The sequence below is a fragment of the Rhizobium sp. BK176 genome (assembly GCF_024808055.1).
Genome location: NZ_JANUBV010000005.1, coordinates 286,002 through 342,512, shown reverse-complemented (window position 1 = coordinate 342,512; position 56,511 = coordinate 286,002). Strand labels below are relative to the sequence as shown.

Sequence of the window (56,511 nt, the reverse complement as noted above, 5' to 3'; positions counted from 1 at the left end):
CATCAATGAGCACGGCCCCGATTCCGTTGCCTTCTATGTCTCCGGCCAGCTGCTGACCGAAGACTATTATATCGCCAACAAGCTGATGAAGGGCTTCATCGGCTCGGCCAACATCGACACCAATTCGCGGCTGTGCATGTCGTCCTCCGTCGCCGGTCACCGCCGCGCCTTCGGTTCGGACACCGTGCCGGGTACCTATGAGGATATCGAGCTTGCCGATCTTGTGATCCTCACCGGCTCGAACCTCGCCTGGTGCCACCCGGTCATCTATCAGCGGCTGGCGACCGCCAAGGCGGCGCGCCCCGGCATGAAGGTCGTCGTCATCGACCCGCGCCGGACGATGACATCAGATATCGCCGACCTGCATCTCGCCATCCGGCCGGACAGCGACGTCGCGCTTTTCGTCGGCCTTTTCGAACATCTGATCGCAAGCAACGCCATCGATCAGAATTACATCGCCGAACATACCAACGGCTTTGCAGAGGCCTTTACGGCTGCGACGGGCGTCTCCTTCAACGAGGTGCTTGATATGACCGGCCTTCCGGCCATGCAGCTTCGCGAATTCTATCGCCTCTTCGCCACGACCGAGAAGGTCGTCACCTGCTACAGCCAGGGCGTTAATCAATCCTCGTCTGGTACCGACAAGGTCAACGCCATCATCAACTGTCACCTCGCCACCGGCCGCATCGGCGGGCCGGGTATGGGGCCCTTCTCGCTCACCGGGCAGCCGAATGCGATGGGCGGGCGTGAAGTCGGCGGACTTGCCAACATGCTTGCCGCCCACATGGCGATCGAAAGCGCCGAGGATCGCGACCGTGTCCAGCGCTTCTGGCATGCGCCCACCATTGCGGAAAAGCCGGGCCTGAAGGCGGTCGACATGTTCAGGGCTGTTGCTGATGGCCGTATCAAGGCGCTGTGGATCATGGCGACCAACCCGGTCGTTTCCATGCCTGACGCCGACGCCGTCGAGGCCGCGATCAAGGCCTGTCCGTTCGTCGTCGTCTCCGACGTCCTGAAAAGTACCGACACCGCGCGTCACGCCCATGTCCTTCTGCCCTCGCTCGGCTGGGGCGAAAAGAGCGGCACTGTCACCAACTCCGAGCGCCGCATCTCCCGCCAGCGCTCCTTCCTTGATGCACCGGGAGAGGCCCGCGCCGACTGGTGGCAGCTTGCGGAAGTGGCGCAACGGATGGGCTTTACGCAGGCCTTCAACTTCGCCGCCAATGCCGAGATCTTTGACGAACACGCCGCCCTCTCAGCTTTCGAGAACAGCGGCAATCGCGACTTCGACATCGGCGCGTATGTCGGCATGAACCATCAGGCCTATGACGAACTCTCGCCGTTCCAATGGCCGCAGCCTGCGGGCCGTGAGATTGATGTGACCCGCTTCTTCGCCAAGGGCGGCTTCTACCACGCCGACGGCAAGGCACGTTTCATCGCCGTCGAGCCGGTCGCCGCGGATCGCACCTGCGCCGACTATCCCTTCACCCTGAACACCGGCCGCATCCGCGACCAATGGCACACGATGACGCGCACGGGCAAAAGCGCGCGGCTCTCGTCCCATATCGCCGAACCCTTCGCGGAACTTCACCCTCGCGACGCGATCGAGATCGGCGTCGGCAATGCCGGCCTCGTCGAAATCGAAAGCCCGCACGGCAAGGCCGTGGTGCGCGCCCTGATCACCGAGCGTCAGGCCCGCGGCAGCATTTTCGTGCCGATGCACTGGAACGATCAGTTTGCCGCCAAGGCCCGCATCGACGCTGTCGTGGCGCCGTTGACAGACGCAATCTCCGGCCAGCCGGCCTCGAAGAATGTCGCCGTCGCCGCGCGACGCTTCAAGGCGGCGCGTTACGGCTTTGCCGTTTCCGCCGCCAAGCCTGATCACCTCGAAGCCGCCTATTGGGCGCTGGCAAAGGCCGAAGGCGGCTGGCGGGTGGAACTCGCTTTCGACCAGCCGGTCGAGGACTGGTGCACGTGGTGCCGCAGCACCTTCGCTATTCCCGAAAATGTCGAACCGCTCGGCTACGCTGACCAGCAGTCCGGCGATCTGAGGCTCGCCTTTTTCGATGGCAAGCGACTGCTCGCGGCGCTGTTCCTGGCCCGCGAACCCGTGGCGGTTGCCCGCAACTGGGCGATCTCCCAGCTCACCGCCGAGCACACCAATCTGCGCAAGCGTTTCGCCTTAGTCGCCGGCCGCCCCGGCGCAGACAAGCCCGATCCGGGCGCCACCGTCTGCTCCTGCTTCGGCGTCGGCGTCAACCAGATCGTCGCTGCCGTTCGCGGCGGCTGCCACAGCGTCGAAGCCGTCGGCAAGGAACTCAATGCCGGAACCAACTGCGGCTCCTGCCGCGCCGAGATCAGGGGGATCATCGATGGATGTCTTGCAGCAGCCGCGGAATGAAGCACCCGCCCGCATGGAACCGCTTGCCAAGCTGCCGGTGTTCTGGGCGCTCGAAGGCAAGCGCGTGGTCGTCGCTGGCGGCTCCGACGCCGCCGCCTGGAAGGCCGAGCTTCTCGGTGCCTGCGGCGCGCAGGTGCATGTCTATGCTGACGCGCTTTCCGATACCTTCGAGAAGCTCATCCTGCGCGGCGCCGAGCACCCTCAGGGCGGTTTCGTCCATCACTGCCAAGGTTGGAATGAAACCATCTTCGCCGGCGCGACCATCGCCATCGCCGACTGTGAGGAAGACGACGAGGCGAAGGCCTTCTTCGACGCCGCCCGTGTTGCCGGCGTGCCAGTCAACGTCATAGACAAGCCTGCTTTCTGCCAGTTTCAGTTCGGCTCGATCGTCAACCGCTCCCCCGTCGTCGTCTCGATCTCGACGGATGGCGCAGCCCCGATCCTCGCCCAGGCAATCCGGCGTCGGATCGAGACATTGCTACCACGTGCACTGAAGGGCTGGGCTGAGCTGGCTCAGACCTTGCCCGACCGGGTCAATGAACGACTGACGCCTGGCCCGCTCCGTCGCGCCTTTTGGGAGCGGTTTGTCGATCGCGCCTTTTCAAGTTCGGATACGCCGGAGGAGGGCGTCGGCGGGCTGCTTCTCAAGGAGGCCGACAGGCTTCGGGAAGCGCCCGCCCTCTCCTCGCGCGGTCGCGTGACGCTGGTCGGCGCCGGCCCCGGTGATGCCGAGCTTCTGACGTTGAAGGCCGTCCGCGCCCTGCAGGCAGCGGACGTTATCCTCTTCGATGATCTCGTTTCGTCAGAGGTGCTGGAACTCGCCCGGCGCGAGGCCAAGCGCATGCTTGTCGGCAAGCGCGGCGGCCGCACGAGCTGCCGCCAGGAAGATATCAACGACATGATGGTAAAGCTTGCCAAGGCGGGCAAACGGGTCGTGCGGCTGAAGTCGGGCGATCCGATGATCTTCGGCCGCGCCGGCGAAGAGATTGCCCATCTCGATCGCGAGAACATTCCGGTCGATGTCATCCCCGGCATCACCACCGCAAGCGCCATGGCCTCGCGTCTCGGGATCTCGCTGACGCATCGCGACCATGCTCAGTCCGTCCGCTTCATCACCGGCCATTCCCGACATGGAGGCTTGCCTACCGATGTCAACTGGAGGACCGTTGCCGATTCCCACACGACAACCGTTTTCTACATGGGCGGCAGAACAGCGCCGCTCATCGCCGATCGCTTGATCGATGAAGGCCTCTCGTCGGAAACGCCTGTTATCATTATCAGCGACGTCAGCCGGACGACCGAGCGGGCTTGGAACGGCACGCTTGCAACCATCTCTGATGGGATCGCGCAGATCGGCTACGACAACCCTGTGCTGATCGCCATCGGCAGCACGCTTGCAGCACGCCAGATCGTCGCTCACGACACCGACGATTTTGGCAGCGATCGCCGCATGGCCTTGGGAGCGCGCTGATGCCGTTCCACGCGATCGCCCCCGTCTTCCTCGTTCTTGCCATTGCCTTGAGCTGGCCGCGTTTCGCCAGCATATTCTCACCGGACACCAAGGCGGAGGTGACGGCAGCGCCTCTCACAACAATTGCGACCGCGATCAACCTTTCCGCGATCGGCTTGGCTTTTGCCGGCAACGATCCGGGGCTTGCCATCCTTGTCCTCTTGGTTGGTGTCCTCCTTGGCGCGACGATGCGCGCCCCGACACCAGTCATATCTGTGGCGCTTTCGGTAGCGAGCCTCGCGGTCTCTCTTCAACTCAGTTGAGTCCCCCCGCCATAAGGCTACGAACCCTCTTCGCGGGCGGAACCTCAGGCATCGGTCTGGCAACTAGCGGCGTCCGAGCTGTCATCACCGGCCCTGACCAAACCACGCTCAAGCGAGCACGGGAAACAGCCGAGCATAATAGCCTTCTGTGCTTTCCTGATGGTTTACAACCGATGCCGAGCGAGGTTCCGAAGACGTTCGGCCTCGTGAATGCGGGCGCAGCTTTTTCACGCCACCGGCAGCAACCGAGGAAGCTCAGTGCGACCGCGTTATGGACACGAACGTCTGCGGCCGCCGCTCTCTACTGACGGCGCAAGGAGATTGCATTTTCGTTAGCCGGTGCGATAGTCGGGAGGCGCAAAGAGGTAGCCCCCCGCATGACACGCCACATAGTCGCGATCGGTCAGTTGCCTCCGCCGCTCAACGGCTTCTCGTTTGCGACCAGGAGCATGATTGCGCTTCTTTCGGAAGCAAACAGCATCACAGTCGCCAATATCGCCCCGCCTTTCGGCAAGCTCTCGTTGCTGAAGCATCCGGTGAGATTCGCCCGTGTCCTCGGTGCTTGTCTCCAGTTGTTCCGCGATCGCAAGCGCATCAACCGGGTTTGCTATCTCGGCTGCGAAGGCGGCCTCGGCTTGATCTACACGCTTCTAATTGTGCTGGTCGCGAGGACCCTCGGCTATCCCACCTATCTGCACCATCACAGTTTCAGTTACGTCGAGAAGCCCAGCCTGCTCATGCGATGCATCCTCACGCTCGGCGGTCGCAATCTGCGACACATCTTCCTGTGCGACATGATGCGAGATCGCTTCGCTGACACCTATGGCGGTCGTACGCGCTGCCACCTGATCTCCAACGCTGCCTACGTGGCCCCGCGGGAGGAGAGCGATGAAGCGACCGACAGCACCCACCTCGTAATCGGGATGCTCAGCAATCTCACCGCTGAGAAGGGCCTCGACACTTTCCTCGATCTCGCAGGGCAGGCACGGAAGGAGAACCTGCCGATCAAGGCCGTCCTTGCCGGTCCGGCCGGCGCCGGTGAGCGCGCCCGCATCGACGCATCTATCGCAGAACTGAGCAGTGTTTTGGAGTATCGCGGCCCGTTGTACGATGACGCGAAGACAGCTTTCTATCGCGAGATCGACGTGTTCGTTTTCCCGACCACCTATACCAATGAGGCGCAGCCCTTGGTGATTTTCGAGGCGAAGGCGGCAGGAAACGCCGTCATCTCGTGCAACCGAGGCTGCATCAGAAAACAACTCGACGAAAGCGACCTTCTGATCCCCTCGGACGGCGACTTTATACCGACCGCATTGGCCTGGTTATCGGCAATGTCGCCGGACCCTGCGCTGGCAGCAAGACGGAAGGAGATCCGCCAATCTTACAAAGCCCGCCACGCCAAGGCGCGTGCCGCCGTCACCGCGGTCTTCGATTTCGACGAGGCGTGACGCGACCAGATCACGAGGCGCTCGGCACCGGCTTGACCTTCAGCCCGTCGATGAACAGCTGCTCGAGGAAGCGCGCCGCATCCTCGAAGCGACCGGCGCCGGCATGTTCCTGCCCGAGCACCGCCCTTACCTGGACGTCGAAGTCGGCATAATGCTGCGTTGTCGACCAGATCGAGAAAATCAGGTGATAGGGATCGCACTTGGCGATCTTGCCGGCCTTCGTCCAACTGCGGATCACCTCGGCCTTCTCGTCGACGAGCTGCTTCAGCGGTCCCTTCAGTTCATCCTCGACATGCGGCGCACCCTGCAGCATCTCGTTGGCGAAAAGTCGGCTTTCGCGCGGGAAATCGCGGGCCATTTCAAGCTTGCGCCTGATATAGCTGCGGATCTCGCTCTCGGGGTTGCCGTCCGCATCGAAGGCTCTCAGCGGCTCCAGCCAGGTAAATAGGACGCGGTCGATCAACGCCCGATGCATCGCTTCCTTTGTGCGGAAATAATAGAGCAGGTTCGGCTTCGACATGCCGGCAACTTCGGCGATCTGATCGATCGTGGAACCTCGAAAACCGCTGACCGAAAACACATCGAGCGCGGCTTCAAGAATCTGCTCTTCCTTCTCTTCCTGAATGCGCGTGCGCCGCTGGGTCTTGGCTGCTCTCGGGATTGTCATGTCGACCTTGTTTTCCCCTTCAAATTCAACCGTTTCACTCAAGATTGGGCCGGCGCGACAGCTTGCCGCAAAAATGAGCAGATGCCGGCAATTTTGTCTGTATTTTTCCTGATTTTCGTCTTGAGCCCAGCGCCGGAAGTTGTAATGTTTACCAATCGGTCAAATTATCGATCAGATGCTAAACAAAGGCAACTGGCGATTTTCCGGCGCTAACAAAACAAACAAGAGCGCTCGGATACTGACCACGGGAACAGGCGGACATGTGAATTGCATGGCCGCAAAAACAGGCGAGGACTTTAGACATGGTGGCAGCACCAGGCGAGAACATGCGCGTCAACGGGGACCGTCTTTGGGACAGCCTCATGGACATGGCAAAGATCGGCCCGGGCATCGCTGGCGGCAACAACCGCCAGACGTTGACGGATTCGGATGCCGAAGGGCGCAGCCTCTTCAGGACATGGTGCGAAAACGCAGGCATGACACTCGGCGTCGACAAGATGGGCACGATGTTCGCGACGCGTCCCGGCACCGATCCAGACGCCCTGCCGGTCTATGTCGGCTCGCACCTCGACACGCAGCCAACCGGCGGCAAGTATGACGGCGTGCTCGGTGTGCTTGGCGCGCTCGAGGTCGTCCGCACCATGAACGACCTCGGCATCAAGACCAAGCACCCTGTTGTCGTCACCAACTGGACCAACGAGGAAGGCGCCCGCTTTGCGCCCGCCATGCTCGCCTCCGGCGTCTTCGCCGGCGTCCATACGCTTGAATATGCCTATGACCGCAAGGATCCCGAGGGCAAGACCTTCGGCGACGAACTGAAGCGTATCGGCTGGGTTGGCGATGAAGAGGTCGGCGCCCGCAAGATGCACGCCTATTTCGAATATCATATCGAGCAAGGTCCGATCCTCGAGGTCGAGAACAAGCAGATCGGCGTGGTCACGCACTGTCAGGGTCTCTGGTGGCTCGAATTTACGCTGACCGGCAGGGAGGCGCACACCGGTTCGACGCCGATGAACATGCGCGTCAACGCCGGGCTCGCAATGTCGCGCATCATCGAGATGGTGCAGACTGTGGCGATGGAGAACCAGCCGGGCGCCGTCGGCGGTGTCGGCCAGGTCTTCTTCACGCCGAACTCCCGCAACGTGCTGCCTGGCAAGGTCGTCTTCACCGTCGACATCCGCTCGCCGGATCAGGCGAAGCTCGACGGCATGCGCGCCAGGATCGAGGCGGAAGCACCTGCCATCTGCGAAGCGCTCGGCGTCGGCTGCGCGGTCGAGGCGATCGGCCACTTCGCGCCCGTTACCTTCGACCCCACGCTTGTGTCCCGCGTGCGCAGCGCTGCCGAGCGGCTCGGCTACAGCCACATGAACCTGATCTCGGGCGCCGGCCACGACGCCTGCTGGGCGGCAAAGGTCGCACCCACGACGATGGTCATGTGCCCCTGCGTCGGGGGTCTCTCGCACAACGAGGCGGAGGATATCTCCAAGGAATGGGCAACGGCTGGCGCTGACGTCCTCTTCCACGCCGTCGTCGAGACCGCTGAAATCGTTGCATAATCAAGGGCGGGGTCATTCCCGCCTTTTCTTCTACCAGCGGACGAAGAGCCGCGAGCAATCAATGCAAGGGAACTGATCATGAGCAAAGTCATCAAGGGCGGCACCATCGTCACCGCGGACCTGACCTACAAGGCGGACGTGAAGATCGAGGGCGGCCAGATCGTCGAGATCGGCCCGAACCTCTCCGGCACGGAGACGCTCGATGCGACCGGCTGCTACGTTATGCCCGGCGGCATCGACCCGCACGTTCACCTCGAAATGCCGTTCATGGGCACCTATTCCTCGGACGACTTCGAAAGCGGCACGCGTGCAGGCCTTGCGGGCGGCACGACCATGGTCGTCGATTTCTGCCTGCCGGGACCGGAGCAGTCGCTGCTCGAAGCACTGCAGATGTGGGACAACAAGACGAGCCGCGCCAACGCCGACTACTCGTTCCACATGGCGATCACCGGCTGGAACGAGCGCGTCTTCAACGAGATGGAGACGGTGGTCAAGGACCGGGGCATCAACACCTTCAAGCACTTCATGGCCTACAAAGGCGCGCTGATGGTGAACGACGACGAGATGTTCGCCTCCTTCCAGCGCTGTGCGGAACTCGGCGCGTTGCCGCTGGTCCATGCCGAAAACGGCGACGTCGTCGCGTCGATGACGGCGAAGCTTCTAGCCGAAGGCAACAACGGCCCCGAGGCCCACGCCTATTCCCGCCCGCCCGAGGTCGAAGGTGAGGCAACCAACCGCGCCATCATGCTCGCCGACATGGCCGGCGTGCCGCTCTATGTCGTGCACACCTCCTGCGAACAGGCGCATGAAGCGATCCGCCGCGCCCGCCAGAAAGGTATGCGCGTCTATGGCGAGCCGCTGATCCAGCATTTGACGCTGGATGAAAGCGAGTATTTCGACAAGGACTGGGACCATGCCGCCCGCCGTGTCATGTCGCCGCCCTTCCGCAACAAGCAGCACCAGGACAGCCTCTGGGCAGGCCTGCAATCCGGCTCGCTCTCGGTCGTGGCGACGGACCATTGCGCCTTCACCACCGACCAGAAGCGCTTCGGCGTCGGTGACTTCTCCAAGATCCCCAACGGCACCGGCGGCCTCGAAGATCGACTGCCGATGTTGTGGTCTCGCGGCGTCAACACCGGACGCCTGACCATGAACGAGTTTGTCGCGGTTACCTCGACCAACATCGCCAAGATCCTCAACGTCTATCCGAAGAAGGGCGCCATTCTCGTCGGCGCCGATGCCGATATCGTCGTGTGGGATCCGAAGCGCTCGAAGACGATCTCGGCCAAGACGCAGCAATCGTCGATCGATTACAACGTCTTCGAAGGCAAGCAGGTCACCGGCCTGCCGCGCTTCACGCTGACGCGCGGCGAAGTCGCGATCGAAGAGAGCACCGTCAAGACGAAGGAAGGGCACGGCCAGTTCGTCAAGCGGGAGCCTTTCCAAGCGGTCAACAAGGCGCTGTCGACCTGGAAGGAGCTCGTGGCGCCGCGCAAGGTCGAACGGTCAGGCATCCCAGCGACGGGGGTCTGATCCTTGTCATCATTCCTGCACCAGCCGTTCAAGCTCCGGAAGCAAGACGACGCTTTCCTGCTCGTTCGGATCGGTGCGGGCGATGATCGCGGTGCAAGGGGTACTGCTGAGATTGGCAGGCAGATGCGGCACACCGGCAGGGATGTAGAACAGCTCGCCGGCGTGCACGATGACATGATGCTCCAGCTCGTCGCCATACCAGGTGTGCGCCTCGCCGGAGAGCATGTAGATCGCCGTTTCGTGCGACTCGTGCAGATGCGCCTTGGCGCGAACGCCGGGCGGAATCGTCAGCAAATGCATGCAGATGCCCTTGGCGCCGACCGTCTCGGCCGCGATGCCTTCGAAGTAACTCAGCCCCTGTTTGCCGTCGTAGGCATGACTGGGACGCACAATGTGACAGGTGGGCTTTGATGTCGCGTCCATCGTCATCCTCCATGGACCTTGCCGGAACAATGAAAACAGCTACTCATACTATCATGCAAAGCGCAGAAGCGCGGGGAAAACAGGATACACAAGCATTGACGCAAGCTGCCTCCGTCGTATCCGCAAAGGACCTCTGTCTGACCTATGATGCCAGCGATGCTCCCGTGCACGCGCTGACAAACGTCAATCTCGACGTTCGCAAGGGTGACTTCGTCTCCTTCATCGGGCCATCCGGTTGCGGGAAGACGACCTTCCTGCGCGTGATTGCAGATCTCGAAAGGAAAACATCGGGTGAGATCACCGTCAACGGCATGACGCCGGAGGAAGCCCGCAAGGCCCGCGCCTACGGGTACGTCTTCCAGGCGCCGGCACTCTACCCATGGCGCACGATCGAGAAGAACATCGCCCTGCCGCTCGAGATCATGGGCTACGCTTCGGCCGACCAGAAGAAACGCATCGCCGGCGCGCTCGATCTTGTGAACCTCTCCGGCTTCGAAAAGAAATTCCCCTGGCAGCTGTCCGGCGGCATGCAGCAGCGCGCCTCGATCGCACGTGCGTTGGCCTTCGATGCTGATCTGCTGCTGATGGATGAACCCTTCGGCGCGTTAGACGAAATCGTCCGCGACCATCTGAACGAAGAACTCCTGAAGCTCTGGGCGCGCACCAACAAGACGATCTGCTTCGTCACCCACTCGATCCCCGAGGCGGTCTACCTTTCCACGAAGATCGTGGTCATGTCCCCCCGCCCCGGCCGCGTGACCGATATCATCGATTCAACGCTGCCACGCGAACGTCCGCTCGATATTCGCGAGACGCCCGAGTTCCTCGAAATCGCCCATCGCGTGCGCGATGGTCTGAGAGCGGGGCACAGTTATGAGCATTGAGGTGCTGAACACCAGGACCGGTGCGCGGGGGTGCTCATGAAGGCGGACTCTCTGAAAGACAGGATCGTTCCCGTCCTGACAATCCTCGTGGTCTTGGTCGCAGTCTGGTACGTCGCGGCAGTCCTGATGAACGCCTCCTTCCAGCGCGATATGGATCAGCGGGCAAACCAGACGCCCGGTACGATGGAATTCATCGAAAAGACGCTCTCGCAGCCGAAGCCATTGCTACCTGCGCCGCATCAGGTAGTGCAGAACGTCGTCGAGAACACATTCCTGCGGAAGCTTTCGAGCAATCGCAGCCTCGTCTACAACAGCTGGGTCACGCTCTCGTCGACGCTGCTCGGTTTCGGCTTCGGCACATTGCTCGGCATCGTGATCGCCGTCGGTATCGTTCATATCAAGGCGCTCGACCGCAGCCTCATGCCTTGGGTGATCGCCTCGCAGACGATACCGATCCTGGCGATCGCGCCGATGGTGATCGTCGTCCTCGGCGCCATCAACATCACCGGCCTGATCCCGAAGGCGCTGATCTCCACCTACCTCTCCTTCTTCCCGGTGACGGTCGGCATGGTGAAGGGGCTGCGTTCGCCCGAGGTGATGTTCCTCGACCTGATGCGAACCTATAACGCGACACCCGCGCAGACCTTCTGGAAGCTGCGGGTTCCGGCCTCCGTGCCGTTCCTTTTCACCTCGATGAAGGTTGCGATAGCAGCAAGCCTTGTCGGCGCCATCGTCGGCGAGCTCCCGACCGGCGCCGTCGCCGGCATAGGCTCGAAGCTGCTCGCCGGCTCCTATTATAGCCAGACGATCGACATATGGGCGGCACTGGTCGCAGGCTCGGTGCTGGCCGCAAGCCTTGTCGCGATCGTTGGTCTTATTGCAAAGATCGTCGATCGCTCGATGGGCGGGAGACCGGCATGAAGAAGATGTCCTTCTCCTGGCAGGGCGTTCTTGCCCTGGTGCTGACCGCGATCGCAATCATCACCTTGCCGCTCATGGCCGAAGGCGCGCCGGACCCTGTGTCACCGCTGACTGTCGGTCTGACGATCACCCTGATCGTGGCCCTTGCCTTTATTTCCTTCGCATCGTTGCCAAAGCCATACATTGCCGCCGTCTTGCTGGTCGGAGCACATTGGGCGGCATGGGTGCTGCTCGCGGATGTGACCGGAAATGAAGGTCTGGCCACCAGATCCTTCTTCCTGCTGATAGCAGCCTGCTGGCTGCTTGCATGGCGCTGCGTCACCGAGCTTTCGGCAATGACGCCAGGTTCCAGTTTCGGCCGGTCGTTCCTGCGGCTGCTGATTCCGGCGATCTTCGGCGCCTGGATCCTGATCATCTGGGAAGCGCTGACGCGCGGCGCCGGCATTCCCTTCGTTCTGCTGCCGCCGCCGAGCGCCATCGGCGTCAGGATCGCCGGCTCACTGCCAATCCTGGCAGACGACGTACGCCAGACGATCTTCAAGGCAGTATTCGCTGGTTACATCATCGGCTGCGGTGCAGGCTTTGCCGTCGCCATCCTTGCCGATCGTGTCGCCTTCCTGCGTCGCGGATTGCTGCCGATCGGCAACATGGTGTCGGCGCTGCCGATCATCGGTGTTGCGCCGATCATGGTGATGTGGTTCGGCTTCGACTGGCAGTCGAAGGCGGCGGTCGTTACCATCATGACTTTCTTCCCGATGCTGGTGAATACTGTCGCCGGCCTCTCCGCATCCGGCCCGATGGAGCGCGACCTGATGCAGACCTACGCTTCCAACTATTGGCAGACGCTGCTGAAGCTCCGGCTTCCGGCGGCGATGCCCTTCATTTTCAATGCATTGAAGATCAACTCGACGCTGGCGCTGATCGGTGCCATCGTCGCGGAGTTCTTTGGTACGCCGATCGTCGGCATGGGCTTCCGCATCTCCACGGAGATCGGGCGCATGAATGTCGACATGGTCTGGGCCGAAATCGCCGTTGCGGCGCTTGTTGGTTCGATCTTCTACGGCGTCGTCGCCCTGGCAGAACGGGCGGTGACTTTCTGGCATCCGTCTATCCGTGGTGGCTAGGCGTCGCTTTATTCCCGCGAATGGGATTGGGGCATAACTTCAGAGGGAACAAGAAAATGAAAAAACTGATTGTTGCGATGATGGCGAGCGCGATGTCGCTCGCGGCAGCCCATGCAATGGCTGCCGACAAGGTGACGCTGCAGCTCAAGTGGGTGACGCAGTCGCAGTTCGCCGGCTACTACGTCGCCAAGGAAAAGGGCTACTACGACGAGGCAGGTCTCGACGTCACCATCAAGCCGGGTGGCCCTGACATCGCGCCGGAACAGGTAATCGCCGGCGGTGGCGCTGACGTCATTGTCGACTGGATGGGCGGCGCGCTGGTTGCCCGCGAAAAAGGCGTTCCGCTCGTCAACATCGCCCAGCCTTACCAGAAGTCCGGCATGGAAATGATCTGCCGCAAGGACGGCCCGATCAAGACCGAAGCCGATTTCAAGGGGCATACGCTCGGCGTCTGGTTCTTCGGCAACGAGTACCCGTTCTTCGCGTGGATGAACAAGCTCGGCCTCAAGACAGATGGCGGCGCCGATGGCGTTACCGTGCTGAAGCAGAGCTTCGACGTGCAGCCGCTGCTGCAGAAGCAGGCCGACTGCATCTCCGTCATGACCTATAACGAATACTGGCAGGCGATCGATGCAGGCTTCAAGCCGGAAGAACTGCTCGTCTTCAACTATACAGCTATGGGCAACGACCTTCTGGAAGACGGCCTTTATGCCATGGAAGACAAGCTGAAGGACCCAGCCTTCAAGGAAAAGATGGTCAAGTTCGTCAAGGCTTCGATGAAAGGCTGGAAATACGCCGTCGAGAACCCCGACGAGGCTGCCGGAATCGTCGTAGACGCCGGCGGCCAGGACGAAAACCACCAGAAGGTCATGATGGGCGAAGTGGCCAAGCTGATCGGCGACGGCACCGGCAAGCTCGACACGACGCTCTATGATCGCACGGCAAAGGCTCTCCTCGACCAGAAGATCATCAACAAGGAGCCTTCAGGCGCCTGGACACACGACATCACGGACGCGGCTTCCAAGTAAACGCGTCTGACAGACCGGGAAACGCGCGGGGACCCCCGCGCGTTTTTCATTTTAATGAAAATATTTGCGTCCGATGTCGCATCGCGCGAGACTCTAACGTCATAGCAAAGTGGAGCACGATCAACTATCGGAATGCTTGCATAACCGGCGGGTGATTGATCTGCATCACTTCAGTAATTATTGTGTTCGAATGAGGAATTATTTTCCGCCAGACTTGCGCAATGGGCAAATCGCTACCACTTAGATGCGGGATTTGCCGGATGAGGGACTTAAGCACAAGTCGGCAAATGATGCGGAAATACTTCTGAGAACACCAAAACGGGAACCGGCCGTTCGCGAACTGATGATTTTGCGCGAGTCTGCCGACTAGACTGGATGACGACGCATGGCACGTACGCCTGTTAAGATACTTCGCGCCTCCACCCTGCTGATCGCGGCGGTTGTAGCTTCAACGACTTTTGCCCAGGAACAGCCGGTCGCAAAGCCGCAGCAGAACCTGCCGGCGATCGTGGTGACGAAAGCCACCACCCGCACGCTGGTCGACCGCGTCGTGGCGACCGGGACGGTGAAGCCGGTCGAGGAAGTCTACATCCAGCCGCAGGTCGAAGGATTGTCAATCCGCGCTCTGAATGCGGATGTCGGCGACAGGGTCCAGGCGGATAGCACGCTGGCGACGCTGAACGACGACGCAATCATTCTGCAGAAGAGCCAAATGCAGGCCACCAAGGCCAAGAACGAAGCGAGCCTCGCGCAGCTTCGCGCACAGCTGATTGAAGCAGAGGCCAATGCAGAGCAGGCGCGACAGCAGCAGGCGCGCGCTCAGGAAATGGGTAAGAAGGGCACCGTTTCTACGGCGACCGTCGAACAGGCGGATGCCGCTGCCGCTTCGGCCAATGCCCGCGTTGATTCGGCCAAGCAGGCGATCCAGGTAGCCGTTGCGGAGATCAAGGTCACTGAAAGCCAAATCGCTGATGCCGATCTGAAGCTTGCCCGCACCGACGTCAAGACGCCGGTTTCCGGTACTGTGGCGGCGAAGAACGCCAGGATCGGTGCGATTGCGCTCGCTACGGGCGATCCGCTCTTCACGGTCATCCGCGATGACGAGATCGAGCTGGTGGCAGAAGTGGGCGAGAGCGAGATCGTCAAGGTCGAACCCGGCCAGAAGGCCACCATTTTGCTCTCCGGTAGTCGTGACAAGGTTGCTGGCTCCGTACGCCTGGTGTCGCCGACGGTTGATCCGCTGACGCGCCTCGGTTTGGTCCACATTTTGATCGATGACTCCAGCAAGGCGCGTTCGGGCATGTACGGCAGCGCCGACATCGTTGTGCGAACCACGGAAAACGTGGCGCTGCCAGTCTCCGCGGTGTTGTCGGGCAGTGAGGGATCGTCGGCCCGCAGGGTCGAGGACAGTGTCGTCAAGTTTGCCAAGGTCGAGACCGGCATCCAGGACGGTGCCTATGTCGAGATCGTCAAGGGATTGAAAGCCGGCGACGAGGTCGTGGCCAAGGCGGGCGCCTATGTCCGTGACGGCGACCGCATCACGCCGGTTCGTGAACAGCCACCGGTTTCAAACTGAGAGACGGCCGATGAACTTTTCAGCCTGGTCTATCCGAAATCCAGTTGCCTCGCTTCTGGCGTTTGCACTTTTGCTTTTCGTCGGCATCCAATCTTTCAACAAGCTGCCGATCACGCGTTTCCCGAATATCGACGTCCCACTCGTTTCCATCGTCGTGACACAGAGCGGCGCTTCCCCCGCCGAGCTCGAAATGCAGGTGACGAAGGAGATCGAAGACGCCGTTGCCAGCATAACAGGCATCGACGAAATCCAGTCGACGGTGACCGACGGCCAATCGCAGACGGTCGTTATGTTCCGCATGGAAATCCCGACCGAGCAGGCAGTTCAGGACACAAAGGACGCCATCGACCGCATCCGCAGCGACCTTCCGGCAAATGTCGAAGAACCGATCGTCTCGAAGATCGATGTTGAAGGTCAGGCGATCCAGACGTTTGCAGTCTCCTCGCCCGACATGACGCTCGAGGAGCTCTCGTGGTTCGTTGATGACACGGTCAAGCGTGCCCTGCAGGGGCAGGCCGGCATCGGCCGTGTCGACCGCTACGGCGGTGCGGACAGGGAAGTACGCGTCGAGCTCAACCCCGACAAGCTGAACGCCCACGGCATTACCGCGGCCAGCGTGAACCAGCAGCTGCGCGGCACCAACGTCGACCTCGGCTCTGGCCGCGGCCAGGTGGCAGGCAGCGAACAGGCAATCCGCGTGCTCGGCGACGCCCGCAATGTCGCCGAACTTGCCAACACCACGATTGCGCTGCCGAACGGTCGCTTCGTCAAGGTTTCCGATCTCGGCGTCATCAAGGATACCTACCAGGAGCCGAAATCCTTCTCGCGGTTCGATGATACGCCGGTCGTGACCTTTGGCGTGTTCCGCTCGAAGGGCGCCAGCGAAGTCAGCGTTGCCGAAACCGTGGCCAAGAGCCTCGAGAAGGTGCGTGCGGAAAATCCGAACGTCGGCATCGAACTGATCAGCGACTCCGTCTACTTCACCTACGGCAACTACGAAGCCGCGATCGACACCCTGATCGAAGGCGCGCTGCTCGCGATCATCGTGGTGTTCCTCTTCCTTCGGAACTGGCGCGCGACGCTCATTTCGGCCATCGCGCTGCCACTGTCGGCGATCCCGACGTTCTGGATCATGGACCTGATGGGCTTTTCGCTGAATCTCGTCAGCTTCCTGGCCCTGACGCTCGCGACTGGTATTCTCGTCGATGACGCGATCGTCGAGATCGAAAACATTGCCCGTCACATCAAGATGGGTAAGACGCCCTACCGCGCGGCAATCGAAGCGGCGGACGAAATCGGCCTCGCCGTCATCGCGACGACCTTCACGATCATTGCCGTTTTCGTGCCGGTGTCGTTCATGCCCGGCATCCCTGGCCAGTACTTCATCCAGTTCGGCCTGACGGTTGCCTTCTCCGTCTTCTTCTCGCTGATGGTGGCGCGTCTCATAACCCCGATGATGGCCGCGTATCTGATGCGGGCAGAGGACGGGATGGAAGACCATCACGACAATGACGGTGCGTTCTTCCGCGGCTACACGCGCCTGGTGCGCGCCACGACCCGCCGCTGGTGGACCCGCTATTTGACACTGATTGCGGCGATCGCCTTCCTGATCGGCTCCGTCATGCTGCTTGCCCAGGTGCCCGGCAGTTTCCTGCCGCCGGAAGATGCATCGCGCATCGTGCTGTCCGTAGAGCTGCCGCCGAACGCAACGCTCGATGACACGGAAGCGACGACCAACGCGATCTACAAGGACGTGAAGGATATCGATGGCGTCGAAAGCGTCTTCGTGCTCGGCGGCGCGTCGCCGAAGGGCGACCTCGAATTACGCCGTGCCACGGTAACACTCACGCTTCACAAGCTTGATCAGAGGCTCTTGAAGAAGCTTGATGACTTGGTCGTTAAAATCCCAGTCATAGGATCCTATCTGCCCAAGGTGGAACCGAAGGGACGAGTTCGTCCGCAGTGGGATATTGAAAAGGAAGTTTTCGCCAAGCTCCACCATCTGCCTGACGTGCGGATCCTGAAGCTCAACGATCGCGGCGAGCGTGACCTTTCGTTCAACTTCCTCTCCAAGAACGAGAAGGATCTCAACGACACCGTCGGCGTTCTGGAAGCGAAGCTGCGCGCCGATCCGCTGCTGGCCAACGTCAGTGCCGAAGGCGCCCTGCCCCGTCCGGAGTTGCAGGTTCGCCCACGCAAGGATCAGGCGGCTCGCCTCGGCATCACGCCGCAGCAGATCTCCGAGACGATCCGTGTCGCCACCATTGGTGATATCGATGCGGCCCTCGCCAAGATCAACCTGGACGACCGGCAGATCCCAATCCGCGTACAGGCGTCGCTCGACATGCGTCGCGATCTCGCGGCCCTCCGGGCCATGAAGATACAGACGGCAAGCGGCGGGACCGTGCCGCTCTCGACCGTCGCCGATATCGACTATTCGGAAGGTGTCAGCTCGATCAAGCGCAACAACCGCTACCGTGTCGTGTCGATCGGCTCCGACCTGCCGCAGGGCGTGGCTCTCGATACTGCATCGGCGCGGTTCCGGCAGATCGTCAATGAAGCCAAGATGCCTCCGACGGTCCAGCTGGCCGAAAGTGGTGACACCAAGGTGCAGACCGAAATGCAGCAAAGCTTCGTCAACGCCATGTTGATGGGCCTAATGCTGGTGCTGACAGTGCTGATCCTCCTTTTCAAGGACGTGATCCAGCCTTTCACCATCCTGTTCTCGCTGCCGCTTGCGATCGGCGGTGTGGCGGTCGGCCTGCTGGTTACCCAGAACCCGCTCTCGATGCCGGTTATGATCGGCATTCTGATGCTTATGGGCATCGTCACGAAGAATGCGATCCTGCTCGTCGACTTCGCCATCGAGATGCGTCATCGCGGCATGGAGCGCGTGGAAGCCATGGTCGAGGCAGGACGCAAGCGCGCCCGCCCGATCATCATGACCTCCATCGCGATGTCGGCTGGCATGCTCCCCTCGGCACTCGGCGTCGGCGAAGGCGGTTCGTTCCGCGCACCGATGGCAATCGCGGTGATCGGCGGCATTATCGTGTCGACCGTCCTTTCGCTGGTCGTCGTGCCTTCCTTCTTCCTCATCATGGACGATCTCTCCCGCCTGCTCGGCTGGGTATTCGGCCGCCTGGTCGGCAGGAAGGATAAGGAAGATTTGGCGTTGTCCCGCGAGGAACTCACGCAGGCTGTGAGCGCTCTGGAAGGCCGAGTATCGGCAATCGAGAAGCCCGAAGGAAAGCGCGCCAAATCAGGCAATGTTGTTCGCCTGCCGCCTTTCGCGGCCGAATAGACACTGAACCCAAGAGCCGGGGCAACACCCCGGCTTTTTTATTGATTCGCATTTGATCAGGATCAAGTTCTGAACCGCGTCTCCCGGTTACCCTTACCAATATCAGGTAGGGGCGGCACCCGCCGCGCCACAGGGAGAAACAGATGACCAGAGCTTTGAAACTGAGCAACGCGCAACAGGCGATGCTTGGTGATGCGTTAATCGCGTCCAGCCTTGACCGGCAAGAGCGGGACGCTCTGCTGTCCTGCGCGGTGGCGGTACGCTACGAGCCTCAGGATGTTCTTTTCCGGGAAGGCGGGAACGCGCGCTACTTCTACTGCGTGCTGAGTGGCTATGTTCGCCTCTATCGGGGTTCAGAAGACCGCGAAGCGGATATCAGGATCTGCGAGCCGGGCGACAGCTTCGGAGAATGCCTGGTGCTCGTCGGCGACCGGTACAATTATAGCGCCCAGGCAATGGAACACGCGATCCTCGCCCGCTTCGATCTTGTCCAGGTCAGAAGGCTGCTCGATGAACAGCCTCGGGTGGGGAGAGCAATCGCGCGCTCCCTGTCGCAGCATTTGTTGTCAACCATGGACTGCTTGGCGCGAGATCGCATGCAGACCAGTCAACAACGTGTTGCGCATTATCTCCTCACCCACTGCACCAACGAAGGTGCGCGGGCGTCGTTGCGGCTGCCGTTCCAGAAAAGCCTGCTGGCACGAAAACTTGGTCTGGCGCCGGAGGCGCTGTCACGTGCGTTCTCCGCCTTGCGGACATCGGGCGTGACCGTCAGCGGCCGTGCCATCGCAATCGAGGATGTCAGCGCGCTCCGGCAGGTCTGATCGCTACAGACCGCCATGTTCCTTCAGGAAGCTGACGATGGAACTGACGCCGTCACCATGCTTCATGTCGGAGAAAACAAAAGGCCGTGCCTGGCGCATCCGTGTCGCGTCGCGGTCCATGACCGCAAGGTCAGCCCCGACGTAGGGAGCCAGATCCTTCTTGTTGATGACAAGAAGGTCGGACTTGGTGATGCCGGGGCCACCCTTGCGAGGGATTTCCTCGCCCTGGCAAACCGAGATGACGTAGATGGTGATATCCGCCAGATCGGGAGAGAAGGTGGCGGCCAGATTGTCACCACCCGACTCGATGAACACGACATCGAGATCGGGAATCCGCTCGTTGAGGCCGGCGATCGCCTGCAGATTGATCGTCGCGTCCTCACGGATTGCCGTATGCGGGCAGCCGCCGGTCTCCACGCCAACGATCCGATCTGATGGCAAGGCCTGCATGCGCATGAGCGCCTCGGCATCCTCGGTGGTGTAAATGTCGTTCGTGACGACAGCGACCGAGTATTGGTCGCGCATAGCTTTGCACAGCTTTTCGGTGAGCGCCGTCTTGCCGGAGCCGACCGGGCCACCGATCCCCACACGAAGGGGTCCGTTTCCTGATTTCATGCTTTGAAAACTCCAATAACGACCGATGATAGCGTGCCGCTCGAAAGGCGACCACCGGCAAATGACTGAGGTCGCAGCGGCTGGTGGCCCTGATAAGTCACGATCGAAAGAGACGCGTCGACTGCGTTTCATGGCGAAGCGACATGATGTCCGCCTGGATGGTGGCCGATCCGAGATCGCTGAGCGTTGAAGCGGCTGCCCGCTTCGCGATTGAGGCTATGTCGCCTTCCAACCGCGACAGAATGGCAACGCCATCCCGTTGCCCAGCCACTCCGAGGCGGATGCCTGAAGAAACTGCCTGCGAGAGATAGGCGTGGAGAAAGGCCGCAATCGCCTTCTCCAACGCCACTCCATGGGCACCCGCCACGGCGCCGATCGCAACCGGGTACGCCACGTGTCGCGGCAGTCGATCGAAGACCTCGTCCGGCCACGCGCTGGCGGCGGACAAGAACGCATCGCCGAGTAGCATCGTCTCCTGATGGCGCTCACGCGAGCCGGCGAGCGCTTCGGCGAGTTCCGCCAGTTCGCCAAGTCTTTCAGGTTGCCCGTGACAACGGTGGCTCTCCGCGACGAGAACGGCGTCGTTCCAGACAGGCCCGCGTTCGATCAGGTTCGACGCCCATGCTGCAAGCGAATGGGCATCGGTGACCAACCCATCATGGACAGCGCGCTCCAAGCCAGCCGAATACGCGAAGGATCCGACAGGGAAAGCTGGCGAAAGCCAGGCCATGAGCCGCAGCAGAGCCTGCAGATCGGCATCATCCGTCATGTCCTACTCAGTCGTGCGAGTGATGGTGATGGGCATGATCATGCCCATGCGAATGGTAGGCGCCGCGGGCGGGCTGGAACGGCTCGCTCACTTCCCGCACCATCGCTCCCAGCCCTTCGAGCATGGAGCGGATCACATGGTCCCGCAGGATGAGGATGCGGTCCTCCTCGATCTGCGCGCCGAGATGGCGATTGCCGAGGTGCCACGCAAGCTCGATCAAGTGCAGGCGATCCTTGCCCTTCACCTCGAAAAGCTTCTCGTCAGCGGCTACGATCTCGATGAGCTCGCCGTCCTCGAGAACCAGCATATCGCCGCTGGCAAAAAGCACCGGTTCCTTGAGGTCGAGCATGACCATCTCGCCGTTTTCGAGATGGAGCAGCTTCCGCCGCAAATGCCTCAAGTCGTGCGGCAAAACCACTTTTCCGATTGGGCTGGAAGAAGGCGTGCCGGCTGGCAAGTAGGAAGTAACGCGTTGCATGACATGTCCAATTCACTTGAGATTGCGAGCATGCAAAATTGCCTTGTGCGATGCAAGAAGGAATGAGCTTCCACGGAAACGCCGCCCAAATCTCTTCAGGCTAGCCGCGCCTCATCACAATCCACGTTGCTCATGCGCGCACCCACAGTTTCGCCTGGAAGACACCTACCCCAACCCGGATACAAGCCCTCGTTCTCATGAACGACACGATTTCGACCGAGCGCCTTTGCCAGGTAGAGTGCTTTGTCTGCCGCCGAATAGGCTCCTTCCTTGCTTCGCTCTGGCTTGAGCTCCGCAATGCCGGCCGACACCGTTAGCGCAACCACGCAATCGTCGGCCGCAACAGGGCACGCCGCCAGGCTTGCGCAGACGGATCGCACGCGCTCGATCCGCTGCTCCTCAGAGCCCCCGACAACGATCGCGCCAAACTCCTCCCCACCCAACCTTGCCACGGCGGAGTGTCCGTCGAAGGCAGTGGCGAGAATGGCGGATACAGCGACGATCACGGCGTCGCCACAAGCGTGGCCAAAGCGATCATTGATGGCCTTGAACCGGTCCACGTCGAAGATTGCGAGGCAAGCATTTCCATCAACCTGCTCCAGTGCCTCGGTAAAGGCACGCCGGTTGAGAAGCCCTGACAACACGTCCGTGCGGCTCAGTTGCTCGAACTCCGCTCGAGAGACGCTGAGTTGATGCATCGCGTGACCCGCCACCAGCGACAGCACGCTCGACACGGCACCGCCGATGAGCCAAGACAGCAGGACGCCATAGACAACGCCATGAGCGAATGGGACGGGCAACATTCCCATCCAGTCGAGCGGCGGCAATATCAGCACAATCACCACCGACGACAGGGTCACTGCGAGGAAGCTCATCTTGAGAGCGAACACGTAAATTGTGTGGCGATCCCGAAAATCGCCAAGCTCCGCCTGGAGTGAAATTCTCATGCGAATCGACCTTCTTGCCCACCGCCAGGCACATTGCTTAGAGGCGAACTGCTGCCGAGTTCTTAAGTGAATCGTTAAGATTTGAGCGAATTTGGTGAATTGATCACCGCTTGAAAGTCGCCCGAAAACGAGACGTCTTCAGAGGTGAATCAGCCCAACAGCCCAAGCGGCCAAGCCGTTGTTTTTCTGATATTTTCCAGAGAAGACAAACAACAATGCCCTAATACGGACAGACCGCCTCAAGGTGGAACATACAAAAGTAGAAAACAACTTTTGGGAGATTCAACCTTAACGCATGGCTTTGACAGCAGCCGGCAGACGTACCGGCTGCACATGATCGACTAGAACAGGAAATAACGCTGCGCCATCGGCAACACTGTCGCTGGCTCGCAGGTCAGCAATTCGCCGTCAGCGCGCACCTCGTAGGTCTCCGGGTCGACCTCAATGTGCGGCGTCAGGCTGTTATGGATCATCGATGCCTTGGAGATGCCCCCGCGAGTGTTCTTTACCGCAACGAGATTTTTAGCGACACCCAGACGGCTCTTCAGACCGGCCTCGAGCGACGCTTGCGAAACGAAAGTAACGGACGAATTCGTCCGCAACTTGCCGTGGGCGGCAAACATCGGCCGATAGTGCATCGGCTGCGGTGTCGGGATCGAAGCGTTCGGATCGCCCATCGGAGCCGCCGCAATCGAACCGCCGAGCAATACCATCTCCGGCTTGACACCGAAGAAGGCCGGATTCCACAGAACCAGATCGGCGCGCTTGCCCACTTCGACCGAACCGATCTCGTGGCTGAGACCCTGGGCGATCGCCGGGTTGATCGTGTATTTCGCGATGTAGCGGCGGACGCGGAAATTGTCGTTCTCGCCGGTCTCCTCTTTGAGGCGACCGCGCTGACGCTTCATCTTGTCGGCCGTCTGCCAGGTGCGGATCGCGACCTCGCCGACGCGACCCATCGCCTGGCTGTCGGATGAGATGATCGAGAAGGCGCCGATATCGTGGAGGATATCTTCTGCCGCAATCGTCTCCTTGCGGATGCGGCTTTCGGCAAACGCGATATCTTCGGGGATTGAAGGCGACAAGTGATGGCAAACCATCAGCATGTCGAGATGCTCGGCGACAGTGTTGACGGTATAGGGCCGCGTCGGGTTGGTCGACGAAGGAATGACGTTCGACTGGCCGCAGATCTTGATGATGTCAGGCGCATGTCCGCCGCCGGCGCCCTCCGTGTGGAAAGCGTGGATCGTGCGGCCCTTGAGGGCGCCGATCGTGTCCTCGACGAAGCCGCTCTCGTTCAGCGTGTCGGTGTGGATCATCACCTGGATGTCATATTCATCGGCGACAGAAAGGCAGCAGTCGATCGCCGCCGGTGTCGTGCCCCAATCCTCGTGCAGCTTCAGCGACGACGCGCCGGCCAATACCATTTCCTCGAGAGCCGCCGGTAGCGAGGCATTGCCCTTGCCGGCAAGTGCAAGGTTCATCGGAAAGCCGTCAAAGCTTTCGATCATCCGCTCGATATGCCAGGCGCCGGTGCAGGTGGTGGCGAGCGTGCCATGGGCCGGACCCGTGCCTCCGCCCAGCATGCAGGTGACGCCGGACATCAGCGCTTCCTCGATCTGCTGCGGGCAGATGTAGTGGATATGCGCATCCATGCCGCCGGCAGTGATGATTTTGCCCTCGCCCGCAATCGCCTCGGTTGATGGGCCGACGATGATGTTGACTCCCGGCTGAGTATCAGGATTGCCAGCCTTGCCAATCGCCGCGATGCGGCCGTTCTTGAGCCCGATATCGGCTTTAACGATACCCGTGTGGTCGATGATCACGACATTGGTGATGACGGTGTCGACGGCACCCTGAGCCCGCGTCGCCTGGCTTTGGCCCATGCCGTCGCGGATCACCTTGCCGCCGCCGAACTTCACCTCTTCGCCATAGGTGGTGAAGTCCTTCTCGATCTCGATGAAGAGCTCCGTGTCGGCCAAGCGCACCTTGTCGCCGGTGGTCGGGCCGAACATGCCGGCATAGGCAGCGCGGGAAATCTTGTAGGGCATATGTCAGGCTCCTTGGGAGGAAGAAATGGCTGCGCTCGCCGGCAGCCGCGTTACGCGGCCAGCGGCGACATAACTATCAACAAGCTGCCGCTCGGCAGCGAAGGGATGCCATTCCCAACCCACGTGGCCGAAGCCCGTGAGATCGATGGCCGCCTCGGGAAACCTGCTCATCACCTCGGCGATCACGATCATGCCACTGCTCGGCACGATGTAGGGCGCTGGGTGAAGGGCCGCGAGCGCCGTGTCGACGGCTTCATGAATCATTTTGTCAACGACCACATGCTCTTTGCCAACGTCCGCGCAGAACGCGTTGAATTGACTCGTATAGTCGTCACAGAAGTCATCTAGCTCGGGGTGCGTCACTGCCAGCGGCGCCCGCATTTCCGCAAACTTCCGCGGATCGCGCACGCTCCAGATCGCCGCAGCTTCCCGCACAGCGGGATGCTGCCGCCACGCCTCGGAGGCAAGCATAGCCTTACCGGGCCGCCCGGTATTGCAGACGGCGACGACGTCGGTTCGCCCCGGGCTCGCTTCGTAGGAGCGGCATTCGTTGAATCGGATTACGAATGCGGCATCTGCTACCGCAGCGGCGGCCTGCGCTCCGATCTCTCCGTTGCCGACGACCATGATCCTGCCAACCATGTCAGTTGCCCATCGTCTCTGCGAGTTCTTTGAGCTGCTTGGTGCGAGCGTCGGTCAACTCGGCAATGCAGCCTGCGACGAGCATTGGTTCCATCGTGCCGCCGCGGGCCTGGAAGCCAGCCGCCTCACACTCCGCATCGCGGAAATCCACCCATGCGCGCTGCGCCTTCACCAACGCCTTTTCGGCGCCGCGCATATCGGCATCAAGATCCTTGTCGAGTGCCGCGAGGGCGACGCGGGTGATCTTGTATTGTGCATTCAGCGCCTTGTCGGCAGTTTCCTGACGCGCCTGTTCACAAGCCGTCATGTCGGCCTGTGTAACTGGATTTTTGCAATCCAGATCTTCGGCGTTGGCGCCGAAGGCGATGAACATCGCGACGCCGGCCGCCAGAAGATGCAAGCTCACCCGCATCGTTTCCTCCCTGGTCATTTAGAGCTTGCCCATGACGAGTTGGCGGAAGCCGTAGACTTCGCGTTTACCGGAAAGTGGGATGAGCGTTACCGAACGCGTCTGGCCGGGCTCGAAACGGACGGCCGTCCCGGCAGGGATATCGAGCCGCATACCCCGCGCCGTCTCCCGATCGAAGGAGAGGCCAGCATTCGTTTCCGCGAAATGATAGTGGCTGCCGACCTGCACCGGCCGATCGCCGGTGTTCGAGACATCGAGCGTTACCGTCGGCGCGCCGACGTTAAGCTCGATATCGCCGCTTGCGGCGATGATCTCTCCTGGAATCATGATCTTCTCCTCACACGGCCTTGATGGGCGCGCAGCCCTCGGCCTTCAGAACGCGCTTTGTCGACGCGGGGTATTTGGCAAGCTTGGCAGCCGGACGCACCGGGCGGCGTACGAGTTCGCCGCCGCAATTCGGGCAGACTCCGCCGAGGACGTCCGCGACACAATCGGCGCAGAATGTGCACTCGAATGTGCAGATCATCGCCTCGGAACTGTCAGGCGGCAGGTCCTTGTCGCAGCATTCACAATTGGGGCGCAGCTCCAGCATCATGACCTCAGCGGATCGGTTCGTGGACGGTCACAAGCTTGGTGCCGTCGGGAAAGGTCGCCTCGACCTGGACGTCATGGATCATCTCCGCGATACCTTCCATGACCTGGTGACGGCCGATGACATGGGCGCCGGCTTCCATCAGTTCGGCGACCGGACGACCGTCACGCGCGCCCTCGACCACGAAATCGGTAATCAGCGCGATCGCTTCGGGATGGTTAAGCTTGACGCCCCGCTCCAGCCGCCGCCGCGCTACCATCGCCGCCATGGAAATCAACAGCTTGTCTTTTTCTCTCGGTGTGAGGTTCATCGTGCATCCATCTGCTTGAACTAGAGATTCCAGACTTTCGGTACCGGCGCTCCGTTGCGCAAGGTCGAAATGATCGGGATCAGGATTTTTCTCAGGGCGAAGCCATCGGGCGCCGAAAGGCGCACGACGAGCTTGCCGGCCCAGCTGCTGGCACCGCCCATATGGCCTTCGAGCAACGGCCGGACTGCGCCAAGGTAGGCTTCGGCCCGCGGCCCGACATACAGCACCGTTGCAAACGCGACCTTGCCTGACAGCACGGCATCGGCACCGGCAAACATTGCAACATTTCCCTGCAGCGCCAGGTCCTCGGCGTGGCAGAGCCGACCTGCTTTGCGAATACGCCAGCGATCCCGGAAGAGCCCCGTCTCGACAACCTCCCCCATCGCCTTGCGGCCAAGCAGGATGGCCTCGACGGCCAGGAATTCGGAATCGTCATCAAGATCGACGTCGAGTCTTCGAAACAGTGATGAGCGGTCAAAAAGAATGGTTTCCTGCGGCAGCCAATCCACCCTGGCGTTTGCGCCGACGGCAATACTAGTGTTGACCTCAGCCGTTCCCGCTGACGCCTTGTAGATCTTCTCGCAGGCCTGTGTGGTGACATCGATGCGGGTGCCGGGGCCAGCCGCGACGCTCCAATTCATCCGGTCGCCACCGGTCAGGCCGCCCGCGGTATTGATGATGACGGCTTCCATCGAGGAATCGAACGTATTGGGAAGGCGGATTTTGGCCGCTCCCTCCTGATACAACTCTTGCAGGCGGGTCCGCCCGTCGAGCGTCTTCGCAGCCAGATGTCCGCGCCCCTCGGCCCTTTGCGGCCTTGTGGCCGCAGCAACGTTCATCATTCCATCCCCTTCGAGCGCGTCGTTGGCTTGTCCCGATGTTACTCCTGGCGCCGGCCAGCGATTGACGGCAAGCAATTCCCGTGCCGTGCCAAGTTGCAGTGCGATCCGGCGCTATGACGCTGGCACGCCTCCTCAACTGCCGACAAAAGCGGCATGTGCGCAATGGACCGGCATCCGAAGCCGTAAGATGAGATCTCCGATCGGTCGCGCGAGACCTAATGATAAAGATTTGGAGGAAGCTGCATTGATCCGCAGGGCGACAAAGCAGGACATCGCCCGAATAGTCGAAATCTGCGCCGGCGTTTCCGAGAACGCCCTGTCCGATCCGTCCAAGGTTACGCTTGAGGACATGGTTCATCGTCAATCCCGGCATCTTTGTCTGGGAGGATGAAAGCGGTATTTGCGGCTTCTCGGCCGCGGATACGCGCAACGGCTCCATCTGGGCACTGTTCGTGGATGAGCGGCACTGCAACCGTCGCATCGGACGCGCCCTCGAGCGGGCCTGCACAACAGTGAAATCGGCGGGCTTCGACAGCATATGGCTGACGACGGATCCCGCAACGAGAGCCACGCGCCTCTATCATCGCGCCGGGTGGCGCTTGATCGGCAACCTGAAGGGCGAATTGCACTTTGAACGGAGTCTTTAACTCTGAACCATCAGTCGGACCAAGGCGCTAGGTAACGCGATCCGGCGGCTCTTTGCCTTCGAAGAAGGCGGTGATGTTCTCCACAACCTTCATTCCCATGGCAGTGCGGGTTTCCTCCGTTGCGCTTCCGAGATGTGGCAGCAGGACGACATTCTCCATGGCTCTCAGCGCCTCCGATACATGCGGCTCGGCTGCATAGACGTCGAGCCCGGCGCCGCGGATGACACCGTCCTTTAAGGACGCGATCAACGCCGCTTCATCGACGACATCGCCGCGAGCCGTGTTGATGAGGAACGCGCCGGGCTTCATCGAGGCTAACCGGGCAGCATTCATCAGATGTCTGTTCTCCTCGCCGCCAGGGCAGTGCAAGGAAACGAAATCGGAGAGCGCCAATACATCCTCAACTGTCGGCAGTTGTCTTGCGCCGTAGCGCGCCGCTTCCGTCGGATCGACAGGCGACCGATTGAAGAAGACGACATCCATCCCGAAGCCGAAGTGGCAACGCTGCGCGAACGCCTTGCCGATGCGCCCGAAACCGATGATACCGACTGTCTTACCGGTGACCTTCGTCCCGATCATATGCGTCGGGCACCAGCCCTGCCACTCGCCAGCCCGGATCTGGCGCTCGCCTTCGCCACCCCTGCGAGCGACGGTGAGCAGCAGGAGCATGGCGATATCGGCCGTGCAGTCGGTCAGCACCCCGGGCGTGTTCGTCACCACGATCCCTCGCGCCTTCGCTGCACCTATGTCGATGTGATTGTAGCCTACCCCGAAATTCCCCAGGATGCGGGCACGTGGCGTCACACTATCAAAGACGGCAGCCGGCAGCCGGTCGGAGACCGTCGGCAGGACGGCGTCGTACGCGTCAAGCGCATCGCTCAGTGCCTCCCCACTCATGGCGATATCATCCGCATTCAGCGTCGTGTCAAAACGGTCCGAGAGGATCTTTTCTACCGTTGCAGGCCAGCGACGCGTGACGAGAATGCGTGGTTTGGACATGAGAACCGTTCCGATTGCCGTGATTGACTTCCTACCCAGTAGCGCAAAAAAACGCCGAGGGCCAAACGGAAGAAGCCCGGTCTTGCGACCGGGCTTCCAAAATCCGCACAAGCGGGGATGAACCCTTACTTGGCTTCCTGCGGGAAGTAGCTGTACTTGCCGTCCGGACCCTTCTTCCACTCGTACATGATGTAGCCAGGAAGCTTCGGGTCGCCCTTTTCGTCGAACGACATGTCGCCGAGAACGGTCGGGAACGGGCCCTTTGCCTTCATTGCCGCAGCAACGGCTTCCGCGTCGTTGGAACCGGCAGCCTTTGCGCCACCAGCGATCGACTGCAGCGCAGCGTAGGAGTAGAGCGTGTAAGCTTCCGGGTTGAAGCCAGCAGCCTTGAACTTCGCAACGAGGTCCTTGTTGGCCGGGTTCAGCGTCGGATCGGGGCCGAAGGTGTTCAGCGTACCGGCGACTGCGTCGCCAGCGATCGATGCCAGTTCGTTCGAAACGATACCATCACCGGAAACCAGCGTAGCCTTGAGGCCCTGGTCGGCAGCCTGACGGATGATCAGACCAGCTTCGGTGTGAAGTCCACCCCAGTAGATGATCGAGACGCCGGCTTCCTTCATCTTAGCGATGAGGGCCGAGAAGTCCTTGTCACCAACGTTGATGCCTTCGTAGACGACTTCGGTAACACCGGCAGCGTTCAGAGACTTCTTGGTTTCGTCAGCGAGACCCTGGCCGTAAGGCGTCTTGTCGTGAACGACGGCGATCTTGGCGTCCTTGAAGTGGTCAGCAAGATACTTGCCGGCGATTGCACCCTGCTGGTCGTCACGGCCGCAAGTACGGAACGTGTTCCAGAGACCGCGCTCGGTGAACTTCGGGTTCGTAGCAGCCGGGGTGATTTCGAGCATGCCGTTTTCAGCGTAGACTTCGGAAGCCGGGATCGAAACGCCCGAGTTGAAGTGGCCGATAACGAACTTGACGCCGTCAGCAGCGAACTTGTTCGCAACCGAGATGCCCTGCTTCGGGTCGGAGACGTCGTCGCCGAGTACGACCTTGATCTGCTCGCCGTTGATGCCGCCGGCAGCGTTGATGTCAGCGGCCGCCTGCTCTGCGCCCTTCTGGAGCTGAGCCCCGAACGCAGCGTTCGGGCCGGTCAGCGGACCAGCAACGCCAACGATGATGTCGGCCCATGCGTTGCCGCTGAAGGCGACCATCGCCGTCAGAGCTACAGCCGACAGGAGAGACTTTTTCATTCTATTACTCCCAATTTTTTAGCGGGTTCTGTTCCACCACCCAGCGCATTACCCACTTTACTGCGCCAGGAAACTTGTTCCACTCGAAGGGGCAATCTGTCCCTAGATTCAACCGGCTGTCAATGTTTTGCCTTCCAGGAGAAGGGGGAAGTCTTTTCGTATAGCCAGTAGTAGTTGTTGACCATCTGGTTGGTCCGGCGATAGCGATAGCCGGCCGTCGAGAAGATCGAGAGAAGGACGAGGTCGATCACATAGTAAAAGAGGCTGAGGACCGGTCCATCAAACAGTGCGTGATGCAGAAACTGCATCGCAGCGGCGAGCAGAACCGTGTAGGCGATCACCAGCGGATAGTCGCTCCAGCTGTCCGCCGCAGCCTTGCCTGCTCGCCAAGCGGTCCAGAATCCGATCAGCACGACGAAAAGCCGAATGGCACTGCGAACGCCGGTATCGCCCTCAAAGAAAAGTCCCTGCATATCAAAGTCTCCCCTTCGTCATGCTCAATGCCGTCCGCCTTCGAGATAGGCGGCACGCACTTCCGGATTCGCCAGCAGTTCCGCGCCGGAACCGCTCATGGTCACTTTGCCGTTGACCATGACATAAGCACGGTCGGACAGGCGAAGTGCCGCGAAGGCGTTCTGCTCTACGAGGAAGACAGTGAGCCCCTCCTCCTTGTTCAACTTCTTGATCGCCTCGAAAATGCCCTTGACGATCAGCGGCGCGAGACCGAGTGACGGTTCGTCGAGAAGCAGCAGTTTCGGACGCGCCATCAGCGCGCGACCGATCGACAGCATCTGCTGCTCGCCGCCAGACAGCGTGCCGCCGCGCTGGGTCTGGCGTTCCTTCAACCGCGGGAACATCGTAAAGACCTTTTCGACGTCCTCGTTGAAGTACTTCAGGTTATCCAGGCCGGCACCCATCTGGAGGTTTTCCATGACGGTCATGCGCGGGAATATCCGACGTCCTTCGGGCGACTGCGCGATGCGAAGCCGGGCGATCTCGTGTGTCGGCATACGCGTGATGTCGCGACCGTCGAAAACCACCGAACCGTTGCGCGCCTGCGGGCTGCCGCAAATTGTCATCATCAACGTCGACTTGCCGGCACCGTTGGCGCCGATCAAGCTGACGATCTCGCCGCGATGGACTTCGACATCGATTCCGGCCAGAGCCCGAATGTTGCCGTAATAGGTTTCGACGCCCTGGACTTTGAGAAGTGGCTGACCAGTCATCAGTGCGAGCCTCCTTCGAGGTTCTCTACGGCTGCAATCACTTCTTCCACTTCCTCGTCTTCGACGCCGAGATAGGCTGCGATAACCTTCGGGTCATTCTTCACCTCATCAGGCGTGCCGTCGGAGATCTTCTGGCCATATTCCAGAACGACGACATGGTCGGAAATTTCCATAACCACCGACATATCGTGTTCGATCAGAAGAATCGACGTGCCGCTGTCAGTACGAATGCTGCGCAGCAGCGCATTCAGCGCAGCCGACTCTCTTGGATTGAGTCCAGCGGCAGGCTCATCCAGGCACAGAAGTTCCGGTTCCGTGCACATTGCGCGCGCGATCTCAAGCCGGCGCTGTGCGCCGTAGGGCAGATCACCAGCCGGGTCATCGGCCCGATCCATAAGATCGGCCTTTTCAAGCCAATGGCGCGCCAGTTCGATGGCATTCTTCGCCTCGGCCCGATACGGTCCGATGCCCACCAGCCCCATCACCGTGTAGCCGGACGCCTTCATCAACTTGTTGTGCTGGGCGACGAGCAGGTTTTCGAGAACGGTCAGGCCGGAAAACAGCCGGATGTTCTGGAAGGTACGGGCAACCCTGGCCTCTTTGGTGATCCGGAAGTCCGGAAGCCGTTCCAGCAGGAACTCCTTGCCGCTCTTCTGCTTCAGCGTGATCATCCCCATCGTCGGCTTGTAGAAGCCTGTGATGCAGTTGAAGACCGTCGTCTTGCCGGCGCCGTTCGGGCCGATGAGCGCGGTAATGTCGCCGCGCTTGGCTTCGAACGAAAAGTCGTTGATCGCCATCAGGCCGCCGAACTTCATCGACAGGTGCTCGACCTTGAGCAAAGTATCGCTGGTCATGTTTGTTTCCTGAGGGCTCATCAACCGTGGCCCTCCTTGGTAAAGCTGCCGGAAACTGCCTTGCGCTCCTTGAGGAAGGCCGTCGGTTCACGCGATCCCACGAAGCCACGCGGCTTGATCAACATCACAACGACCATCGCCAGACCGAACAACAGCATGCGGTAGAGCTCTGGCGTGAAGTCCGGTCCGAAAATCATCTTCAGGAAAGCCATCTCACGCAACAATTCCGTGCCGCCAACCATGACGATTGCCGCAATCGCGATGCCCGTCAGTGACCCCATGCCGCCCAGAACGACGATGGCCAGAATGACCGCCGATTCCAGGAAGACGAACGATTCCGGAGAAACAAAGCCTTGGCGAGCGGCAAAGAACGAGCCGGCGAAACCACCGAACATCGCACCCGTCGCAAAGGCCGTGAGTTTCGTTGTCACGGTATTGATCCCAAGCGAGCGGCAGGCGATTTCGTCTTCGCGCATCGCCTCCCACGCACGGCCGATCGGCATCCGGCGCAGACGGATCGTCACATAGGCGGTCAGCATGCAAAGCGCCAAAATCAGGTAGAAAAGGAAGATCTTGTAGTAGGCCGATGAAATTGGCAGGTGGAAAAGCTTCGCAAAGCCGCCGGCACTTGCATCGAACGGAATGCCGAAAAGCGTCGCCTTCGGAATGCCCGAGATCCCAAACGTCCCCTTGGTGAGATCCGTCCAGTTGATGATCACCAGGCGAATGATTTCACCGAAAGCCAGCGTTACGATCGCGAGATAGTCACCGCGCAGTCGCAGAACCGGGAAGCCCAGAATGACACCCCACAGTGCAGCCAGAATACCGGACAGAGGCAGCAGCACCCAGAACGAGAGGCCGAAATAGCTGGATAGAAGCGCGTAAGAATACGCCCCAATCGCGTAGAAGGCGACGTAACCGAGATCGAGCAGGCCGGCGAGACCGACGACGATGTTCAATCCCCAGGCCAGCATCACGTAGATCAGGATCTGGATACCAAAGTTGTCCACCCACTTCAGCGAGCCCTGTGGACCGGCAACGGCATAGATAAACACCGGATAGAGCAGCAGCGCGATGAGCGCGATCTTCAAGAAGTGCGTGTGAAAAAAGCCCTTCTCGGTCGAGATATCAAGCTCGCCGCTACGAGCCTTCGCCAACTTGCGCGCATCGAGATGTGGCCTCAAGAAGACCACCGTCAAGAAACGACCGACGGCAGCAATTGCCACGAAGATGGCCAGGAGGCCCCAGCGCTGAACGATGATGAGTTCGTTGCTGATGTTCTGGTCGGTCTTCAGGCCGACGTAGAGCACGAACATGCCGAACGAGATGAGAGCCGCGAACAGAGCTTCTTTAATACCCTTCTGAACAAGTCCGGCGTTTGCGGACTTGTCAGCGGAACGTACAGCATTTTCCATGACGTTATACCTTCTCGACTTCCGGCCGGCCCAGGATACCTGTCGGCTTGAAGATCAGCACGAAAGCGAGGATGGCGAATGTCGCCACATCCTTGTACGCGATGGTGAAGTAAGCCGACCACAGCGACTCGATGAGACCGATCATCAGCCCGCCGAGAACAGCACCCGGCAAGGAGCCGATGCCGCCAAGAACAGCCGCGGTGAACGCCTTCACACCCGGTACGAAGCCGTCGTTGAAGTTCACGACACCATAATACATCAGATACATCGTACCTGCGACGGCAGCGAGCGCCGCACCCATGATGAAGGTAACGGAAATCGTCTGATCGACATTGACGCCCAGCAGCGCTGCCATCTTGCGGTCCTGCTCGGTTGCGCGTTGGGCGCGCCCGAGGGACGTGTGATTGACGAGATACCAGAACACCGTCAGCAGCACGACCGTGATGAGGATGATTACGATCTGCTTCAGCGAAATCGAAATGCCCGCAACGTTGTAAACGGTGCTGACAAGCGGCGGGATCGGCTTGTTGCGCGGACCTTGCGTCACCTGAATGAAGTTCGACAGCGTGATCGACATGCCGATCGCGGTGATCAGAGGCGCGAGGCGGAAAGATCCACGCAGCGGACGATACGCAACGCGCTCGATCGTCCAGTTCCACAAGCTCGTCATCAGCATCGCAATGAGCAGCATTACCAACAGCAGAACCGCTACCGGAAGGCCCGCGAACATGGATGTGAGAACGAGAAAGACAATAAGGCCGGCAAAGCCGCCGAGCATGAAGATATCGCCGTGGGCGAAGTTGATCATGCCGATAATGCCGTAAACCATCGTATAGCCAATAGCCACAAGGCCATAGATGGATCCAAGAGTCAGCCCATTAACGAGCTGCTGGACAAAATATTCCATATGTCATTTCCCCTGGATGCAAGCCAGTTCAGCCAGCATCTCTTGTTATTAGGACCTTAAATGAGCCCTTGATTAAGGATTTCATACCGCTTTCAAACCAAAAGGGAAGTGCAAAATCGCAAAGCCCCAAAGTTCTTTGCCGTTTTGGTGAAAATGACTTTTTTGCGGTCAGGAATTCGCTTTTTTTAGCATGCTAAGCCTAAGAAAGCGCTTTTTGACTTTTAACGGCGCAAGCAACCGAAATTTTTCGCTCGGCGCCAGGCGATGCAGCATATGAAGACGACCGCAGAGATTCTTTTCCGGGAGTGCTGCGCGCATTCGATACATGATTGCACGCATTCGACGGCAACCCGTTGCGCTGATACGATTCACATCGTCGAGGGAATTCCCTATATAAGAAAAGGCGCTCGAGGTGAGCGCAGTGCGGAAGATCCGGAAGGCGAGCAATGCTCGAAACATTTGAGCGCGCCGCTCTCGAAGCGGGCAAGGCAATTATGCAGGTCTATCTGGAGGGGTGCCCGTCCGCCAGGAAAGCAGACAACAGCCCGGTCACCATCGCCGACGAGCGCGCCGAGCGCATCATCATTGCACAGCTTGAAGCAGCCTTCCCCGATACCCCGATCATTGCGGAAGAGTCGGTGGCCGCCGGCAACGTTCCCGCGATCGGCGCGTCTTTCTTCCTTGTGGATCCGCTCGACGGCACTCGGGAATTCATCGACAAGCGTCGCGAGTTCACGGTGAACATCGCCTACATCGGAGACGGGCGGCCCCTCGCCGGGATCGTCTATGCCCCTGCCCTCGGCATCGCGTTTTCTGCAGAGAACGACAAGGCCGAGAAGCTTCTTGTCAACGAGCATTTTCAAGTGATCCGGCGAACCGCCATCCGTGTGCGGCCGCAACCGGCCGACCGGACGGCTTTGGCGAGCCGATCGCACAACAGCCCTGAGACGGATGTCTTTCTGAGCGCGAATGCGATCTCCCGCTGTACCAACATCGGTTCATCGCTAAAGTTCTGCATGCTGGCTGAAGGGCTGGCCGACGTCTATCCGCGCTTCACGCGGACGATGGAGTGGGATACGGCCGCCGGCGACGCCGTGCTACGCGCCGCAGGCGGCTCGACCGTAACGCTGGACGGACTGCCGCTCACCTATGGCAAGACGTCACAGCCGCATGACAGCGACTTCGCCAACCCTAATTTCATATCCTGGGGCGGCGCGAGATCCGCGCTCGAGCGGGCATAACCTTTTCGAAAAGACACGGAAAATCAGCGAAGCGCGGCTTCCACCGTCCACGCCCCATTAGCAGCATCTAGGATTTTCGGCGAAATTAATCCGTGCCGGGCGCAAGCTCCGGCCAATCCGGGAGCCGCAAAACCGTGTCTGACCAGACCAACAATCTCGCCCTGCCCTATATCCTGCCATCCCAGGCACAAAAGCACGTTACCCACAACGAAGCGCTGCAGCGTCTCGATGCCATTGTCCAACTGAGCGTCACCGGAGAATCCTCCCTTCCTCCACCCGACGTCTCCGAAGGACAATGCTATCTGGTCTCCGAAGGGGCCGGCGGTGCTTGGTCCGGCCGGGACGGAATGCTGGCACTCCGCCAGGACGCCGCCTGGATCTATATCGAGCCGAGGCCGGGCTGGCGCGCCTTCTTCATGGCGCAGGGCCAACTCCGCGCATTGAGCACCGACGGGTGGCATGCGATAGCGCTGGATAACGATAATTCTCTACCGATGGTCGGCATCAATACCTCGCCGGATGCCTTCAACCGCCTCTCGGTGGCGTCCGACGCAAGCCTCTTCAGTCACTCCGGCCACGGGCACCAATTGAAGATCAACAAGTCTGCCGCCGGCGAGACGGGAACGCTGCTCTTCCAGACAGCATGGTCCGGCCGGGCGGAACTAGGCCTCGCCGGCAACGACGATTTCTCGATCAAGATCAGCGGCAACGGCAGCGATTGGCTGACGGCTCTGACAATTTCGCCGCGAGGGATTGTAAGAACGCCAGCCAAACCCGCCGCTCGTGTCTCCTTGGCGGCGGGAGCATCCACGCCGGCATCCGGCAGCCGAACTGGCTTCAACGAATTCCATCTGCTGCAAGGCGGCTTCTCTCTTGGCCCGGTCATTTCACCCGGCATTGGCAACCGCCTGCTCATCCCCGAGACCGGCCTATATCTCCTGCTGCTCACAGCAAGCACGCTGTCTTCGTCCGGACATGAGGCCGTCCTCGAGGCAAATGGCACGGTGGCGCTTGCGGCCGCTGTCGGTCCTGCTTCGACCGGCGCGGCACGTCATACTGCCTGCACTTTAGCATCGCTGAATGAGGGAGACTCGCTGGCGCTGCTGCACCACGGCAACGCACAGTATGAGTTCGGATCTGCGAAAACCGAGCTTTCGGTCGTGATGCTTTAGATCAAAGCAACAACCGTCTAGAGCAACCTGTAGCGAAACGCGCGGGCGATGGCCTGCATGCGATTGACGGAATTGAGCTTTCGCATCGCGCTCTTCAAGTAGCCGACCACGGTATGCGCGGAGAGATCAAGGATGATCGCGATCTCTTCGCTGCTCTTTCCAGCGGCCGACCAACGCAAGCATTCGATTTCGCGACTGCTGAGGCTTTCCGCGGGCTGCTCTACAGGGTTCTGATGGCCGAGTTGCTGCAGGAGTTCCATCGCGCGGAAGACCAGCCTCATCGCCTCATCGCGAGCAGGTGACTCGCGCTCACCCGAAAATGCGAACACATAGTGGCGCAGGTGCACATCATGCAGCGCAAAGGCAAATGTATTTTTCAGGCCATATCTTTTGAAGACGGCCGTCTGGAGCTGGCCGCCCTGGTTGGTCGCCGCACTCTCGAAGGCCGCAATGTCATGGAAGACCGGCATCGTCGTCGTCTTCAAAGCTACAAGAAGCTTGCAGCAGTAGAAGAAATCAACCTCTTCGTAGATATCAAGTAGCTCTTGCGGCCAGTTGCTTGCCAGATGGTTGCTGAGGAAGCCACTGCGGTCGCCGCGTGGAAACTCCGCCAGCAAGTAGTGGTTGAAGTCCGCCTCACTCGCCATCTCGGCCATGCCATCGCTGAATCGCTGTACAGACATGTTCTGCCCAGACGCGATCCGCGAAAAAACAGCATGCTCCGCGCCATCGCGACTGGCGCGCTCTTGTTTCTTCATTGTCTTATCCCCGGCTCGCTCCGACCCCACCTGCTGCGTTTGTCGACCCATAAAAGGCCGCGCGGCACCGAGCGAAAAGCAAAGGGCGTCGTATCAAAAGGACACGAAGCAAACAGCTTTAGTCATTCCGGGCGCCACAAGAAGAACGGAGACGGGATCTTGCGCTCACATATGTTGCGCCGCTTATAAATTGGCGAATATCAATTGCCCATCAACCATTACGCATGGCTCCTATGCGCCAGTTACAAATTAACGTTGCGGAAGGCAGCTAAAGCGCAAATCGCTTCTTAGGGCTCCGACGCCTAAATTTCTTATCAAAGTGTTACGATGCGCTTAGGCAATTCTTAAATGTGACAAGCTAGAGTGACTGCCGTGGTCTTGAGTTGTGTAGAGAGTCCAATGACCGAAATGATACGTCCCCGAGTAAAATATGTCATCGGCCCCGATGGCAGCCCGCTGACGATTGCTGATCTGCCGCCGCCGAATACACGGCGCTGGGTGATCCGCCGCAAAGCTGAGGTTGTAGCGGCGGTTCGCGGTGGCCTGCTGAGCTTGGAAGAAGCCTGCGAGCGTTACACGCTGACTGTTGAAGAGTTCCTCTCCTGGCAGTCTTCGATCAACAGCCATGGTCTTGCCGGTTTGCGCACGACCCGCATCCAGCAGTATCGCCACTGACTAGCCCTTTTTGGGCAACGAATTTTACAAGTCGGGCCGCTTGCATGTCCTGAGGGGGATATACAGACGGCCCGAATTCGCGACGCAGCGAACTTGCTTCGTCTCGCCATCACCGACAAGCTTCACCGCGAATTCCCGCTTCATGGACCACTCAGCTGGAAACTCGATCGGTGACGCTGGAACCGCTGCCGGCCCATACCGGCAGCCCTCTCCCCGCCGACCTCATCGAACACTGTGTTCTCGTCTACCGTCTTGGCGTATGCAATGTGACATGCCACTTTCCCGAACAGCACACTGTTGATGAGGAATGGCAATGAACATCAAGAACGAAGCAACGACTTCCGGCGGTCGCTACGTTGCAGAGCTAGAGGGCCATCAGGCCGAGATGACCTACTCCCGCACGTCGCCTAAGCTCGTCATCATCGACCACACCGGGGTACCCGATGCACTGCGCGGCAAGGGCGTCGGCCAGGCACTGGCTCTGCACGCCGTCGAGGAAGCGCGCAAGGGCGGATGGAAGATCTTCCCGCTCTGCCCGTTCTTCAAAGCCCAATCCCAACGCCACGCGGAATGGGCAGATGTCATCAACAGCTGACATCGCAACGCCAAAAGCCATGTATGACGGACGCGGCAGCCCATCATGCATGGCTTTTTCGAGGCGATGTCGAGGCGCCCTAGCGGCGCCCGATTCCTGCCTTAGGCTCTTGCCCGGACCGCGCTGTCGCGCTCTTCCAGCGCGGCCGCACGTGCGTACTCCGCCTGCATCTCTTCGAGCGCCTGTTCCAGCGACTCTTCCTGCATCTTCAGCTCCTTGATCGAAACCTGAAGATTGTCCGCCCGCTGGCGCGCTGCCTTTGCGAAAGTCGGATAGGCGAAGTGATTCGGATCGGAAATGCCGGATTTCTTTTCTTCAACGAGGATCTGGCTCTCCAAATCCTTCGTCATCCGTTCAAATTCGGACATCATCATCTGCAATTGCTGCAGTTGGCGACGTTTTTCGTTCACCTGAAACTCCTTCAGGCGAGTTAGGCTCTCACGCGACTTCATACGCATTACTCCAGTGATGCGAGACCCCTGCTCCACTCAAAACCGCCCCTGCGAGCCGCTTTGAAACGGCCTGCCCAAAAAATTTCCGTCGGTATTAACAAAAACCTACCGCTGGTAACCTTTCGTTTACGGGCATCGTTAATGATAGTGCCGATGATTTAAGGGTCGGTAAACACAACTACGCGATTTCCGATACCGCTTCATTGGTGAGTCGAATGAATCGCTTACCGGCCATTCTTAATGTAAAAGTTAAGAAGTAGGCTTTGCGGATTCTCGTTGGAAAACAGCGGAATGGACAAAATATTTAATAAATTGATTACCTCTTGCCAGAGTGAATCAGAATTTGTTAACCATTTCGTGGCAGCTTCCAAATCACGCAGTGACATATTCGGTATCGTGTAGGGGGCCAGACCACCTTTCGGCGGCGGTAAAGGGGATAAGAATGCGGGTACTACTCATCGAAGATGATAGCGCGACAGCGCAGAGCATCGAATTGATGCTCAAATCAGAAAGTTTTAACGTCTACACCACCGATCTGGGTGAAGAAGGCGTGGATCTCGGGAAGTTGTATGATTACGACATCATCCTTCTCGATTTGAACCTTCCCGACATGTCCGGATATGAAGTGCTCCGCACTCTCCGTCTGTCCAAGGTCAAGACACCGATCCTGATTCTCTCCGGCATGGCCGGCATTGAGGACAAGGTTCGCGGCCTCGGTTTCGGCGCCGACGACTACATGACCAAGCCGTTCCACAAGGACGAACTGGTTGCCCGCATTCATGCGATCGTGCGCCGCTCCAAGGGTCATGCCCAGTCCGTCATCATGACCGGCGAACTGATCGTCAACCTCGACGCCAAGACCGTCGAAGTCGGTGGCCAGCGCGTTCACCTGACCGGCAAGGAATACCAGATGCTGGAGCTGCTCTCGCTCCGCAAGGGCACCACCCTTACCAAGGAAATGTTCCTGAACCACCTCTATGGCGGCATGGACGAACCGGAACTGAAGATCATCGACGTCTTCATTTGCAAGCTGCGCAAGAAGCTGGCCAACGCCGCTGGCGGCGCGAACTACATCGAAACCGTCTGGGGCCGGGGCTATGTTCTGCGCGAGCCGGATGGCGCTGAGTACGCCGAGACTGCCTGAGTTTTCATCCCCTTTGCCAAATAGAAAAAGTCCCGTCCTTGTGGCGGGATTTTTTTCGTTTCCGGCATAAAAAAGCCGCCCAGGGCGGCCTTGATTGGTGAAAGGAGGTTCGCAATTATGCGGCGATAGCGCGATTGCCGAAAACGGCAGTCAAAATCTTGCGGTCGAACGGCTTGAGCAGAAAATCCGTCGCCCCTGCCCGTTTCCCCATCATCAGCTTCTTGAGATCGGCTTCGACCACGCAGTAGTAGATCTTGACCTCGTTGCCGCCTTCCATACCGCGGATGGTGGAGATCAGTTCAAGCGCACCGTCCATTCCGGAATCGACAATCAGGTAGTCCGGAAGTTCGACCTGGCAATTGGAAAGGGCTTCATAGACATTCGAGGCTTCGCTGACGAGGAAATCCAGCTCAGACAGGATACGCTTCCCGACCTTGCGAACAACGTCCGACGAGTCGGCGATCATAAACCTCTGCATGGCTGCTCCTTGCCCCAGCTTCTGTCCCGGCTGGCGAATTACTAGCCAAGGATAAAAACATTAGGCTAAGGATTTATTACCTCGGGGTGCCGAATCGCCGTCGAGGCTTGTATCAAGCCGCGATAACGTCAGCGGTGAAGGTCAGTTCTTCGGTGGTTGCACCATGGCCCAGCGTCATGCCGCATTCATCGGCAAGCAGCACCGTATAGTACGGCTGAATCGTATGGGCATCGATTGCCTCCTCGACTTCCCCGGTCGAAATTTCCACGAACTTCGGCGGCAGGCGCATCAACTTGCCCTTTGCGACAATCTTGAATTTTGCGTCCAGCTCCGGGTTTTCCAGTGTGACTTCAATGGTGCCGCCACGCGGAATGGACGAATAGGCCACGAGAAACAGATTGAGCAGCAGCTTGACGCGGTTTTTGGCGATGATCGCACGCGGGCCACTCCAAGTAACCTCGGTCTTCTTCTCGGCAGCCGCAAAATCCTTCGCCGCGCGTTCGGCTTCACCGGTATCGATCGAGGCGCCGACCGAGCCTGAGGCGCCGAAGGCAAGCCGGGCGAACTTCAGGCGCACAGACGCGTTGAGCGCGCTTGTCCTGATAAGATCCATCGCATCGGCGTCGGCGCCGCCCTCGTCCAGAAGCTCCAGACCATTGTTGATTGCGCCGACCGGCGAAATGACATCATGGCAGACGCGGCTGCACAGAAGCGCGGCCAAGTCGGGACCGGTCAGGGTGAGGTTTGGATTCTTCGACATCATCGTCTCCAGGGGCGGCAGGGTCATTCCGCCGTCTATCTTGCGTCATCAAAATTGCGCGAAGTTTGCGGCCGTACTCGGCGCCATAATGGCACCATATTTGGTAAACCGATTGTTAAGACCATACGCGCAAAATGAATCAAACGCCGGAAACGGCTCATCGTACCGACCATGATGAACGGATGACACCCATGCGCGCCCATTTCCTCGGAAGACTCCCGGTCCTCTGCCGGCTTCTCGTTGCGCTGATATTCTCGCCCCTCGTGCTTATCCCCATGCAGGCGGCGGCGCAGCAGGCCAACAATGGCCAGTACACGATGCAGGAGATCGTTGACGCCGGACACTCGTTTTTCGGCTCAACCAGCGGCGGGCTCGCAAAGGTGGTCGAAGCGGCCTTTCAGAAATACGGCCTTCCGAACGGCTACATCCTCGGCCAGGAAGGCTCCGGTGCCTTCATCGCCGGACTTACCTATGGCGAAGGTCAGCTGAACACCAAGAATGCCGGCGAGCATCCGCTCTACTGGCAAGGCCCGTCGCTCGGCATCGACTATGGTGGCCAGGGCACACGCGTCATGATGCTGGTCTATGACCTGCCCTCGACCGACGCCATCTATGCCCGTTTCGGCGGCGTCAGCGGTCAGGCCTTCGTCATCGCCGGCTTCGGTATGACGCTTCTCAAGAATGAAAACGTCCTAGTGGTGCCGATCCGCACCGGTGTCGGGGCGCGCCTTGGACTGAATGTCGGATACCTCAAGGTCACGCCGAATCCGACCTGGAATCCCTTCTGATTCTATCGGCGCTGTCGAACTCTCGCTCGCCGTTACCTTTCCGCCACTTGCTCTACGCGTCAGGTCCGCTTAATCATTGGTCCTGACGCAAATCAACTTTTGGAAGCCGTGGCAACTCCGTGATCGAATATGCTCTCTTGTTCGGACTGGGCTTCCTGACGGCAGCGTTCCTCGTTTTCCTGGTGTCGCCCGCTGTCCACCGTCGCATCGTCTGGTATACAGAAAATCGGATGCGCGCGACCATGCCGCTCAGCCCGCAGGAGGTGCGGGCGCAGAAGGACATGGTCCGAGCCTTCTATGCCGCGGAAAACGCCAAAACGACGCAACAGCTGGTGCGCGAGCGCGAGAAGTCGCTGGCGCTGCAGTTGAAACACGATTCACTGGCGCTCGACGCCGGACGATTTGCGGCTGAAATCGGCGGATTGCAGGCGCAGATCAGCGACATGAGTGTCGAAGCAGCGGAACAGCGCTCGCATCTGCGCAAGGATGAAAACTACATCAGCCAGCTGAAGACGAGCCTCCACATCGCGGAGCAGGCAAGTGCGGCCAAGGAAGGCGAACTTGAAGCGCTTCGCACGCGCCTCAACAGACTTGCGGAACAGAGCGACAATTTGAAGATCGATTTGGCGGCGCGCGAGACCGAAATCGAAAGCATGAGCTTCAAGGCGAATGCGGTCCGCATCGAGCGCGACACGCTTCGCCAGGACGTGAGCTTGCTGCAGAAGCGCGCAAAGGATGCGGAGCAGACCCTCGCCCAGCACGAGCACGCGGTCATCAGGCTGGAAGATCAGGCAGACCGCGATGCGGCGTCGGTGGCCGACAAGGATACGCTACTCGGACGCCGCCAGCAGGAAATTGCGAAGCTGAAAGAACAGATCAAGGCGGCGAACGCCGAACTGCGCAAGGCAAACCGTGCACTGCGCAATGCCGGTCTTCAACCCGTAGCCGCAGATGCGGTTTCAGAGGAGCGGGCAACCGAGGAAACGATGGCAGCCGAACTCGATACCGCGGCGATCGCGGCACGCCTGAGCGAAGAAGTGCGCAAGCGCAGCGCCGCCGTTTCGGAACAGTTGAAAGCAAAGTCGGACACGTATCAGGATGAAGCCGCACGCGAAGAGATCGCCGACATAGCCGCAAGAATGGTCGCGTTGACAGCGATCAATGAAGGCCCCACGTCGCCGATCCGAGACCTTCTGCCGGATGCCGCAGACCATCAGGATGGTGAGCGCATCAACCTTGCGCAGCGCGCAGCGACGATCCTGTCGGAACCAGGCTGAGATCAGATCCGCTTCACTGCTGACGCCATGGCGAAAAGAGCGATGCCCGTGGCCGTCGCCACATTGAGGCTGTCCAATCCCTCCGATTGCGGAATGCGCGCGCTGTTGAAGCGCTCAAGGACAACAGGCGGCAATCCCTCGCCTTCCGTGCCTACGACCAACGCCATCCTGCCGGCTGGCGGTATCGCCCGGATGTCGGTCTCGCCGCGCGGCGAGAGTGTCCAGATGGCGAAGCCGTTCGCGGCAAGCCGCGCCAGTATATCAAGTCCAGTGCCCTTCCGCTGGTAAGGCACACTGAGGACGGAGCCGACGGAGACGCGCAATGCCTTGCGATACAGCGGATCGCAGGACGTTTCATCGAGGAAGATGGCATCGGCCTTGAAGGCGGCCGCGTTGCGGAACATGGATCCGGCATTGTCATGATTGGAAATGCCGCAACCGACAAGGACCAGCGAACGCTTAGACAATCGGTCGACGAGATCGACTTCCGCTACCTCGCGCCTGCCGAGGGCCAATACGCCGCGATGGAGATGAAATCCGACGATCCGGTCCAGAACTTCGGCCTCGGCAACATAGACGGGCACCTCGATCGGCAGCCGCTCGAGAATGGGAGCGACGCCATCGACGCGGTTCCTGAGCAACAGCACCTTTTCGGTTGTAAAGCTGCCGCTGTGGCTGGCTTCCGCCAACATGCGAAGCACGACCGTACCCTCCGCAATGAAGCGGTTCTGCCGACCGGTCAGATCCCGTTCGCGGATATCGCGGAACTCAGCGATGCGAGCATCGTCCGCGCTCTCGATCGCAACGAGCCGAGAAGCCATCGCCCTAGCCGCCGTTGATGGTCACATCGGCGACAATGCGTCCTGCCTTGATATCGAAGACGAGCGACTTCATGATCCCGTCGGCCGTGGCCCCAAAGAACATGATCTGCCCTCCCGAGAACGACGACGACTGAATGATGAAGCCCGGCGGCAACACGGCCGTCACGGATATAGGCGCATCCGACGGTACGCCGGCCGATGTCACGGCTGTTGGTTCGCTCGCGGGAGTCCGCATCGTCTTGTAGACAATGGCGCCGAAGACCGCCATAAGGCTCACGAACATGATGATGCCTGAAACAATCTGCAGGCGGATCATCTTGCGCCGGACACGTTCCATCACCGGATCAAGGGGCTTTTCGTCCTGATCACCTTCTGGCTGGATATTCGTCATATGTGGCGTTCCGTTCTATAAATCATTCGGAGAAGAAGCGTCTTGAGCGACCCCTTTAAACAAGCATCCGGCATTAGAAAAGTCCTCACGGCCGACGAGAGTGCCGAAGGCCGTCTCGATGCGTGGATGACGGCACAGCTTGGGGAAGAGTTTTCGCGCAGTCGCGTGAAGGTGCTGATCAAGGAAGGCCAGGTCTCGGCGGGCGGCAAGGTCGTCGCCGATCCGCAGAAAAAAGTGCGTCCAGGCGATGTCTTCGAGATAGTCCTACCGGAACCGCAAGACCCGACGCCCCAGGGCGAAAACATTCCGCTCGATATTCTGTTCGAAGACGACGATGTCATCGTCATCTCCAAGCCTGCGGGCCTCGTCGTCCATCCAGCGGCAGGGAACTGGACCGGTACGCTCGTCAATGCGCTGATCTACCATTGTGGCGACAGTCTTTCCGGTATCGGCGGCGTCCGTCGTCCGGGGATCGTTCACCGCCTGGACAAAGACACCACAGGTGTAATGGTCGTCGCCAAGAACGACATCTCTCATCGCCACCTCTCGCTGCAGTTTGCCGATCACGGGCGCACCATGCCCTTGGAGCGCGCCTATCAGGCAATCGTCTGGGGGCGTCCTCGCGCGCTGACGGGGACGATCAATGCCCCGCTGGGGCGCTCCGTCGGCGACCGTACGCGTCGTGCCGTCAAACGGCCCGAGACGCAGGATGCCGACGAGGCGATCACACATTATGAAGTGCTCGAGCGCTTTCATGAGAATCCCGACGCGACTTCGCTCGCCTCACTCATCGAGTGTCATCTCGAAACCGGCCGCACGCATCAAATCCGCGTGCACATGGCACATATCGGCCACCCGCTGCTCGGTGACACGGTCTACGGCGCAGGTTTCAAGACAAAGGCAAATCTCCTTCCGGATGCTGCCAGGAAGACTGTGAATGCCTTTGGCAGGCAGGCCCTCCATGCCTATATGCTGCAATTCGAGCACCCCCGCACCAACGAGGTGATGCACTTTGAAGTGCCTCTGCCTGAGGACATGGAAGAGTTGGCAAGCGCCCTGCGGGCCAAGGCGGAGTAACGCCTTCGTGAAACGGTGTGCGGCCTTGAACCCCTGTTCGGCCATACTTATCTGTACATTGACTTAGTGCGGGCTCCGATAAAGCCGCACGTCCCCGGTTCGCCTTTTTAACGCAGGGGCGCGTTCCATCGGGAACCGGAATTCAGATAGGAGGGTGCTTTTATGGCCCGAAATAACTTGCCGTCCATTACCGCCGGCGAAGCCGGTCTCAATCGCTATCTCGACGAGATCCGCAAGTTCCCGATGTTGGAACCGCAGCAGGAATATATGCTTGCGAAGCGCTATGCGGAACATGGCGATCGCGAAGCCGCTCACAAACTCGTCACCAGTCACCTGCGCCTCGTTGCGAAGATCGCGATGGGATACCGCGGCTATGGCCTGCCGATCGGCGAAGTCGTATCCGAAGGGAACGTCGGCCTGATGCAGGCCGTCAAAAAGTTTGATCCGGAACGCGGCTTCCGTCTTGCCACCTATGCCATGTGGTGGATCAAGGCGTCGATCCAGGAGTACATCCTGCGTTCGTGGTCTCTGGTGAAAATGGGCACGACCGCCAACCAGAAGCGACTGTTCTTCAACTTGCGTCGTCTCAAGGGCCGCATTCAGGCCATTGACGACGGTGACTTGAAGCCGGAACACGTCGCTGAGATTGCCACGAAGCTGAACGTCTCCGAGGAGGAGGTCGTCTCGATGAACCGTCGCCTGTCGGGCGACGCGTCGCTGAACGCACCGATCAAGGCCTCGGAAGGCGAATCCGGGCAATGGCAGGATTGGCTCGTCGACGACCACGATAGCCAAGAGGCGGTTCTGATCGAGCAGGACGAACTCGACACGCGTCGCCGTATGCTGGCGAAGGCGATGAGCGTTCTGAACGATCGCGAACGCCGTATCTTCGAGGCGCGTCGTCTCGCTGAAGATCCGGTAACGCTGGAGGACCTCTCGTCAGAGTTCGACATCAGCCGCGAACGCGTTCGTCAGATCGAAGTCCGCGCCTTCGAAAAAGTCCAGGATGCCGTGCGCAAGGAAGCTCTGGAGCGCGCCAAGGCCGTTCGGGTCGTGGAAGCGACAGCCTAAAGCGCAAGTTTCCTCAAATGAAAAAGGGCGGGACCGTTTGGTCTCGCCCTTTTTTATTTACTCCAACCAGTGATTATTGGCTGGTCGATACGTCGCCAAATGCGGCCCATTCCTTGATCGCGGCGTTGAACGCCTCCGCGCCCGTCGAGCCTTTCTGCATCGTCAGAAGGGCACGGCGGCCGTTGCGATAGGTGATCGGGATATCGATCCAGTCGCGGCTTCCGAGGAGATCGAGGTTCGCCTTGCGCGCATCCGGATAGTCATTCAGCGCGATCATATGGAAATCGTCCGTGATCTTTGCGGGAACGGCAATCAACGCGTCGCCGCGATCCTGCTCGGTCCGCTTCATCGAAATGCGCTGAACGCTCTCGATGGCGCCGCCTTCGAAGTTTGGCGGCAACGAGAAGACGACTTCGACGATGTGGCTTGCAGGCAGCGACGGATCCGAATTGCGTTTGAAGGTGAGCTGCGCCGACAGGTTGCGTTCCGGAACGGTCACGGTCGCCTGCACGGATGCTTCCTGCCTGCCGTCCGAGCCTGCCTCGTGCTGGAGGCTCCAAACCACCGACCCCTGGATAGCAGTCGGCGAACTCTGCCCGATACGCTCTTCATAGAGGAACATTTTCTCATTTGACCCGACCGGCGCGGTTTGTGCTGCACCGTCCGCCGGCGGCGTCGCCGCTGACGTGGCTGCCGGAGGGGTAGCGCTCGTCGAGGGCGGCGTCGTCGAGGTCGCAGGCGGCGTCGGATCGGCCGCAGCAACGTTCTGCTCGGCTACCGACTTTCCTTCGGCCGTCGGCGTTCCTGGAACAGCAGCGGGGCCGCTGTCGACCTCGGTGCCGTCGGCACGAAGCCGCTGGTTGAACTTGTTGTTGACGGCAGCGCCGTCATTCAACGAGGCGACTTCCTTGTTTGCGTCTGCCGGCTTGGCGTCGCTGGTCTGTGGCGCCGCGGCTGGCGTCGAAGCATCCGGCTTGGCCGGCGCCTGCTCGTTCTTCGCACTCTGCGACGGAGCGGCGCTGACAAGGTTCTTCAACATCGTCGACAGCGCATCCTGATGGGTCCAGGCGGCATACCCGCCGCCGCCAACAACGCCCAGCGCAATGAGGATGGTTACGATGGAGCCGATGCCGAACCGGCGGCGCTTCGGCTCCATGCGCAGATTCTTGCCCTGGAACTTCGCGGCAACGGCGCTGTCGAGATCGGGCGGCGCAGTGCCGTCGTCGTCTTCGGCAACAACGCCGCGGTTGTCGTAGCCACGAAGCGGCCGTGCCTCCTGCCACGCAGGATTGGTTTCCGGCGCAGCTTTCGCGGTGCCATGGATCTCCGAGAAGAGATCGCCATCGTCGAAATGCGCGTTGATCGGAACCTTCTTGCCGCTTTCGATCGGTGGGAGATCGTCGAAGGCTGCTGCCTCCCAGGAGAACCCCTCGTTGGCGGCAGGCATCTTCACGCTAGCCGGTGCATGGTCGATGCCGGCGATGACGTCCTCGAACGCGCGCGCGGCTTCGTTTGCCGGAGCAACGGGCGCTGCCTCGGAAAACTGCCTCAATTCCTCGAGCGCCCAGTCTGTCGGGGCATCCTTGGCCGGCGGCGCCGGCGTTTCCTCGACGGGCTCAGCCCATACCGGATCGAAATGCCCGGCGGCGTCCGCATGGAGCGGCTCTTCCTGGCTGCGATCCACGAATTCTTCCGGCGAGCGATCCAAGCCATAGACTGGTTCGACCAGACGGTTGGTCAGATCGTAGTCGCGCGCCGCTGGCTGCAAAGCCGGCTCCACGTACGGAGGCTCGGTGGGCTCGGCAACAGGCTCTTCTATGCCCACATGCTCGTCAGAGCCCTGCCGTTCCTCGTGAGCGACCTCTTCGGAAGGAGCGGAGCGCAGGTGCTCGACGGGTTCGACTTCTTCAGCGGGAGCCGACGGCTCTTCATGCGGCCAATGCGTGTCGTGCTGGGCAGCATATTCCGGCTCGGCAGCGGCAGGCTCTTCGTGATAATGCGCAGGCTCTTCGCGCGGCTCCTGATAGGCAGGCGCAGGCTCTTCAGCTTCTACATGCTCTTGGTGAACCGATGTCTCGTCTGCCGGCTCGTCAACAGTGGGTTCGGCGGCGACCGGTTCAGGAGCGGTGGCCTCCGGCTCATGGGCGGTCTCGACTTCGGGCGCAGCCGCCGCGGCAACATCGTCCGCGGACGGAACGGCTTCGGCGTGTTCCGCTTCGACTTCGCGGATTGCAGCCTCGAGCTTTTCAAGCTGCCGTTGCAGCATCGCTTCCGGCGGACGCGGCTTCATGTTCTCGAGCTGCCGCTGCACAGCACCGCGAGCGCGCTCGTAGACTTTCACCCGCATCTCGGGAGTATTTTCAGACAGGCCGTCAACCGCCCGCCGGATAACTGCGATAAAATCCGCCATTCGTACTTTCTCTAAGAGTGCGGTCCGCCACGCGAACCGCACAAATAATGACCCGCGACCTTAGTCCTCAAAAGGATCGGTCACAAGTATCGTGTCGTCTCGCTCAGGACTTGTAGACAGGAGAGCGACGGGCGCCCCGATCAACTCTTCAACCTGGCGAACATACTTGATTGCCTGGGCCGGCAGATCGGCCCAACTGCGCGCGCCGACCGTCGATTCTTTCCAGCCTTCGAGCGTCACATAGATCGGCTCGACGCGAGCTTGCGCGCCCTGGCTGGCAGGAAGATGATCGATCTCTTCGCCGTCCAGCTTGTAGCCGACGCAGATCTTCAGTTCGTCGAGGCCGTCGAGAACATCAAGCTTCGTCAGCGCAATGCCGGTAATGCCGTTGGTGGCAACCGACTGGCGCACCAGCGCTGCATCGAACCAGCCGCAACGACGCTTGCGGCCCGTCACCGTACCGAATTCGTGACCTTTTTCACCGAGGAACTGGCCGATCTCGTCATGCAGCTCGGTCGGGAACGGTCCCTCGCCAACGCGCGTCGTATAGGCCTTGGTGATGCCGAGGATATAGCCGAGCGATCCCGGGCCCATGCCAGAACCAGCCGCGGCCTGGCCGGCGACGGTGTTCGAAGACGTGACGAACGGATACGTGCCATGATCGATGTCGAGCAGGCTGCCCTGCGCACCTTCAAAGAGGATACGAGCGCCCTTGCGGCGTTCCTTGTCGAGGAAGAGCCAAACCGTATCGCGGTACGGAAGCACGCGGTCGGCGATCGACGTCAGTTCCGTCATGATCGTATCATGGCTGACCTCGGCAACGCCAAGGCCGCGACGCAGTGCATTGTGGTGCGTCAGGATGCGGTCGACCTTGCCCGGCAGCGTGTCGAGATCGGCGAGGTCCATCACACGGATCGCACGGCGGCCAACCTTGTCTTCATAGGCCGGGCCGATGCCACGGCGCGTGGTGCCGATCTTCGTACCGCTGTTGGACGCAGCGTCTTCACGGTAGGCGTCGAGCTCGCGGTGCAGTGAGAGAATAAGCGTCGCGTTGTCGGCGATGCGCAAGTTCTCGGGGGAAATCTTGACGCCCTGCTTTCCCAGCTTCTCGATTTCGGCAATCAGTGCGTGCGGATCGACGACGACGCCGTTGCCGATCACGGCCATCTTGCCGGGACGCACGACGCCGGATGGCAACAGCGAGAGCTTGTAGCTGGTTCCATCGATTACCAGCGTATGGCCTGCATTGTGTCCGCCCTGATAGCGCACAACGATGTCCGCACGTTCCGAAAGCCAATCGACAATCTTGCCCTTGCCTTCGTCACCCCATTGCGAACCGACCACGACTACGTTCGTCATTCACGTCTTCCTGTTAAAGGCGGATTTAACCGCACCCTTCTCAAACCCGCGCATCTATAAAGCTTTGTCACGGGGAAAGCGACCCTGTTATGCCGCCGGAATCGGCTTTTTACGTGACAAATCAGCCATCATCGGGCTATTGGCCAATCATATCCTGGGGTTGAGAACGCATCGCCGTCATCTGGAAGAATCGCCTGTGCAGGTTGCCGCTTATATTTCTCTCGTCGTCGCGGCATTGTGCTGGGGCGGAAACGCGGTAGCGGGCAAGCTCGCGCTCGGGCACGTCAGCCCGATGACGTTGACATTTCTGCGCTGGTTCCTTGCAACAGCGCTCATTGCCGCCGTTTCGGTCCCGCAATTGAAGCGCGACTGGCCGATCGTTCGCAAGAACCTGCCGCTTCTCTTCTTCTACGGCGTCGTCGGCTACACGCTTTTCAACGCGATGCTCTACTCCGCCGTCCAGTATACGACCGTGATCAATGTTGCGATCGAGCAGGCCGGCATCCCGATGCTGATCTTCCTCTTGAACTTTGTTTTCTTCCGCACAGGCGTTTCTACGGCGCAAGTCGTCGGCTTCGCGATGACCTTGGTCGGGGTCGCATTGACCGCCGCGCACGGCGACCTGAGGACGCTGCTACAGCTCGGCCTCAACCGCGGCGACGGACTCATGCTGATCGCCGTCGCCGCCTATTCGGTCTATACGATTTTTCTTCGCTGGAAGCCGCCACTCGATTGGCGCACGCTGATGGCCGTTCCCGCACTCGGCGCGACGCTCACTGCCGTGCCGCTACTCATCTGGGAGGGCAGTCAAGGCGCCATTCAACTGCCCGACAACAGCGGCTGGCTGATCGCCTTTTACACCGCGATCTTCGCCTCACTCCTCGCGCAAATCCTCTACATCAAAGGCGTTGAGGCGATCGGCGCAAACCGGGCCGGTCTCTTCATCAATCTCGTGCCAGTTTTCGGAACGCTGTTGTCGGTCGCCCTGCTTGGCGAGCATTTGCAGGCCTTTCACATCGTTGCGTTGGCGCTTGCATTGGGCGGCATCGCCATTGCCGAAAAGGGCCGCCCCCAGACAGCCGTCTCCACCGCCCCTGCATCACCAATGGATTAGCCGAGTTCCAGCGTCGTTACACCAAAGACGTTCTTCAGCGGAACGACCGGCGCGGCGCCGCGATACATTCGAGCCGTTTCGAAGACGGGCGCCAAGCCCATCTCCTCTGCAAGCGCAATCGCCTCGCCGTTGCTGGCGGGGATGTCGATGAAGACCCTCGCTCCTTTTGCCTGCGGTGCCAGCAACGAAAGCAACGCTGCGGCGCTATCCTTGTCGGCAGCAAACAGCGGGCCGAGCTTGTAGCCGTCGTAACAACGACGGATCGTGCCATACCCGCGGATCTTGCCGCTCCTGCGCACCACGGCCGAGTGCCTGTCCCTGCGGGCCGCACACCACGACGCCACAAATGCTGGCCGCGGGGCGGGAAAGATGGTCGCGTCATAGCGCAACAATCCGTCAAGTTTGTCGGAGACAGCCTGCGCGACAAGCGTCGAGGCCGGCAGGGCTGATATCACGCCGCCGTAGCGAACCGTCCGATAGGCCTCTTCGAAGCCGGCCTTGCGGTAGTTACCCTGCTGAGCGGCGACGCCATCCAGGCCGATGCTGCGGCCCTCCGCGGACGCCATGCCGGCATTCCAGATGGCTTTGCCGTAGCCGCGGCCGCGAAAATCCGGATGCACGATATAGAGTCCGAGGAAAGCAAAGTCGTCGCCATACTTGACGACCGAAATCGAGGCGACCGGCACCTCCCCGAGCACGCCAACGAAAAATCCGGAGGGGTCCGCATCGTGAAAGGCAATCGAGTCGTCGAGGCCAGGATTCCAGCCCTCCTGACGCGCCCATTCGAGCACTAGCTCCAACTCACCGGGTCGCATCGGGCGAACGGCAAACTCCGAATTCATGCAACGTCCTTAAATCAGATCGACCGCAAGCCTATACCCGCGGCAAAAGACAAGAATGAAAGTCTAACGGCGCAAAGTCGGCCGGGAGCGAAGAAACATGTTCATGGCCGAGGCGATCTACATCGATCGTCATGAGGCACGACCCGAAATTCTTCGCATCGCAATCATCATGGAACAGGGAGAATACAATCTCAAGGGAATTACTTAAGAGAACATAAAGACATGGTAAGTTCTCAGTAACGACCATCAGACGAGCAACTGGATTTTATATCGTGCCAGGATGCCCATCTTCGATAAAAACGCTCCGCAGGACGCGGAAGCGACGCCCTACGCGATCGCGATAACCTCGAGTTCCTGGCCACCGACAGTGGCGACATCTCCAATCGACTTGCCGATTAGGGACCTTGCCACTGGGGACACGAAGGATATCGATCCCGCTTTGGGATCAGCCTCGTCCTCTCCAACAACGCGATATGTCTGCACACGCCCGTCGTCGCGGCTGAACGTCACGGTGCTTCCAAAGGCCACTTGATCGAACGAAGACGGGTCGGGAATAACCTCGGCGGTGCGAACGCGAGTCGCGAGGTAGCGTAGGTCTCGCAAGGGATTCGCAGCCTGCCGCCGTCGCTCATTGATGTCCTCGATAGTGCTTGCGGCATCGAATGCGTCGCGCGCCTGCTGGAGCTGCAATTCCAGAGCCTTCAATCCCGCTTCGGTCACAAGGTTCGGATGCGGCGAAATTGGACGATCCGGCAGCAAAGTTTCAGATGCGGCTTCAGCACTTTCTTCTTTGACGAAAGCAACACTCAATTTCGCAACTCCGTTTGGGCGCCTCGTGGTCTCCCGGCGCACCGGCGACAGGTCATCCCGACTGATGGAACGACAATACCCTGTCCATGTTATAGCATCTCTTCCAGTGGTCCCAGCGGGAAGAACGTCGGCTCGGACAAAACCACACCTCCCAACTTGAGCACCGCCGGCGACCACCGCAATGCGCGGCAAATGCCCGCCGACGCAATCTGGTCATGTGCGCGAACGTCCCCGCCCGCCCAACATGAAATAGGATCATAGTCCCATTTACTGTTGTGGAGGTCTCAATAATGTTTCTCGGTCTCGATATCAGTGCCGGCTGCCCCGCCCATCGCGACGGGACCAGGCCGCGCTCCATCGTCGCCTTCGGCGACAGTCTGACGGCAGGCGCGGGCGCGTCTTCGTCAGACCACTCCTATCCCGCTCTGGCAGCTTCGCTATTCAACCCACCTCGCACTGTCATTAATCGCGGGGTCGGCGGCCAGACCTCGACCCAGATCGCTTCCCGTCAGGGAGGCACGCCCCTGCTGCTCGCCGTCCAGGGTACTGAAACCAAGAACCTCTATCCCCGCAGCCGAGACTGGATGACCTCGTTTGATGCAGGCGTCATCAACGGACTCACTCACGAATTGGTAGCGGCAGGGGTTGATGAAAACGGACTTCCCTATGGCGACGTTCGCGTTCACGGAATGGCAACCGGATCGTTCACGGATGTCGGTCGACAGATATACAGCTCCATCGCCGCAAACCTGAAAGTCGAAGCTGGCAGCCGCTGGACTATCTCTGGCGAGGCTCAACTGGTTGGCGGCTCCACCAGCGGCGTGAACGGTTTCAATCTCCTGCTCATTCAAGCTGACGAGGCCGGCGGCTACCTCAACGAAATCGCGTCGCCAGGTTTTCCACTCGATGGTGCGCGCAATTCCGTATCGGAAAGCGGTGAAGCAACCCACGCCTTTATTCGCTCGACCTTCCTGCTGAATGTTGCCGTCGGCAGCACTATCGACATCACGCTTCGCATCTTTCCGGGCCAGTTCGAGGCCGGCCCGCTGCGAACCTCCCTGCAACTCACACCTGGCGACGGAACGATCAACCTCTACAATCCGACCTTCTCTACGACATCCCGCTTCGGCACCAGCGCGAACGGCTGGACCCCGCGCGTCCAGGATGGCCACACAACCCCGCTACGGGTGGAAAGCAGCAAACTACTGGTCAGCAACGACGACGCCGGAATCCTTCGCGGCTGCGAGATCGCCCTGGCGGCGGTGCCACAGGGCAAAACCATTCGCGTCGGCTTCGATCTCGACTTCATCGAGGGTGGCGGCCTTGTCCAGATCGGCGGCCTCAATGCACCCGGTGGCAGTTGGGCGGCGGAAACCGGCGAAGGAAATGCAACCTCGGTTATCAGCTACCGTGGCCACCACGAAGTGATCTTAACCAGTGGCAACAGCACTTTCGGTAACGAGTCGTGCGGTGCGATCGCGTTTGTCAGCAGCGACAGCTATGTCACCTGGTCGCTTGACAACATCTCCATCGAGTGGGGCGATAGCAGCCCGCAAATTCCCGTCACCTACAAATCCGCGGACATCTTCATCGATTCCGGCGCTCACCGCGGCAGCGCTTCCGGCACGCTGGTCGGCATCAAAGGATCGATCTCCGCCGATGCCGCAGGCAATTGGAGCTTTACGCGAAGGTCCGCAGGCGACAGCGCCGGCGTGCCCTATTCCGCAACCTTCCTTTTGGACGACGCCATCGCGACACGAGGAGACGTCCAGTGGATCTGGGCCGGCCGCAACAACGCCAGCGCTCCAGCTACGGTTATGTCCGATATCGCAGCAATGGCAAATCGGGTAGCACGCGGGCGATATCTCGTTGGCTCGATCCTGCCTGCGGCAAGCGACACACCCGAGGCGATGCAGCAGATATCGGAGCTGAATGCGGCTCTCAAGACCGTCTACCAAAACCACTTTGTCGATCTTCAAGCTGCCCTTCAGTCCGCAGCCAACCAGACTTCTGGCGATCAGGAGGACGTGGCGGCCGGCCTGGTGCCACGATCGCTGCGGGCTGATGCAATCCACCTCAATGATCTAGGCTATGCGGTCGTCGCCGCCGCCTGGGCTGGCGCTACGATCGTCCAGGGCTGGTAAACAGCACGCGCTTGCGCAGGAAACGCGCCGGGTTGCCGGCAAAGATCGTCCAGGCCGGGATGTTGCTGAAGGCGACGCCACGCGCACCGAGGACAGAGCCCTCTTCTAAAATTACGCCGGGGCCGACAAAGGCCTCGGCCGCCACCCAGGCATTGGCCCCGATCGTGATCGGATGTGCCTCCAGCTGGAAATAGGGATCGTCCACTACATGACTACCGGCGCAAAGATGCGCGCCTTGTGAGATCACGGCATTCCGGCAGATGCGGATCGGCGCCATCGCATAGCAAATGACACGCGGGCCAATCAGTGCGTTCTCTTCCATCACCAGGTTCGGTGGATACCAGATCCTTGCCGAACCATGAACGCGGGCGTTGGCCGCCAGTTGTGCGCCGAACATGCGGAGCAGCATCGCCCGCCATCGATGCAAGGGGGCCGGCGTCCAACCAGCGAGAAGCATCCACGCGACCGCCCACGCGGCCCGTAACATCCTGTGCTGCAGCGAAAAGCTTGGGCCGCCGGTGCGCGAGCCGCTTTTCCTTGCGTCGAGGATGCCCAAGGCATGCTGTTCCATTATCATCGCCTCCAAGCTCGAACGGCGGCTAACTGTGCCGGTGGCTGGACGAACCGCCGGAGCGAGACCGAAAGCAGCTTCGCGACAAACAGTTGACAGACGAAAAGCGGAAGCACCGCACCCACCGGCCCACGCAGAAGAATGGGCAA

General features: G+C 60.1%; 57 protein-coding genes (2 of these 57 running past the window's edge). 25 read left to right on the top strand and 32 right to left on the bottom strand.

Annotation, left to right across the window (positions count from 1 at the left end; translation table 11 throughout):
• The 4 genes from FHT76_RS18885 to FHT76_RS18870 form a co-directional block, all read left to right on the top strand.
• Positions 1-2,401: the 3' portion of a nitrate reductase gene (locus FHT76_RS18885; RefSeq protein WP_259185767.1), read on the top strand. Its footprint begins 257 nt before the window's first position; 2,401 of the gene's 2,658 nt are visible here — the last part of the coding sequence; its start codon lies beyond the left edge, outside the window; its stop codon occupies positions 2,399-2,401.
• Positions 2,373-3,872 carry a siroheme synthase CysG gene (cysG, locus tag FHT76_RS18880; protein WP_259185765.1) on the top strand — a complete coding sequence of 500 codons (1,500 nt, stop codon included), beginning with the start codon at positions 2,373-2,375 and terminating at the stop codon, positions 3,870-3,872. Before FHT76_RS18885 ends, cysG begins: the two co-directional genes overlap by 29 nt.
• Entirely contained in the window at positions 3,872-4,174 is a 303-nt protein-coding gene (locus FHT76_RS18875; protein ID WP_183861490.1) for a hypothetical protein, read from the top strand. Before cysG ends, FHT76_RS18875 begins: the two co-directional genes overlap by 1 nt.
• A 377-nt stretch (positions 4,175-4,551) precedes the next feature.
• Complete coding sequence (locus FHT76_RS18870) at positions 4,552-5,622, top strand: glycosyltransferase family 4 protein (protein ID WP_183861492.1); 1,071 nt, start codon at positions 4,552-4,554, stop codon at positions 5,620-5,622.
• Between the two features lie 10 nt (positions 5,623-5,632).
• Here FHT76_RS18870 and FHT76_RS18865 read toward each other — a convergent pair whose 3' ends face one another.
• Complete coding sequence (locus FHT76_RS18865) at positions 5,633-6,289, bottom strand: TetR family transcriptional regulator C-terminal domain-containing protein (protein ID WP_016554900.1); 657 nt, start codon at positions 6,287-6,289, stop codon at positions 5,633-5,635.
• A gap of 302 nt (positions 6,290-6,591) precedes the next feature.
• On the opposite strand from FHT76_RS18865, the gene FHT76_RS18860 reads away from it, so the two are divergent.
• Both FHT76_RS18860 and hydA read left to right on the top strand, forming a co-directional pair.
• Positions 6,592-7,845, top strand: a complete 1,254-nt coding sequence (locus FHT76_RS18860; RefSeq protein ID WP_183861494.1) for a Zn-dependent hydrolase — start codon at positions 6,592-6,594, stop codon at positions 7,843-7,845.
• Between the two features lie 78 nt (positions 7,846-7,923).
• Positions 7,924-9,378, top strand: coding sequence for a dihydropyrimidinase (hydA, locus tag FHT76_RS18855; RefSeq protein ID WP_183861496.1), 1,455 nt, complete (start codon positions 7,924-7,926; stop codon positions 9,376-9,378).
• Positions 9,379-9,387: 9 nt separating this feature from the next.
• On the opposite strand, the gene FHT76_RS18850 is transcribed toward hydA, so the two are convergent.
• Entirely contained in the window at positions 9,388-9,801 is a 414-nt protein-coding gene (locus tag FHT76_RS18850) for a cupin domain-containing protein (RefSeq protein WP_183861498.1), read from the bottom strand.
• Positions 9,802-9,854: 53 nt separating this feature from the next.
• Between FHT76_RS18850 and FHT76_RS18845 the strand changes: the two genes are divergently transcribed.
• The 7 genes from FHT76_RS18845 to FHT76_RS18815 all read left to right on the top strand — a co-directional run bounded on the left by FHT76_RS18845 (position 9,855) and on the right by FHT76_RS18815 (position 19,459).
• Complete coding sequence (locus FHT76_RS18845; protein WP_183755668.1) at positions 9,855-10,685, top strand: ABC transporter ATP-binding protein; 831 nt, start codon at positions 9,855-9,857, stop codon at positions 10,683-10,685.
• Between the two features lie 36 nt (positions 10,686-10,721).
• Complete coding sequence (locus FHT76_RS18840) at positions 10,722-11,606, top strand: ABC transporter permease (protein WP_259127047.1); 885 nt, start codon at positions 10,722-10,724, stop codon at positions 11,604-11,606.
• On the top strand, positions 11,603-12,730 hold the full coding sequence (locus FHT76_RS18835) for an ABC transporter permease (RefSeq protein WP_259127048.1): 1,128 nt from the start codon (positions 11,603-11,605) through the stop codon (positions 12,728-12,730). Before FHT76_RS18840 ends, FHT76_RS18835 begins: the two co-directional genes overlap by 4 nt.
• Positions 12,731-12,786: 56 nt before the next feature.
• The gene (locus tag FHT76_RS18830) at positions 12,787-13,758 is read left to right on the top strand and encodes an ABC transporter substrate-binding protein (RefSeq protein WP_183861502.1); all 972 of its coding nucleotides are present in this window, start codon (positions 12,787-12,789) and stop codon (positions 13,756-13,758) included.
• A 385-nt stretch (positions 13,759-14,143) separates the two neighbouring features.
• On the top strand, positions 14,144-15,334 hold the full coding sequence (locus tag FHT76_RS18825) for an efflux RND transporter periplasmic adaptor subunit (RefSeq protein ID WP_259127054.1): 1,191 nt from the start codon (positions 14,144-14,146) through the stop codon (positions 15,332-15,334).
• A 10-nt stretch (positions 15,335-15,344) separates the two neighbouring features.
• Positions 15,345-18,635 carry an efflux RND transporter permease subunit gene (locus tag FHT76_RS18820; RefSeq protein ID WP_259127056.1) on the top strand — a complete coding sequence of 1,097 codons (3,291 nt, stop codon included), beginning with the start codon at positions 15,345-15,347 and terminating at the stop codon, positions 18,633-18,635.
• A 143-nt stretch (positions 18,636-18,778) separates the two neighbouring features.
• Positions 18,779-19,459, top strand: coding sequence for a Crp/Fnr family transcriptional regulator (locus tag FHT76_RS18815; RefSeq protein WP_183755613.1), 681 nt, complete (start codon positions 18,779-18,781; stop codon positions 19,457-19,459).
• A 3-nt stretch (positions 19,460-19,462) separates the two neighbouring features.
• Here FHT76_RS18815 and ureG read toward each other — a convergent pair whose 3' ends face one another.
• From ureG to FHT76_RS18760, 11 genes are all read right to left on the bottom strand, one after another.
• Entirely contained in the window at positions 19,463-20,074 is a 612-nt protein-coding gene (gene ureG, locus FHT76_RS18810) for an urease accessory protein UreG (protein WP_183861510.1), read from the bottom strand.
• 97 nt (positions 20,075-20,171) lie between these two features.
• Positions 20,172-20,843: an urease accessory protein UreF gene (locus tag FHT76_RS18805; protein WP_183861512.1), complete on the bottom strand. Its 672-nt coding sequence runs from the start codon at positions 20,841-20,843 to the stop codon at positions 20,172-20,174.
• A 7-nt stretch (positions 20,844-20,850) separates the two neighbouring features.
• Entirely contained in the window at positions 20,851-21,321 is a 471-nt protein-coding gene (ureE, locus tag FHT76_RS18800) for an urease accessory protein UreE (RefSeq protein WP_259127060.1), read from the bottom strand.
• 95 nt (positions 21,322-21,416) lie between these two features.
• Positions 21,417-22,268 carry a GGDEF domain-containing protein gene (locus FHT76_RS18795; protein WP_259127062.1) on the bottom strand — a complete coding sequence of 284 codons (852 nt, stop codon included), beginning with the start codon at positions 22,266-22,268 and terminating at the stop codon, positions 21,417-21,419.
• A 341-nt stretch (positions 22,269-22,609) separates the two neighbouring features.
• Positions 22,610-24,319 (bottom strand): urease subunit alpha, encoded by a 1,710-nt coding sequence (gene ureC / locus FHT76_RS18790; protein WP_183861518.1) that lies wholly within the window; start codon positions 24,317-24,319, stop codon positions 22,610-22,612.
• A gap of 3 nt (positions 24,320-24,322) precedes the next feature.
• Positions 24,323-24,946 carry a Urease operon accessory protein gene (locus FHT76_RS18785; RefSeq protein WP_183861520.1) on the bottom strand — a complete coding sequence of 208 codons (624 nt, stop codon included), beginning with the start codon at positions 24,944-24,946 and terminating at the stop codon, positions 24,323-24,325.
• 16 nt (positions 24,947-24,962) lie between these two features.
• Positions 24,963-25,373 (bottom strand): lysozyme inhibitor LprI family protein, encoded by a 411-nt coding sequence (locus FHT76_RS18780; RefSeq protein WP_183862004.1) that lies wholly within the window; start codon positions 25,371-25,373, stop codon positions 24,963-24,965.
• Between the two features lie 18 nt (positions 25,374-25,391).
• Entirely contained in the window at positions 25,392-25,697 is a 306-nt protein-coding gene (locus FHT76_RS18775) for an urease subunit beta (protein ID WP_016554918.1), read from the bottom strand.
• A gap of 10 nt (positions 25,698-25,707) precedes the next feature.
• Positions 25,708-25,962, bottom strand: coding sequence for a DUF1272 domain-containing protein (locus FHT76_RS18770; RefSeq protein WP_016554919.1), 255 nt, complete (start codon positions 25,960-25,962; stop codon positions 25,708-25,710).
• 7 nt (positions 25,963-25,969) lie between these two features.
• Positions 25,970-26,272 carry an urease subunit gamma gene (locus FHT76_RS18765; RefSeq protein WP_007533656.1) on the bottom strand — a complete coding sequence of 101 codons (303 nt, stop codon included), beginning with the start codon at positions 26,270-26,272 and terminating at the stop codon, positions 25,970-25,972.
• Positions 26,273-26,292: 20 nt separating this feature from the next.
• Positions 26,293-27,114 (bottom strand): urease accessory protein UreD, encoded by an 822-nt coding sequence (locus FHT76_RS18760; protein WP_183861522.1) that lies wholly within the window; start codon positions 27,112-27,114, stop codon positions 26,293-26,295.
• A 341-nt stretch (positions 27,115-27,455) separates the two neighbouring features.
• Here FHT76_RS18760 and FHT76_RS18755 point away from each other — a divergent pair, with 341 nt between their 5' ends.
• Complete coding sequence (locus FHT76_RS18755) at positions 27,456-27,761, top strand: N-acetyltransferase (protein ID WP_246712587.1); 306 nt, start codon at positions 27,456-27,458, stop codon at positions 27,759-27,761.
• 27 nt (positions 27,762-27,788) lie between these two features.
• Here FHT76_RS18755 and FHT76_RS18750 read toward each other — a convergent pair whose 3' ends face one another.
• From FHT76_RS18750 to FHT76_RS18720, 7 genes are all read right to left on the bottom strand, one after another.
• On the bottom strand, positions 27,789-28,760 hold the full coding sequence (locus FHT76_RS18750; RefSeq protein ID WP_183861524.1) for a D-glycerate dehydrogenase: 972 nt from the start codon (positions 28,758-28,760) through the stop codon (positions 27,789-27,791).
• A 125-nt stretch (positions 28,761-28,885) separates the two neighbouring features.
• Entirely contained in the window at positions 28,886-30,010 is a 1,125-nt protein-coding gene (locus FHT76_RS18745) for a branched-chain amino acid ABC transporter substrate-binding protein (protein ID WP_016554923.1), read from the bottom strand.
• A gap of 119 nt (positions 30,011-30,129) precedes the next feature.
• Positions 30,130-30,483, bottom strand: coding sequence for a DUF6867 family protein (locus FHT76_RS18740; RefSeq protein WP_114713530.1), 354 nt, complete (start codon positions 30,481-30,483; stop codon positions 30,130-30,132).
• Between the two features lie 24 nt (positions 30,484-30,507).
• The gene (locus tag FHT76_RS18735) at positions 30,508-31,236 is read right to left on the bottom strand and encodes an ABC transporter ATP-binding protein (RefSeq protein ID WP_016554925.1); all 729 of its coding nucleotides are present in this window, start codon (positions 31,234-31,236) and stop codon (positions 30,508-30,510) included.
• Positions 31,236-32,111, bottom strand: coding sequence for an ABC transporter ATP-binding protein (locus FHT76_RS18730; protein WP_016554926.1), 876 nt, complete (start codon positions 32,109-32,111; stop codon positions 31,236-31,238). Before FHT76_RS18730 ends, FHT76_RS18735 begins: the two co-directional genes overlap by 1 nt.
• Complete coding sequence (gene livM, locus FHT76_RS18725) at positions 32,111-33,505, bottom strand: high-affinity branched-chain amino acid ABC transporter permease LivM (RefSeq protein WP_183861531.1); 1,395 nt, start codon at positions 33,503-33,505, stop codon at positions 32,111-32,113. The genes FHT76_RS18730 and livM overlap by 1 nt, the downstream gene beginning before the upstream one ends.
• A gap of 4 nt (positions 33,506-33,509) precedes the next feature.
• Positions 33,510-34,412, bottom strand: coding sequence for a branched-chain amino acid ABC transporter permease (locus FHT76_RS18720; protein ID WP_016554928.1), 903 nt, complete (start codon positions 34,410-34,412; stop codon positions 33,510-33,512).
• Positions 34,413-34,858: 446 nt separating this feature from the next.
• Here FHT76_RS18720 and cysQ point away from each other — a divergent pair, with 446 nt between their 5' ends.
• Together cysQ and FHT76_RS18710 are read left to right on the top strand one after the other, a co-directional pair.
• Positions 34,859-35,653, top strand: coding sequence for a 3'(2'),5'-bisphosphate nucleotidase CysQ (gene cysQ, locus FHT76_RS18715; protein ID WP_183861533.1), 795 nt, complete (start codon positions 34,859-34,861; stop codon positions 35,651-35,653).
• Positions 35,654-35,787: 134 nt separating this feature from the next.
• Entirely contained in the window at positions 35,788-36,825 is a 1,038-nt protein-coding gene (locus tag FHT76_RS18710) for a DUF2793 domain-containing protein (protein WP_183861535.1), read from the top strand.
• 17 nt (positions 36,826-36,842) lie between these two features.
• On the opposite strand, the gene FHT76_RS18705 is transcribed toward FHT76_RS18710, so the two are convergent.
• A complete protein-coding gene (locus FHT76_RS18705) occupies positions 36,843-37,583 on the bottom strand; it encodes a LuxR family transcriptional regulator (RefSeq protein ID WP_183861537.1) in 741 nt (246 codons plus the stop codon).
• Between the two features lie 399 nt (positions 37,584-37,982).
• Here FHT76_RS18705 and FHT76_RS18700 point away from each other — a divergent pair, with 399 nt between their 5' ends.
• On the top strand, positions 37,983-38,258 hold the full coding sequence (locus FHT76_RS18700; protein ID WP_007533628.1) for a DUF1153 domain-containing protein: 276 nt from the start codon (positions 37,983-37,985) through the stop codon (positions 38,256-38,258).
• 313 nt (positions 38,259-38,571) lie between these two features.
• On the top strand, positions 38,572-38,853 hold the full coding sequence (locus FHT76_RS18695; protein ID WP_183861539.1) for a GNAT family N-acetyltransferase: 282 nt from the start codon (positions 38,572-38,574) through the stop codon (positions 38,851-38,853).
• 101 nt (positions 38,854-38,954) lie between these two features.
• Here FHT76_RS18695 and FHT76_RS18690 read toward each other — a convergent pair whose 3' ends face one another.
• On the bottom strand, positions 38,955-39,305 hold the full coding sequence (locus FHT76_RS18690) for a hypothetical protein (RefSeq protein ID WP_016554933.1): 351 nt from the start codon (positions 39,303-39,305) through the stop codon (positions 38,955-38,957).
• A 442-nt stretch (positions 39,306-39,747) separates the two neighbouring features.
• Between FHT76_RS18690 and ctrA the strand changes: the two genes are divergently transcribed.
• On the top strand, positions 39,748-40,449 hold the full coding sequence (gene ctrA, locus FHT76_RS18685) for a response regulator transcription factor CtrA (RefSeq protein WP_003542362.1): 702 nt from the start codon (positions 39,748-39,750) through the stop codon (positions 40,447-40,449).
• A 115-nt stretch (positions 40,450-40,564) separates the two neighbouring features.
• Here ctrA and FHT76_RS18680 read toward each other — a convergent pair whose 3' ends face one another.
• Positions 40,565-40,927: a PleD family two-component system response regulator gene (locus tag FHT76_RS18680; RefSeq protein ID WP_183861542.1), complete on the bottom strand. Its 363-nt coding sequence runs from the start codon at positions 40,925-40,927 to the stop codon at positions 40,565-40,567.
• A 112-nt stretch (positions 40,928-41,039) separates the two neighbouring features.
• Complete coding sequence (gene chpT, locus FHT76_RS18675; RefSeq protein ID WP_183862006.1) at positions 41,040-41,687, bottom strand: histidine phosphotransferase ChpT; 648 nt, start codon at positions 41,685-41,687, stop codon at positions 41,040-41,042.
• A 191-nt stretch (positions 41,688-41,878) separates the two neighbouring features.
• On the opposite strand from chpT, the gene FHT76_RS18670 reads away from it, so the two are divergent.
• A complete protein-coding gene (locus tag FHT76_RS18670; protein WP_183861543.1) occupies positions 41,879-42,475 on the top strand; it encodes a DUF1134 domain-containing protein in 597 nt (198 codons plus the stop codon).
• 119 nt (positions 42,476-42,594) lie between these two features.
• A complete protein-coding gene (locus FHT76_RS18665; protein WP_183861545.1) occupies positions 42,595-43,752 on the top strand; it encodes a hypothetical protein in 1,158 nt (385 codons plus the stop codon).
• A 2-nt stretch (positions 43,753-43,754) separates the two neighbouring features.
• Here the strand turns inward: FHT76_RS18665 and FHT76_RS18660 are convergent, their stop codons facing one another.
• Together FHT76_RS18660 and FHT76_RS18655 are read right to left on the bottom strand one after the other, a co-directional pair.
• Positions 43,755-44,573 (bottom strand): RNA methyltransferase, encoded by an 819-nt coding sequence (locus FHT76_RS18660; protein WP_183861547.1) that lies wholly within the window; start codon positions 44,571-44,573, stop codon positions 43,755-43,757.
• 4 nt (positions 44,574-44,577) lie between these two features.
• Entirely contained in the window at positions 44,578-44,964 is a 387-nt protein-coding gene (locus FHT76_RS18655; RefSeq protein ID WP_183755591.1) for a hypothetical protein, read from the bottom strand.
• A gap of 42 nt (positions 44,965-45,006) precedes the next feature.
• Between FHT76_RS18655 and FHT76_RS18650 the strand changes: the two genes are divergently transcribed.
• Both FHT76_RS18650 and rpoH read left to right on the top strand, forming a co-directional pair.
• The gene (locus FHT76_RS18650; protein WP_183861549.1) at positions 45,007-46,041 is read left to right on the top strand and encodes an RluA family pseudouridine synthase; all 1,035 of its coding nucleotides are present in this window, start codon (positions 45,007-45,009) and stop codon (positions 46,039-46,041) included.
• 162 nt (positions 46,042-46,203) lie between these two features.
• Positions 46,204-47,112, top strand: coding sequence for an RNA polymerase sigma factor RpoH (gene rpoH / locus FHT76_RS18645; protein WP_016554940.1), 909 nt, complete (start codon positions 46,204-46,206; stop codon positions 47,110-47,112).
• Positions 47,113-47,185: 73 nt separating this feature from the next.
• Here the strand turns inward: rpoH and FHT76_RS18640 are convergent, their stop codons facing one another.
• Both FHT76_RS18640 and FHT76_RS18635 read right to left on the bottom strand, forming a co-directional pair.
• Positions 47,186-49,522: a hypothetical protein gene (locus tag FHT76_RS18640; RefSeq protein ID WP_183861551.1), complete on the bottom strand. Its 2,337-nt coding sequence runs from the start codon at positions 49,520-49,522 to the stop codon at positions 47,186-47,188.
• Positions 49,523-49,582: 60 nt separating this feature from the next.
• The gene (locus FHT76_RS18635; protein ID WP_183861553.1) at positions 49,583-50,881 is read right to left on the bottom strand and encodes an adenylosuccinate synthase; all 1,299 of its coding nucleotides are present in this window, start codon (positions 50,879-50,881) and stop codon (positions 49,583-49,585) included.
• A 196-nt stretch (positions 50,882-51,077) separates the two neighbouring features.
• Here FHT76_RS18635 and FHT76_RS18630 point away from each other — a divergent pair, with 196 nt between their 5' ends.
• Entirely contained in the window at positions 51,078-51,995 is a 918-nt protein-coding gene (locus FHT76_RS18630; protein ID WP_183861555.1) for a DMT family transporter, read from the top strand.
• Here the strand turns inward: FHT76_RS18630 and FHT76_RS18625 are convergent.
• Together FHT76_RS18625 and greA are read right to left on the bottom strand one after the other, a co-directional pair.
• Positions 51,992-52,837 carry a GNAT family N-acetyltransferase gene (locus FHT76_RS18625; protein WP_183861557.1) on the bottom strand — a complete coding sequence of 282 codons (846 nt, stop codon included), beginning with the start codon at positions 52,835-52,837 and terminating at the stop codon, positions 51,992-51,994. The genes FHT76_RS18630 and FHT76_RS18625 overlap by 4 nt on opposite strands.
• Positions 52,838-53,164: 327 nt before the next feature.
• Positions 53,165-53,647: a transcription elongation factor GreA gene (gene greA, locus FHT76_RS18620; RefSeq protein ID WP_183861559.1), complete on the bottom strand. Its 483-nt coding sequence runs from the start codon at positions 53,645-53,647 to the stop codon at positions 53,165-53,167.
• 290 nt (positions 53,648-53,937) lie between these two features.
• Here greA and FHT76_RS18615 point away from each other — a divergent pair, with 290 nt between their 5' ends.
• A complete protein-coding gene (locus tag FHT76_RS18615; protein ID WP_259185764.1) occupies positions 53,938-55,791 on the top strand; it encodes an SGNH/GDSL hydrolase family protein in 1,854 nt (617 codons plus the stop codon).
• On the opposite strand, the gene FHT76_RS18610 is transcribed toward FHT76_RS18615, so the two are convergent.
• Positions 55,769-56,362 (bottom strand): DapH/DapD/GlmU-related protein, encoded by a 594-nt coding sequence (locus FHT76_RS18610; protein WP_183861563.1) that lies wholly within the window; start codon positions 56,360-56,362, stop codon positions 55,769-55,771. The genes FHT76_RS18615 and FHT76_RS18610 overlap by 23 nt on opposite strands.
• 2 nt (positions 56,363-56,364) lie before the next feature.
• Positions 56,365-56,511, bottom strand: partial view of a hypothetical protein gene (locus FHT76_RS18605; RefSeq protein ID WP_183861565.1) — the 3' portion only. It continues 1,185 nt past the right edge of the window; 147 of the gene's 1,332 nt are visible here — the last part of the coding sequence; the start codon falls outside the window, past its right edge — the gene reads right to left on this strand; it ends in the stop codon at positions 56,365-56,367.

Coding starts and splice junctions, on each gene's coding strand:
- cysG (WP_259185765.1), top strand. CDS start 2,373: ATGGATGTCTTGCAGCAGCCGCGGAATGAAGCACCCGCCCGCATGGAA.
- FHT76_RS18875 (WP_183861490.1), top strand. CDS start 3,872: ATGCCGTTCCACGCGATCGCCCCCGTCTTCCTCGTTCTTGCCATTGCC.
- FHT76_RS18870 (WP_183861492.1), top strand. CDS start 4,552: ATGACACGCCACATAGTCGCGATCGGTCAGTTGCCTCCGCCGCTCAAC.
- FHT76_RS18865 (WP_016554900.1), bottom strand. CDS start 6,289: ATGACAATCCCGAGAGCAGCCAAGACCCAGCGGCGCACGCGCATTCAG.
- FHT76_RS18860 (WP_183861494.1), top strand. CDS start 6,592: ATGGTGGCAGCACCAGGCGAGAACATGCGCGTCAACGGGGACCGTCTT.
- hydA (WP_183861496.1), top strand. CDS start 7,924: ATGAGCAAAGTCATCAAGGGCGGCACCATCGTCACCGCGGACCTGACC.
- FHT76_RS18850 (WP_183861498.1), bottom strand. CDS start 9,801: ATGGACGCGACATCAAAGCCCACCTGTCACATTGTGCGTCCCAGTCAT.
- FHT76_RS18845 (WP_183755668.1), top strand. CDS start 9,855: ATGCAAAGCGCAGAAGCGCGGGGAAAACAGGATACACAAGCATTGACG.
- FHT76_RS18840 (WP_259127047.1), top strand. CDS start 10,722: ATGAAGGCGGACTCTCTGAAAGACAGGATCGTTCCCGTCCTGACAATC.
- FHT76_RS18835 (WP_259127048.1), top strand. CDS start 11,603: ATGAAGAAGATGTCCTTCTCCTGGCAGGGCGTTCTTGCCCTGGTGCTG.
- FHT76_RS18830 (WP_183861502.1), top strand. CDS start 12,787: ATGAAAAAACTGATTGTTGCGATGATGGCGAGCGCGATGTCGCTCGCG.
- FHT76_RS18825 (WP_259127054.1), top strand. CDS start 14,144: ATGGCACGTACGCCTGTTAAGATACTTCGCGCCTCCACCCTGCTGATC.
- FHT76_RS18820 (WP_259127056.1), top strand. CDS start 15,345: ATGAACTTTTCAGCCTGGTCTATCCGAAATCCAGTTGCCTCGCTTCTG.
- FHT76_RS18815 (WP_183755613.1), top strand. CDS start 18,779: ATGACCAGAGCTTTGAAACTGAGCAACGCGCAACAGGCGATGCTTGGT.
- ureG (WP_183861510.1), bottom strand. CDS start 20,074: ATGAAATCAGGAAACGGACCCCTTCGTGTGGGGATCGGTGGCCCGGTC.
- FHT76_RS18805 (WP_183861512.1), bottom strand. CDS start 20,843: ATGACGGATGATGCCGATCTGCAGGCTCTGCTGCGGCTCATGGCCTGG.
- ureE (WP_259127060.1), bottom strand. CDS start 21,321: ATGCAACGCGTTACTTCCTACTTGCCAGCCGGCACGCCTTCTTCCAGC.
- FHT76_RS18795 (WP_259127062.1), bottom strand. CDS start 22,268: ATGAGAATTTCACTCCAGGCGGAGCTTGGCGATTTTCGGGATCGCCAC.
- ureC (WP_183861518.1), bottom strand. CDS start 24,319: ATGCCCTACAAGATTTCCCGCGCTGCCTATGCCGGCATGTTCGGCCCG.
- FHT76_RS18785 (WP_183861520.1), bottom strand. CDS start 24,946: ATGGTCGTCGGCAACGGAGAGATCGGAGCGCAGGCCGCCGCTGCGGTA.
- FHT76_RS18780 (WP_183862004.1), bottom strand. CDS start 25,373: ATGCGGGTGAGCTTGCATCTTCTGGCGGCCGGCGTCGCGATGTTCATC.
- FHT76_RS18775 (WP_016554918.1), bottom strand. CDS start 25,697: ATGATTCCAGGAGAGATCATCGCCGCAAGCGGCGATATCGAGCTTAAC.
- FHT76_RS18770 (WP_016554919.1), bottom strand. CDS start 25,962: ATGCTGGAGCTGCGCCCCAATTGTGAATGCTGCGACAAGGACCTGCCG.
- FHT76_RS18765 (WP_007533656.1), bottom strand. CDS start 26,272: ATGAACCTCACACCGAGAGAAAAAGACAAGCTGTTGATTTCCATGGCG.
- FHT76_RS18760 (WP_183861522.1), bottom strand. CDS start 27,114: ATGATGAACGTTGCTGCGGCCACAAGGCCGCAAAGGGCCGAGGGGCGC.
- FHT76_RS18750 (WP_183861524.1), bottom strand. CDS start 28,760: ATGTCCAAACCACGCATTCTCGTCACGCGTCGCTGGCCTGCAACGGTA.
- FHT76_RS18745 (WP_016554923.1), bottom strand. CDS start 30,010: ATGAAAAAGTCTCTCCTGTCGGCTGTAGCTCTGACGGCGATGGTCGCC.
- FHT76_RS18740 (WP_114713530.1), bottom strand. CDS start 30,483: ATGCAGGGACTTTTCTTTGAGGGCGATACCGGCGTTCGCAGTGCCATT.
- FHT76_RS18735 (WP_016554925.1), bottom strand. CDS start 31,236: ATGACTGGTCAGCCACTTCTCAAAGTCCAGGGCGTCGAAACCTATTAC.
- FHT76_RS18730 (WP_016554926.1), bottom strand. CDS start 32,111: ATGAGCCCTCAGGAAACAAACATGACCAGCGATACTTTGCTCAAGGTC.
- livM (WP_183861531.1), bottom strand. CDS start 33,505: ATGGAAAATGCTGTACGTTCCGCTGACAAGTCCGCAAACGCCGGACTT.
- FHT76_RS18720 (WP_016554928.1), bottom strand. CDS start 34,412: ATGGAATATTTTGTCCAGCAGCTCGTTAATGGGCTGACTCTTGGATCC.
- cysQ (WP_183861533.1), top strand. CDS start 34,859: ATGCTCGAAACATTTGAGCGCGCCGCTCTCGAAGCGGGCAAGGCAATT.
- FHT76_RS18705 (WP_183861537.1), bottom strand. CDS start 37,583: ATGAAGAAACAAGAGCGCGCCAGTCGCGATGGCGCGGAGCATGCTGTT.
- FHT76_RS18700 (WP_007533628.1), top strand. CDS start 37,983: ATGACCGAAATGATACGTCCCCGAGTAAAATATGTCATCGGCCCCGAT.
- FHT76_RS18695 (WP_183861539.1), top strand. CDS start 38,572: ATGAACATCAAGAACGAAGCAACGACTTCCGGCGGTCGCTACGTTGCA.
- FHT76_RS18690 (WP_016554933.1), bottom strand. CDS start 39,305: ATGAAGTCGCGTGAGAGCCTAACTCGCCTGAAGGAGTTTCAGGTGAAC.
- ctrA (WP_003542362.1), top strand. CDS start 39,748: ATGCGGGTACTACTCATCGAAGATGATAGCGCGACAGCGCAGAGCATC.
- FHT76_RS18680 (WP_183861542.1), bottom strand. CDS start 40,927: ATGCAGAGGTTTATGATCGCCGACTCGTCGGACGTTGTTCGCAAGGTC.
- chpT (WP_183862006.1), bottom strand. CDS start 41,687: ATGTCGAAGAATCCAAACCTCACCCTGACCGGTCCCGACTTGGCCGCG.
- FHT76_RS18670 (WP_183861543.1), top strand. CDS start 41,879: ATGCGCGCCCATTTCCTCGGAAGACTCCCGGTCCTCTGCCGGCTTCTC.
- FHT76_RS18660 (WP_183861547.1), bottom strand. CDS start 44,573: ATGGCTTCTCGGCTCGTTGCGATCGAGAGCGCGGACGATGCTCGCATC.
- FHT76_RS18655 (WP_183755591.1), bottom strand. CDS start 44,964: ATGACGAATATCCAGCCAGAAGGTGATCAGGACGAAAAGCCCCTTGAT.
- rpoH (WP_016554940.1), top strand. CDS start 46,204: ATGGCCCGAAATAACTTGCCGTCCATTACCGCCGGCGAAGCCGGTCTC.
- FHT76_RS18640 (WP_183861551.1), bottom strand. CDS start 49,522: ATGGCGGATTTTATCGCAGTTATCCGGCGGGCGGTTGACGGCCTGTCT.
- FHT76_RS18635 (WP_183861553.1), bottom strand. CDS start 50,881: ATGACGAACGTAGTCGTGGTCGGTTCGCAATGGGGTGACGAAGGCAAG.
- FHT76_RS18625 (WP_183861557.1), bottom strand. CDS start 52,837: ATGAATTCGGAGTTTGCCGTTCGCCCGATGCGACCCGGTGAGTTGGAG.
- FHT76_RS18615 (WP_259185764.1), top strand. CDS start 53,938: ATGTTTCTCGGTCTCGATATCAGTGCCGGCTGCCCCGCCCATCGCGAC.
- FHT76_RS18610 (WP_183861563.1), bottom strand. CDS start 56,362: ATGGAACAGCATGCCTTGGGCATCCTCGACGCAAGGAAAAGCGGCTCG.